The following is a 46,458-nucleotide window of genomic DNA, read 5'->3' as shown; positions in this document are numbered from 1 at the left end:
CCTTTTTTTTCTCCTCCACCCCCCCGTCGGGGAGGGGGGGCGGGCCCCCCCCCCCCCCGTCCGCTCCTACAGATCCGGATCAGAGTATAAGTCGGAATCTTCCGCGTCCAGCGCCCAGTGGATGGCATCGACGGGAAAGCCGCGGTAGGCAAGATAGCGGCTCCGCCGTGCACGCTCTTTTATCTGCTGCTCGCGGGGCAGTGCGGAACTGACGGGGCTGCGGAATTTGCGCTGCAGCTGCTCGGCGGCCAGCGCGAACCAGTCGGCCTGCGCCTGCTCCAGGGCGGCGGCTATCAGGTCACTGCCGATGCCGCGCTGCTGCAGCTCGCGGCGAATACGCAGCGGCCCCTGGCCGCGCTGTACCCGCGAGCGGACGAAGACCTCTGCGAATCGCCGGTCAGATTGATAGTTGAGCTCCTGCAGTCGCTCGAAGAGCGTATCGAAGTCGGCGCCGGGGAATTTGTCCGCGAGCTTCTGCCTCAGCTCGAGGCGGGAGTGTTCGCGGCGGGTGAGCAGCTCAAGCGCCGCGCCGAAGAGCGCCTGAGCCCTGTCGTTATTGGAAAGATCGACGGGGGAAGACACTTATTCTTCCGGAGATTCCAGAGCCTCTTCGGCCTTGGCCGGCACCAGGTCGCCCAGCAGCTGCGCGCGCAGCTGGCCCTCGATCTCGTCGCGGATATCCCCGTTCTCCTTCAGGAACTTGACTGCATTGGCCTTGCCCTGGCCGATCTTGTCGCCCTTGTAGCTGTACCAGGCGCCGGCCTTGTCGATCAGGCCCAGTTTGACGCCGTAGTCGATGATCTCGCCCAGCAGGTTGATGCCCTGGCCGTACATGATCTGGAACTCGGTCTGCTTGAACGGCGGCGCCACCTTATTCTTGACCACCTTCACACGGGTCTCGTTGCCCACCACTTCGTCGCCCTCTTTCACGGAGCCGATGCGGCGGATATCCAGGCGCACGGAGGAGTAGAACTTGAGGGCGTTACCGCCGGTGGTGGTCTCGGGGGAGCCGAACATCACGCCGATCTTCATGCGGATCTGGTTGATGAAGACACACAGGGTGTTGGTGTTCTTGATATTGCCGGTCAGCTTGCGCAGGGCCTGGGACATCAGGCGCGCCTGCAGGCCCACATGGGAATCGCCCATCTCGCCCTCGATCTCTGCGCGCGGGGTCAGCGCCGCCACCGAGTCGACGATCAGTACATCCACCGCACCGGAGCGCACCAGCATATCGGTCACTTCCAGCGCCTGCTCGCCGGTGTCCGGCTGGGATACGATCAGCTCGTCCACGTTGACGCCGAGCTTCTCTGCGTAGATGGGATCCAGCGCGTGCTCGGCGTCGACGAAGGCACAGGTGCCGCCCTTGCGCTGGGCTTCAGCAATGACCTGCAGGGTCAGGGTGGTTTTACCGGAGGATTCCGGGCCGTAGATCTCAACGATACGGCCGCGGGGCAGCCCGCCGATACCCAGGGCCACATCCAGGCCCAGGGAGCCGGTTGAGATGGCGGGAATGCGCTCGCGCTCCTTGTCGCCCATGCGCATTACCGTACCCTTGCCGAACTGGCGCTCGATCTGAGACAGCGCCGCCTGCAGTGCCTTGTCTTTGTTGGAATCCATGACCCTTCCCGTGTGTTTGAGCGTTGTTAGTTGGAGGCAAGCTTAGCGAAGGATTACTGTATAAGCAACCAGTGATTTGAGAGCCAGGAGAGCTGGGGAAATGTGTAGGCTGAGGGGAGCTCTGAGAACCCCAACGTTGCGCGCCCCCCTTGGTGGGCTTCGCTGCACTCAGCCCAACCTACCCCCTGAATCGCCTGCGAAGCAGGCTCTTACAGCGCCATCAAGGTAGCGGATGCGATCGCACCAGCGCCAGCATCCCCCTCAGCGCCTCCGCCACCGTCTGCCGCTGGATTGCCGCGCGATCGCCATCGAAGTGAAAACATTCAGCATCGATATCCACCGGCTCCTGCCCCTCGGCGTGGGCCCAGGCGATCCACACGGTGCCCACCGGTTTGTCCTCGGTGCCACCATCGGGACCGGCAATACCGGAAACCGCTACCGCCACGTTGGCATCCATCATCGCCAGGGCGCCGCTGGCCATCTGCCGTGCCACCTCTTCGCTCACCGCACCCAGGGTCTCCAGATCCCTCTCTGACACCGCCAGCATGTCGCGCTTGATGCGGTTGGCGTAGCTGACCAATGAGCCCTCGAACCAGCTGGACGCGCCGGGCACCGAGGTGATGGCCGCTGCGATTGCACCACCGGTGCAGGATTCCGCTGTCGTGGCGTGCCAGCCACGCTTTTCCAGTTCCTCGCCGAGGAGTTTCGCCAATTCGAAAATCTCCGAGTTTTCAGTCATCTGTTTAATCTCTGCCGATGGACTCGCTAGAATAGCGCCTTTACCGAGTTCCAGTAAAAATCACACGAACAACAGAGAAGAAGTAACCCTTCATGCCGCAAGCCCCCAGCTCCGAGAAGAGTGCCGACCAGAAAAACGCCCAACACACCCCGATGATGCAGCAGTACCTGCGCATCAAGGCCCAGCACCCCCAGGAGCTGGTCTTCTACCGCATGGGGGACTTCTACGAGCTCTTCTACGACGACGCCAAGAAAGCGGCCGAGCTGCTGGACGTGACCCTGACCGCCCGCGGCAAGTCCGGTGGCCAGCCGATTCCCATGGCCGGTATTCCCTACCACGCCGCCGAGGGCTACCTGGCGCGGCTGATCAAGGTGGGCGTATCCGTGGCCATCTGCGAGCAGATCGGCGACCCGGCCACCAGCAAGGGCCCGGTGGAGCGCCAGGTGGTGCGTATCGTCACGCCGGGTACCGTCACCGACGAGGCGCTGCTGAACGAGCGCCGCGACAACCTGCTGGCGGCCTGCGCGCAGTTGGGCGACACCTTCGGCCTGGCCCTGCTGGACCTGGCCACCGGGCGTTTCGTGGTGCAGGAGGTGGATTCCGCCGAGGCGCTGGCCGAGCAGGTGCAGCGCCACAGCCCGGCGGAACTGCTGGCAGCCGAGGACCTGGCCCTGCCGGCGGAGATTGAGCGCCGCCCCGGCCTGCGCCGCCGCGCACCCTGGGAGTTCGAGCTGGAAACCGCCCTGCGCCTGTTGAACCAGCAGTTCGGCACCCTCAATCTGGAGGCCTTCGGCTGCAGCCATATGCACGCGGCGATAGTCGCTGCCGGCTGCCTGCTGCAGTACGCCCGCGACACCCAGCGCACCGAGCTGCCCCATATCCGCAGCCTGCAGACCGAGAGCAGCGACGATACAGTGGCCCTGGACGGGGCCAGCCGCCGCAACCTGGAAATCGACCTGAACCTGAATGGCGGCGACGACAATACCCTGCTGTCGGTCTTCGACAGCTGCAAGACCGCCATGGGCAGCCGCCTGCTGCGCCGCTGGCTGAACAACCCTCTGCGCCAGCTGACCACATTGAACAACCGCCAGGATGCCGTGGCCGCGCTGATCGACGGCTACCGTTTCGAGCCGTTGCGGGATTCCCTCAAGCCAGTGGGCGATATGGAGCGCATCCTCGGCCGCCTGGCCCTGCGCTCCGCGCGCCCGCGGGACCTGGCGCGCCTGGGGCAGTCCCTGGCCCAGTTCCCGGAAATCCAGCAGCAACTCGCAGATACCGACGCCGTGTTGCTGAAAGAGCTGGCGCGGGAAGTCGGCGACTGGCCGGAGACGGTGGAGCTGCTGCAGCGCGCCCTGGTGGACAATCCACCGGTGGTGATCCGCGATGGCGGTGTCATCGCCGAGGGCTACGACAGCCAACTGGACGAGCTGCGCGCAATCAGCGAGAACACCGGCGACTACCTGGTGCAGCTGGAGGTGCGCGAGAAGGAGCGCACCGGCATTCCCACCCTCAAGGTGGGCTACAACCGCGTGCACGGCTACTTTATCGAGATCAGCCGCGGCCAGAGCGACAAGGCGCCGGCGGACTATATCCGCCGCCAGACACTGAAGAACGCTGAGCGCTTTATCACCCCCGAGCTGAAGGAGTTCGAGGACAAGGCCCTGTCCGCCAAGAGCCGCGCCCTGGCGCGGGAGAAGGCCCTCTACGAGGAACTGATCGACCAGTTGAACCAGTCCCTGGCACAGCTGCAGCTGGCCGCCGCCGGCGTGTCCGAACTGGACGTACTCGCCTGCCTGGCGGAGCGCGCCGACAACCTGCGCCTGTGCCGCCCCGAGCTGCACACCGAGCCCGGCCTGCATATCAGCGCCGGTCGCCACCCGGTGGTGGAGCAGGTGCTGGACGAACCCTTCGTGGCCAACGATATCGAGCTGCACGACGACCGCCGCATGCTGGTGATCACCGGCCCGAATATGGGCGGTAAGTCCACCTATATGCGCCAGACAGCGCTGATCGCCCTGCTCGCCCATGTGGGCAGCTATGTGCCGGCGGACTCGGCGAAGGTTGGCCTGCTGGACCGCATATTCACCCGTATCGGCAGTGCCGACGACCTGGCCGGCGGCCGCTCCACCTTTATGGTGGAGATGACCGAGACAGCCAATATCCTGCGCAATGCCAGCGCCAACAGCCTGGTGTTGATGGACGAGATAGGCCGCGGCACCAGCACCTACGACGGCCTTTCCCTGGCCTGGGCCTGCGCCCACTACCTGGCGGACCAGGTGCGCGCCTTCACCCTCTTCGCCACCCACTATTTTGAACTGACCGACCTGCCGAACCAGTGCCCGGAATCCGCCAATATCCACCTGGATGCCACCGAGCACGGCGACGGTATCGTCTTCCTGCACCGTATCCAGGAGGGGCCGGCGTCCAAGAGCTACGGCCTGCAGGTGGCCAAACTGGCCGGAATTCCTGCGGATGTGCTGGTGGAGGCTCGGGCGCGCCTGCAGGCGCTGGAGTCCCTGGGAGCGCGGAGCTCCAGCTCCGCGTGCGGGCCGCAGGCCCGCCCGGAACCGGCTCCGCAGCCGCAACCCGCCGCCGCACCCGGCTCGCCCAGGCAGGTGGACCTGTTCGGCGCCCCCAGCCACCCGGCGGTGGAGGCGTTGGAGGAACTGGATCCCGATGACCTGACGCCGCGCCAGGCGCTGGAGAAGCTGTACGCGCTGCGCAAGCTGCTCTGACTCCCGCGGTGCGCACGGCGCACCCTACTGGCTCCGAGGTAGGGTGCGCCGCGCGCACCGCCCAACCCCCACCGGTTATAAGCACCCAACCAATTCGACTGAAAAGCCACTACAATTCGCGCCAGTTATTGCTAAAATCCGCTGCTTCACCGAATTGGGTACTTTCGAGGGACAAGCATGACATTCGTAATTGGGGAAAACTGCATCAAGTGCAAATACACCGACTGTGTGGAAGTCTGCCCGGTGGACTGCTTCTATGAAGGCCCCAACTTCCTGGTGATTCACCCGGATGAGTGTATCGACTGCGCCCTGTGCGAGCCGGAGTGCCCGGCCAATGCCATCTTCTCCGAGGATGAGGTGCCCGATGACCAGCAGGAGTTTATCGAGCTGAACGCAGAGCTTTCTGAAGTCTGGCCAAATATCACCGAGAAGAAAGACCAGCTGCCGGACGCCGCCGAGTGGGACGGCAAGAAAGGCAAGCTGGAATTGCTGGAACGCTAACCAATTTAATGAAAGCCGTCATTTTCGACGGCTTTTCTTGTTTACGGGTCCCTGAAAATAACAACGCACCCGGCACCCCCATGTCCCAACAGTTTTCCGCCACCATCAAAAAGATCGGCATCAACCCCTGTGTGGATTTGCCCCTGAGCGTCAGCCAGGCATTCGACATGCGCGGCTATATCCCCGTCCGGGGACTGATCAACCGCGAGTCCTTCCACATCAACCTGGTTCCGATCGGCGAGGGCCGCCACCGCCTGTTCCTGAACAGCGATATCCGCCGGCGCGCGGGTGTCGATGTCGGCAGCCGCATTCAGGTCCATTTGGAAATCGACCAGTCGCCGAAACAGGAGCCAGTGCCGGGGGCGTTCGCCTACGCGCTTGAGAACTCACCTCAGGCCAGGCTGGTGTGGGATCAGCTATCCCCCTCACGCCGCAAGGAAATCCTGCGATACCTGAACCAGGCCAAGCGTGAAGAGACTCTGAAGAAAAATATCGACAAGGCCATTCACTTGCTAATGGGCGACGAAGAATCCCTGGGTGGAATCCGCTTGAGGTGATACTCAAGAATGGCCTGCCCTGTCGAGGCAAGAGACCTTCTGTCGGCACTTTGCGACAACCCCGGCTTGAGAGGACTCGCCAGTATTATTTCAGCATCGATGTGAGTTCGGCGATTACCTCCGGTTCCAGAAAAATATCGTGCTCCCCTTTTTCCAGCCGTACCAGCCGGATCTCCTTGCCTGCCTTGGAGGCAGCGGCCCGGTAGCCCTCGCTGAGTTCTGGCGGCGCCACCTTGTCCCGACTACCGACAATCATGGTGATATTGGTGTGATCGGATAGCTTGGCGACCTGCTCGATCGGCGAAAGGGTGTCAATCTCGCCCTTGAACACCGGGTAGCCCGTGAGTTGCAACATCCCCGAACGCCACGCATTCACGTCACAGGGGCAGGAAACCAACAGAGCGTCGTCGATCAGGTCGCCGTGCCGGCTGAGAATATTTGCGGTAATGGCCGCGCCGCCGGAATGACCAGCAACGACGACCTTGCCGCTCTGATAGCGCTTCTTCAATTCCCGGATAGACGCGGCAATGGCATCGGTATTGCGGGCGTTATAGTTGTCCCCGTTGGACAGGCCCCGCTCCCCTTCGGATACATTTCCCTGGGGGTCGGTATAACCGGGCCTTAGCAGCCCGACTGCCACCAGGTTGTCACTCTTGTGCGCCACCTGTTGCGCAAAGAAATCCTGATATTCCGGTTTGTCGAACGGCGAGTCGCCGTGGATCACGACCAGGAGGACCGGTTTTTTTCCGATTGTTTTGCTCTGGAATACATTGGTCTTCAGGCGGTAGTCCCCGCCCTCAACCCAAACGGTTTTGCCCTCCCCTGCCCGGCAAAAACTGGCGAGAAGCAGTACAAAAATTGTTGACAATAAGCGATGTAACATTGGCGGATATCCTGTAGCTTTTATTTTAAGGTAATCGATTAATCAGTAGTGACGAGCCCGGCGCCCCAAAAGCTCCGGGGAAAACAGCCAAATCTCTTCTCAGCCCCCTTATAGAGAAATACCGATTGCCAGTACAGATAAGCTGCGACATCTTGTCACCGGTTTCGACTTACTGTTTGTACAACACAACAAAGTCGAGAATATTCGCCCGGAAAAAGTGGCGACTTGGGTAATTTGACCTTATCAATTGAAGCCACAGGTTCGGTTCCACAATGAATCCGGTCCAGGTCTCACCTCCTGAATCACATAGGGAGCTATCACCATGTTGCGTTGGGCTGTTATCTTCCTCGTTATCGCGATCATCGCGGCGGTCCTCGGATTTGGGGGTATCGCGGGCGCAGCGACTGAAATTGCGAAAATCCTGTTCTTTATCTTCGTCGCACTGTTTGTGCTGGCACTCATCTTCGGAAAACTGCGGCCGCCCAAATAGCCGACAACACATTCATTGCGTTAGATCTAACGCAAACTGGCGCCCAACGGGCGCCAGTTTGTCGTATCCCATTCCGCTAGCGCCAGGCTAACCAGCTATCTCTGTCTCTACTATTACCTGTCCCTGTGCGGTTCCAGTCCCAGCACATCGGCAAAGTGGTTGAAGCCCAGCACCAGCTCCATGACCGCAAGCGCTTCGACGATTTCATCGTCCCGGGCTCCCAGTTTCTGCGCCTCCGCAATCAGGTGCTCACCGTGATCGCTGGGCGCTTTATTGGCCCGGCGGGCCAGATCGAAGAGTGCGTGCTCTTTATCTGAGTAGTGCACATGCTTGGGATTGGTGCGAATGCGCATCACTTCCTGTACCTCCACACCCAGTTCCTGCAACGTAGCGCTGTAGTGGTAGATGCCGTAATCGCAGTGGTTGTCTGCAGATATCGCCAGCCCTATCCCCTCTTTCAGCTGTGGCGACAGGACTCCGTGGATCATCACCGCCTTGTATCCTTTCCAGGTGGTCTCCAGCATATCCGGATGATGACCAAAGGCGAGAAACAGACTGGGCACCCCGCCCAGCTCATCCTCGATGTCGGCGAAGACTGCCTCTACCCGATCTTCTGCGGGGCGCTCCACCAGTGGAATATGGCTCATGGTTCACCTGCCCAATCTGTTTCCGGCTCCGGTCTCATCCGTTGCAAACGCTTTCCGCGACGCCCGGATACTGTATATAATCCCAGCATGAGAAAGATCATCCACTGCGACTGCGACTGTTTCTACGCGTCGGTCGAAATGCGCGACGACCCGAATCTGCGCGGCCGTCCGCTGGCAGTGGGTGGCGCCAGCGACAGGCGCGGCGTGATCTCCACCTGCAACTACGAGGCGCGCAGCTATGGCGTGCGCTCCGCCATGCCCACCGCCCAGGCAAAAAAGCTCTGCCCTGATCTGATTGTAGTACCCGGCAACATGAAAAAATATCGAGAGGCCAGCGCTCAGATCCGGGATATTTTCCTGGAATACAGTGAATCGATAGAACCGTTATCCCTGGACGAGGCTTTTCTGGATGTCACCGAAAGCGGCCGCTGTCACGGCAGCGCCACCCTGATGGCCGAGGAGATACGCCAGCGGGTGCGGGAGGATCTGGGCATCACCATTTCCGCCGGTGTGGCGCCGAACAAGTTCCTGGCCAAGATTGCCAGCGACTGGCGCAAGCCCGATGGTCTCACGGTCATTACCCCGGATGCCATGGACCAGTTTGTGCTGCGCCTGCCGGTGGCCAAAATTCACGGCGTGGGCCGCGTCACTGCGGAAAAAATGAAGCGCCAGGGAATCCGCACCTGTGCCGACTTGCGCAGCCTGTCCCAGATAGAGCTGACCCAGGCCTACGGCAAGTTCGGTCGCCGCCTGTACCAACTGTGCCGCGGTATCGATGAAAGGCCCGTCACCAGCGACGGCTCGCGCAAGAGCGTCAGTGTCGAGCGCACCTTCAATGCGGATCTCGGCACCCTGGAGGAATGGCAGGAGGAACTCACCAGTCTCTATATGCGCCTGCTGGAAAGGCTGGAAAAACTGGACGAACGCTACCAGATCAGCGGCGCCACGGTAAAAGTGAAATACGGGGACTTTTCCATCTCCTCCCAGGAAAGAGCCAGCCACTCGGGTCGAATCTCGGAGTTCAAGCAATTACTGCAACAATGTTGGGACAGGCGCCCGGCCCCCATCCGTCTGCTCGGTGTCGGTGTCAAACTCAAGGATTTACGCGCCGAACTGGGCCCGGAGCAGCTGCCGCTGCCCCTGCCCGAGTTCAAACGCCTGTCGGCCTGAATCTCGCTCTCCCAGATACTGATCGACACGTACCAGTCAGTAAATCTGGCGTCGCCCCACACTCGGCAAACGAAGCCGGGCACTGCCGCCAACTATACTCCCCAAACGGACAGCGGCGAGCGGGCCGATGAAAAGAGTGCTTCCCAGTGCCCTGGTAGGCTGGTTTCTGAGTTACGCCAGCAGGTTGAAACACCCGCAGCTCTTCAAATGGATCTGCGCAATTTTCCTGGTCGACTTGTTTATTCCGGATCTGCTGCCGTTCGTCGACGAATTACTTCTGGGACTGGCCACAATCTATCTGGGTAGTCGTAAAAAGGCCCGCCCGGACGAGACGCCAAAGGAAAAGCCGGTAGGCAGAGGACCGGGCGAGCGGGTTAAGGATAACGCGCAAACCGACGACCGCAGTCATTAAAATCTACCTATATCAATAGAAGCTCGTATTTTCAGTCGTTCGAGCAAGTTGTACTGGCGCAGGGAGGCGCGATAACTTGTCACGCAAAGATTTTCAGAACCTGGATGACGAAGCGCTGCTCGAATACTACCACTCCACGCGCAACCTGAAGGCTTTCCGCCTGCTGTATTCTCGCCACAAGGACAGTCTCTACCGCTACTGTATACAGATGGCACCGAGCGGTGCCTGCAGCATACTCGAAGAACTCTGGAATGGCCTGCTGGAACAGCCACCGCAACTGGGCGGGCGCCGCTTGCGCAGCTGGCTTTTTATTCGCATCAACAGGTTACTGCGCAACTTCACGGGCACCCCTCTCGAAGCCTCACAAAATCCCGAAGACCAGGGCAACAAACTTCTCGCAGGCATCCAGCAACTCTCGCGTATTGAACGCAACATACTGCTGCTGCACCTGGAGTGCCGGTTACCACTGGCTACGGTGGCAGATATTGAAAGAATATCGCTGAGAAACTGCAGGGAGTACTACCGCAACGGCAAGGTGCGGCTGGAAGAATTTCTTTATGGATCGAAAAGGCAACCCTGGCAGATCCAAGAGGTAGAAGAGGCGAGCGTATGAGTATTTGGGAATCCCAATATCAGAATGCCGTAGGGGAAATTTCGTCCCCGGCTTCTCTCGACGACAAAATCCTGCAAATGGCCCGTCAGTTTAAACCGACAAAAGTCGAAAACCCCTGGCAGTCCAGGGCGGCGGGCAGCTGCGTCGCAGTCGCAGTGATCTTACTGCTGGTACACCCAGCCCAGTACCTCGGTGCCCTGACCCCTGGCGTGCACTCCGCAAACGGGACCCAGAAAAACCCACTGGACGGCTGGCACCAGAGCCGGCCCGGATCAACCCAGGGGGGCGACCCCTGGTTTAACCTGCGCAGCCAGGTAGAGGCCGGTAGCTATATAGAGCTCTGCAGTCAGTGGCGCAGCCAACAGCGGGGCTCCGCATCCGATAAGTTACCACGGAATCTGGAGAACAAGGCGCGCGCCCACTGCCGGCTGCTGCCCTGATCAGCTGCCGATAAGGCGCGCCCCGCCTTACCAGCCAAACCCTTTAGTCGATAACAAGAATCACCTTGCCCCGCGCGCGCCTCTCGGTAATTGCGGCAAATGCCTGGATATACTGCTCAAACGAATAGATCTCGGTAGTGAGCGGGTTCAGCTTGCCCTCTTCCACCATTTGCAGCAGCTCAGCGAAATTCTGCAGGTTCGACCGCGGGTCGCGCTGGGCCCAGCTGCCCCAGAAAATTCCCATAATATCCCCGGCCTTGAGCAGTGGCAGGTTGAGCGGCAATCTGGGGATATCACCGGAGGCAAAACCGATCACCAGGTAGCGGCCACTCCAGGCAATGGAGCGGTAGGCCTCCTCCGTGTAATCACCGCCCACCGGATCGTAAATCACATCGGCACCCTTGCCGCCGGTCAACTCCTTGATCCGCTCCTTCAGGCTCTCTTCCGAGTAATTGATCAGCTCGTCGGCCCCCACTTCCCGGCAGAACTCCAGCTTTTCCGTCGTGGAAGCGCAGGCGATCACCCGGGCCCCCATGGCCTTGCCCAGCTGGATTGCAGTCACACCCACACCGCCGGCCGCACCCAGTACCACCAGGGTCTCGCCCTCCTGTATCGCCGCGCGCTGCTTCAGTGCATAGTAGGAAGTGGCATAGGTGATACAGAAGCCGGCCGCCTGCTCGAAGCTGAGCTTTTCCGGCATGGGCACCAGCAGGTGCTCTTTCACGTGGACCTGTTCGGCGAAGGCGGACATCCCGGGCATGGCGATCACCCGGTCGCCCACCTTGTAGTTTTTCACCTTGTCGCCCACGGCGCTGATCACACCGGCGCACTCGCCGCCGGGAACAAACGGTAGCGGCGGCTTGACCTGGTATTTGCCGGCAATCACCAGCGCGTCGGGAAAGTTGATCCCGGCGGCACGGACATCAATCCGCACTTCATCGCTTTTCAATTCCGGCAGTGCCCGCTCGGCGATTACCAGCAGTTCCGCCGAACCGTACTCCTCGCATATCAATGCGCGCATAGGTCTCTCCCATAGCTCCCCGCAGGAGCGGCCGTTGGCCGCGATCTGGCGTCATCGCAGGCACAACTCTCTTTTTATAGTGAATGAACGTGTCTTTACACCACTTCAAACAGTCCGGCGGCGCCCATGCCGCCACCCACACACATGGTGACCACCACATACCTGGCCCCACGGCGCCGGCCTTCCAGCAGGGCGTGGCCGACCATGCGCGCGCCACTCATACCGTAGGGATGACCGATGGAGATGGCACCGCCGTTGACGTTCAGCCGGTCGTTGTCGATACCCAACCTGTCCCGACAGTAGAGCACCTGCACCGCAAAGGCCTCGTTCAGCTCCCACAGCCCGATATCGTCCATGGACAGGCCGGTGCGCTGGAGCAGCTTGGGGATGGCATAGACTGGGCCGATCCCCATTTCATCCGGTTCGCACCCTGCCACCGCCATGCCGCGATAGATGCCCAGCGGTTGCAGGTTGCGCTGCTCCGCCAGCTGGCGGTCCATCAGCACCAGGGCCGCGGCACCATCGGAGAGCTGCGAGGCATTGCCGGCGGTGATCACACCCTCCTCGCGCACCGGTTTCAGGCCCTGCAGCCCCTCCAGGGTCGTCTCGGGCCTGTTGCCCTCGTCCAGCGCCAGGGTCACATCCTGATAGGAGACCTCCCTGGTCTCCCTGTCCACCACCGCCTTGATGGCAGTGACCGGCACTATCTCGTCCCGGAAGAGCCCGGCCTCCTGGGCGGCTGCGGTGCGCATCTGCGACTGCAACGCGTACTCGTCCTGCAGATCACGGCCGATGCCATAGCGTTCCGCCACAATTTCCGCAGTGTCGATCATCGGCATATAGATGGCCTTGTGCATTTCCACCAGGGCCGGATCCGCGGCGCGGAATCTGTTCATATGTTCGTTCTGCACCAGAGAGATATGCTCGATACCACCGGCCACGGCGACCGGACAGCCATCCTGCACTATCTGCTTTGCCGCGGTGGCCACCGCCATCAGGCCGGAGGAGCACTGGCGGTCGATGGTCATGCCGGCCACACTGACCGGCAGCCCGGCGCGCAGGGCTATCTGGCGCGCGACATTCATGCCGGTACTGCCCTGCTGCATGGCCGCGCCGAAGATGCAGTCGTCCACCTCGCCGGCCTCTATCCCGGCGCGCTCGACGGCAGCGCGCACCGCGTGGGCGGCGAGGCTGGGCGCCTCCAGGTTGTTGAAGGCACCGCGGTAGGCCTTGCCGATGGGCGTGCGCGCGGTGGAGACGACAACGGCTTCTTTCATTTTCCTGCCCTCACATCCTCAGCCCAGTTCGACGTCCAGTGCCCTGGCCGCCTTCTGCACGAATTTGACGGTCTGGTTCAGGCCGCCGATCAGTTCCTTCTGCTGGCTGTCCTCGCTGATAGCATCCAGGTTTGCCAGCACATTTTCCGGCGTCTGCTCTTCCGGTGACAGATAGATGCCCTCGGTCTCCAGGATGCGCGCGCAGGCGTAAGCACCGGCACCGGCACCGAGGATAAAGCGGTTGGGTGCTTCCTCGGCCACCAGCGCCACCAGGCCGGCGGTGACCGATTCCGGGGTCATCAGGTCGAGGATTTTCGGGTCGGGAATAATATCCTCGGTCATGCGGGTGCGCGCGGTGGGCGACAGGCAGTTGACCCTGATGCCGTACTTCTCTCCTTCGAGATAAAGCGTATTCATCAGTCCCACCAGTGCCGTTTTGGCCGCACCGTAGTTGGACTGGCCGAAATTGCCGTAGAGGCCGGAGGAGGAAGTGGTCATCACGATGCGGCCATAATTCTGCTCACGCATCAGCCCCCAGACCGCCTTGGTGCAGTTGACCGCCCCCATCAGGTGTACTTCGATCACCAGCTTGAAGTCGTCCAGGTCGGCCTTGGCGAAGGACTTGTCGCGCAGAATACCGGCATTGTTCACCAGTATGTCGACGCGACCCCACTTATCCACCGCCCGCTGCACCATAGCCTCCACTTCGGCGTAGTCGGTGACATTGGCACCGCTGGCCATCGCCTCACCGCCGAGTGCCTCTATCTCTGCAACCACCTCTTCGGCCGCGGACAGGGACGCGCCGGAACCGTCCCGGGCGCCACCAAGGTCGTTGACCACCACTCTGGCGCCGCGGCGCGCCAGTTCCAGCGCGTGGGACTTGCCCAGGCCATTGCCGGCGCCGGTGACTATGGCTACCTGTCCATCGAATCGAACATTCATTTAGTTTTCTCCCGATAAAGTAACTACCAACGGTCTCCCAGCACTCGAGAAAGAATACAGGAACCTAATGTGAAGGCGCTGCTGCCGGTGGAAGTTTTCGGGACTGTCTGCGAGAGGGACCTCGCAGACAAGCCTACAGGGATGTATTCACGGCGTGTCCCGAAAACTTCCATCGGCAGCAGTGCCGCCCATGATTCTCTTACTGGCATCCGGGGAGCGAGCAGTAATCCGATATTTTTATTTAGTGCTGCCGTTAAACGAACTGCATAAACAGCCACTCGGCAACCAGTGCCGGCTTCTGCTCACCCTTGATTTCCAGGGTAACTTCCAGTTTGAGCTGATACTGGCCGGGGTTCTTCTCCTGGATATCCATTACCTTCGCCCGCGCCCGAACATTGCTGTCCACTTTGACCGGGCTGATAAAGCGCACCTTGTCCAGGCCGTAATTCACCCCCATCTCCACCCCCTCGATACCCACCTGCAATTGCTCGGCGAAATAGGACAGCAGGGACAGGGAGAGAAAACCGTGGGCGATGGTACTGCCGAAAGGTGTCAGTTTTGCCGCCTCCGGATCCACATGTATAAACTGGCGGTCCAGGGTGCATTCGGCAAAGGCATCAATGCGGTTCTGGTCGATACTGAGCCAGTCAGTAGCTTCGGTTTCGAAGCCGATAAAGTCCTGAGTTTTTTCTCGGGGAATCAGCGTGGGCATTATTATTCTCCGTATCCGGGTTTCTGTTAAAAGGCCGAAACACCACCATCCACCGCCAGGGCCTGGCCGGTGATATAGCTGAGCGATGGCGAGCAGAGCATCACCATCGCGTTGACCACCTCCCGGGGTTCCGCCAGGCGCTTCATCGGGCAACCGCTGGCCAGGAATTCCTGCAGTTGTTCCCCGCTGACACCCTGTGGCGGTTCTATACCCGTTACCATTTTGGTCAGCGCAAAGAAGGGGCAGATGGCATTGACGCGAATACTGTATTTGGCATTTTCCACCGCCGCGGTGCGGGTCAGGCCTATGACGGCGTGCTTGGCCGCGGAATAGGTAGCCGCCTTGGGCGCACCGCCGAGGCCGGCCATGGAGCTGACATTCAGAATGATGCCGGTACGCCGCGGCTTCATCGCCTTCAACTGGTGTTTGAGGCCAAGGAAAACCCCCTTCACATTCACGTCGTGCTGCCGGTCCAGCACCGCCCCATCGGTATCTTCCAGGGCAGTCATCGGTGGGGCAATGCCGGCATTGTTGACGGCGATATCCAGCTGGCCGAACTGCTCCCCGGCCAGCTCGACCAGGGCGGCGCAATCACTTTCCACCGACACATCACAGCGCTGCGCGCGCACCTCGATATCCGCACCGCCGAGTTCATCCGCCAGTGTCATCAGATCGGCTTCATTGATATCGCCCAACACCAATCTGGCGCCGCGCGCACCCAGCTCCTGCGCCAGCAGGGCGCCGAAGCCGCTGGCGGCACCGGTTATCAGCGCTACCCGGCCTCTAAAGTCCAGCAGAGGATCGATGCTCATTCAGATACCCCCACAGGAAGTCATGCCGCCATCCACCACCACGCACTCGCCGGTGGTGTAGCTGGAGGCATCGGATACCAGGTAGAGCACGGTGCCGGCCATCTCCTCGGGTTCCGCGTGGCGGTGCATGGGGATATGGTCGATGGCAGTCTTGTAGATATCCTCGTGGGTAAAGAGCGCGCCGGCGAACTTGGTCTTGGTCAGTCCCGGCAGCAGCGCATTGACGCGGATATTGAAGGGCGCACACTCCTTGGCGAATGCCTTGGTCATATTCACTACCGCGGCCTTGGTAATCGAGTAGATACCCTGCCCCACCCCGGGTTGAAGGGCGTTGATGGAAGCGGTATTGACGATGCAGCCACCGCCCTGCTCGCGCATCAGCTTGCCGGCTTCCACGGACATAAAGAAGTAGCCGCGGATATTCACATCCACGGTCTTCTGGAAGGCGCCGACGTCGGTGTCGAGGATATGACCGAAATAGGGGTTGGTGGCAGCGTTGTTGACCAGGATATCCAGGCGCCCGTGCCTGTGGCGTATATCGGCAATTACCCGCTCGATTTCCTCCATATCACCGATATGACAGGGCAGCGCTTCGGCCGAACCGCCGGCATCGACAATGGCATCCGCCACCCCCTGGCATCCATCTAACTTGCGGCTGGAAACCAGTACATGGGCGCCCTGCTCCGCCAGCAGTTTGGCGATTGCTTCGCCGATACCGCGGCTGGCACCGGTTACCAGGGCGATCTTGCCGGTGAGATCAAAAATATTCATTGCCATGGATCTTCCCTCTCGGAGTTCGTTGTTGTTTATCAGTATTCTTTTTCGATCACATCCAATGCCATCAGCGCCAGGGGCTCGACAAAGGCACCGAGTTTCGCCGCACTCTTGCTCGAGGCGTTGCCATCCTGCGCGCGTTTGGCCACACCCTGTACTATCGCCCCCAGCCGGAAAAAGCTGAACGCGAGGTGGAAGGGCCAATGATCGATGCGTTCAATTCCCATGCGTTCACAGTAGCGGGCGACATACTCTCTCTCGGAAGGAATACCCAGTGCGCCGCGGTCCACCCCCATCAGCCCGGAAATATTGCCGGCGCCGGCCGGCATACGCAGCTGCATGCACTGGTAGGCGAGGTCGGCGAAGGGGTGCCCAAGCGTCGAAAGCTCCCAGTCCAGTAGCGCAATGGCTCTGCTTTCCTGCGGGTGGAACATAATGTTGTCGAGCCGATAGTCGCCGTGAACCAGAGCCACCCGGCCGTCGTCCTCTGGCAGTGCATCGGCCAGCCAGTCGATCAGTTTATCCATGGCCGCAATGGGATTGAGTTCGGATGCCCGGTACTGGCCCCGCCAGCGCTCGAACTGGCGCTCGAAGTAATTGCCCGGCTTGCCGTAGTCGGTCAGCCCAACAGCCTTCGGGTCAATACTGTGCAGAGCCGCCAGCACGCGGTTCATCTCTTCGTAGAGCGCGCCGCGCTGGCTGTTGTCGAGTTCCGGCAGGGCGGCATCCCAGAATATGCGGCCATCGCAGTATTCCATCACGTAGAACATGGAGCCAATCAGGTCGCGGTCTTCACACAGGTGCAGTACCCGCGGCACCGGCACGTCCGTGTCCGCCAGGGCTCGCATCACGCGGAACTCCCGATCCACCGCATGGGCGGACTTCAATAATTTGCCCGGCGGCTGACGGCGCAGCACATAGGTGCCGGAAGCTGCCTGCAGCTTGAACGTCGGGTTCGACTGGCCGCCGGAAAACTTGTCTACCTTTAACGGGCCGCGAAAGCCTTCGATATGTGCAGCCAGGTACTTTTCCAGTCTCCCCATCGGCAGCTGTTCCACTGAAGCCTGCTTGTCAGAGATCATTTCTTCCGTCATCTACGTCTCCGCCTATTGTTGTTTCGCACCGTAACGGGCCGCCAGGTTGCGCCCCAGCTGCATCATATGCACCTGGTCCGGGCCATCCGCCAAACGAATCGTGCGTGCATAGGCGTAGTGTTGCGCCAGGTTGTAATCCTGGCTCAGGCCGGCGGCGCCGTGGATCTGAATCGCGCGGTCGATCACAGTACAGGCCATCTGCGGCGCGACTATCTTGATCATCGCAATCAGGTCCTTGGCCGCCTTGTTGCCGTATCGGTCCATCTGGTCCGCGGCTTTCAGGGTCAGCAGGCGCGCCTGCTCGATCTCACAGGCGGATTTGGCGATATCCTCGCGCACCGAGCCCTGCTTGCTCATGGGGCGGCCAAAAACGATCCGCTGCTCCGCGCGCCCGGACATCATCTCCAGCGCCCGCTGTGCCTGGCCGACCAGGCGCATGCAGTGGTGAATGCGGCCCGGCCCCAGGCGCCCCTGTGCTATCTCGAAACCGCGTCCCTCGCCGAGAATCAGGTTGCCCGCCGGCACGCGCACATTGTCGAAGATGACCTCGGCGTGCCCCTCCGGCGCATCCTCGTAGCCGAATACCGTCATAGGGCGAATAATGTTTACCCCGGGCGTATCCACGGGTACCAGTATCTGCGACTGCTGCTGGTGGCGGTTGGGACTGTCCGGGTCCGTCTTGCCCATCACAATCAGTATCTTGCAGCGCTTGTTCATCAGGCCGCTGATATAGAACTTGTGCCCGTTGATCACATAGTCATCCCCATCGCGCACAATCGAGGTTTCGATATTGGTGGCATCCGAGGAGGCGACTTTCGGTTCCGTCATGGCAAAGGCGGAGCGGATCTCCCCGGCCAACAGCGGCTTCAACCACTGTTCCTGCTGCAGACTGCCGTACTGGGCCAGCACTTCCATATTGCCGGTATCCGGTGCGCTGCAGTTGAACACCTCCGAAGACCAGACCACCTTGCCCATTTCCTCCGCCAGCGGCGCGTATTCCAGGTTTGTCAGACCGGCGCCAAAACGCGGATCGGGCATAAACAGATTCCACAGCTCGGCCGCGCGCGCCTTAGCTTTCAACTCTGCGAGAATCACCGGCTCCCCCCAGGGATCCTCCTGCAGCTGTTGATGGAATGCCTGTTCCGCCGGATAGACGTGATCCTGCATGAATCGCTGCAGGCGTTCGAGTAACCCCTTCACCTTGTCCGAGTATTCGAAATTCATTATTCGCTGCCCCGATATTCTTTTAGCTGTAGGTAATAAATTCCTGCCGCGCCTCCATTTCCAGGTGCGGCACATGATTGAAACTGTGCAGGCTGATACTGTCGGAACCGGTAAAGAATCGGCTTACGGCGGTATTTTTTATCTGCATATTGAGCTTGGTAACGGTATCCGCATGGGCGCCGAGCACCTGGCGTACCATCATCGCGATAGCACCGCCGGAACTGACCACCAGGGTTCTGCTGCCTTTCGGACTGTCGCCGATCAGACCCAGCGCTTCCTCGATACGCTGCTCGAAGGCGTGCCAGCTCTCCGCCGGGCTTATCTCGCCCTCTGCCCAGGCGAGCATGGCTTTCTTCAGGTAGCGGTAATAATCGGAACGGCTGGCGCCTGGCTGCGGCACCGACTGCGGATCCCGCTCGCCGTAACCCTGCAGCACGCTGTGGAAATTGAATTCATTGAGCTGGGGCGCTATTTGCACCTCCCCGGCATCCATCTCCAGTCCCTCGCAGATGCCCCGGGTCGTCTCCCGGTGTCGCAGCAGGTCGCCGCAGAGGATCCGATCAAACTCCATACCCGCCGCGCGCCAGTGCTCTCCCAGCCAGCGCGCCTGGCGCCAGCCCAGTTCGGATAACTTGTCGTAATCGGCGGCGCCGAATGAGGCCTGGCCGTGGCGCACCGTGTAGAACTCAGCCAATGGATGTCCCCCTTGTTGGTCTCCTACACTAGCGCCGGCGAATGGATCATCAAAGTTTATTATGCGAATATCCAAACATTCACAGCGATTATGAACGGTGGCAGCAGTGCAGCTACAGCAGATGGATATGAATCTCTTCCTGGTACTGGAGGCGATCTACAACGCGCGTAACCTGACCCGCGCCGCGGAGCAGCTGCATATCACCCAGCCGGCGGTCAGCAACGCCCTGGCGCGCCTGCGCCGCAGCCTGGATGACCCGCTATTCACCCGCACTCCTGCAGGCATGAGCCCCACGCCGCTGACCGAGAGCATCATGCCAAAGGTTCAGCAGGCGCTGGCCCTGCTCGGTACAAGCCTGAGCGAACAGCGCCAATTCGACCCGGCCGGCGCGCAGAAGACGCTGCGCATGTCGATGAACGATATGGCGGAGACACTGCTGCTGCCGCGGCTGCTGGAACGGCTGCAGCAATTGGCGCCGGGTATCAGCGTCGAATCCTACTACGTGCCCCGCGACCAGCTGGCAAAGGAGCTGGCCGCAAACACACTGGACTTCGGCCTGGATATTCCTCTGGCCACCGCCACCCAGCTGCAGCAGCAGCGCCTGGTCAACGATCGCTACCTGTGCATGCTGCGCGCCGACCACCCGCTGGCGGAGCAGACCAACCTGACCCTGGAGCAGTACCTGCAACTGGACCATATCCACGTCTCCAGCCGCCGCAGCGGGCCGGGGCTGGTGGATATCGCCCTGAACAAGCTGGGCCGGCGCCGCAATATCAAGTTGCGGGTACAGCATTACCGGGTGGCACCGCTGGTGGTACTGCGCACCGACCTGGCGCTGACGGTGCCGGCCAGCCTGGCCAACCAGTACCCGGCGCGGCTGTTCGAACTGCCCTTCCAGATTCCGCAGATGGACTGGCACCTACTGTGGCACAGGAACCAGCACGAAGATCCGGCCAACCGCTGGTTGCGGGGGCAGTTGATGGAGTTGTTTGTGTAAAGCAGTCTGTTTCAATCCTTATCAGAGCCGAAAAAGCTCCTGATCCGATCCGAACAGGCCAAAGAATTCGACCGGATTGGTCACTGCCCGCTCCCCCCCTCCCTTGCTATCCTTCACCGCAACAATATGCAAAGAGTTGCATATCAATTTCGATCAAAAGAAGAGAGGGCGTCGCCATGTCCCAAGCCTACCCCCACCTGCTGGCCCCGCTGGATCTGGGTTTTACCACATTGAAAAACCGCGTTCTGATGGGCTCGATGCACACCAACCTGGAAGAGCACGAGGGCGGTTTCACCCGGCTGGCGACCTTCTATGGCGAGCGCGCCCGCGGCGGTGTAGGCCTGATCGTGACCGGTGGCATAGCGCCCAACGAGGAGGGTGGCGTTTTTATGGGCTCCGCCAAGATGACCACCGTGGAAGAGGCGCAGCAACACCGGGAAATCACCGACGCGGTGCACGCCGAGGGCGGCAAGATCTGTATGCAGATACTGCACGCTGGCCGCTACGCCTACAACCAGAACCTGGTCGCACCCTCGGCGATTCAGGCACCGATCAACCCTTTTACCCCGCGGGAGCTCAGCGGCGAGGAAGTCGAGGGACAGATCGACGACTATGTGCGCTGCGCCACCCTGGCTCGCGAGGCCGGCTACGACGGCACCGAGATCATGGGCTCGGAAGGCTATTTCATCAATCAGTTCATCGTCTCCCGCACCAACAAGCGCAGCGACGAATGGGGCGGCAGCTTCGAGAACCGTAGCCGCCTGCCGATTGAAATCGTGCGTCGCGTGCGCGAAGCCGTGGGCAAAGATTTCATCATCATCTACCGCCTGTCCATGCTTGATCTGGTGGAAGACGGCAGCAATTTCGAAGAAGTGATCGCACTCGGCAAGGCGATCGAGGAAGCCGGCGCAACGATTATCAACACCGGTATCGGCTGGCACGAAGCCCGCGTCCCCACCATCGCCACCAGCGTGCCCCGCGCCGCCTTTACCGAAATCACCGCCAAGGTCAGGCAACACCTGAGCGTGCCGGTGGTTACCAGCAACCGCATCAATATGCCGCAAGTGGGCGAAGACGTACTGGCCGCCGGTCACGCGGATATGATCTCCATGGCGCGTCCCTTCCTGGCCGATGCGGAGTTCGTCAACAAGGCCGCGGAGAGCCGCGCCGACGAGATCAATACCTGTATCGGCTGTAACCAGGCCTGCCTGGACCACACCTTCGAACTCAAGCTGACCTCCTGCCTGGTCAACCCTCGCGCCTGCCACGAGACGGAGCTGAATTACTTACCGACCGAATCCGCGAAAAAAATCGCCGTGGTCGGTGCCGGCCCGGCCGGCCTGGCGGCCGCAACCGTAGCCGCGGAGCGCGGGCACAAGGTCACCCTGTTCGAGGCGGAAGCCAGAGTCGGCGGCCAGTTCAATATCGCCAAACAGATTCCCGGCAAGGCCGAATTCGAGGAAACCCTGCGCTACTTCAAACGCAGGCTGGAAATCACCGGCGTCGAAGTCAGGCTCAGCACCCGCGCCGCCGCCGAAGACCTTAAGGCCTTTGACGAAGTGATTATCGCCACCGGTATCGATCCGCGCACGCCACCCATCCCCGGTATCGAGCACGAAAAAGTGCTCAGCTACCTGGATGTGCTCAAGCACAAGAAGCCGGTGGGGGAAAAAGTAGCGATCATCGGCGCTGGCGGTATCGGTTTCGACGTGGCCGAATACCTGACCCATGAGGGCGACAATGCCCAGGAGCTGATCGCCAGCAGCAAGGAGGAGTTCTTCGACGAGTGGGGTGTGGATATCCAGCTCGAAAACCGCGCCGGCCTGAAAAAAAATGCTGCAGTTTCAACGCCGCGCCAGGTTACCCTGCTGCAGCGCAAGACCAGTAAGGTGGGCGCCGGTCTGGGCAAGACCACCGGGTGGATACACCGCACCAGCCTCAAGCACCGCAATGTGCAGATGATCCCCGGCGCCAGCTATGAGAAGATCGACGACCGCGGCCTGCATATCCGCATCGGCGACGAACAGCAACTGCTGCAAGTGGACAATATCGTGCTCTGTGCCGGCCAGGAGCCTGCACGGGCCCTCTACGACGCGCTGCAGGGCAGTGAAATCGCGGTCCACCTGATCGGCGGTGCCGATGAAGCCGCCGAGCTGGATGCCAAGCGTGCCATAGATCAAGGGTCGCGCCTGGCCGCAAAGCTCTGATCTGCTGGTTCCGAGCGAAAAAATAAAAAGCCATTGCCGCTTGCGCGGCAATGGCTTTTCTATGAATAGAAACAGGATTAGCTCATCCCTTTCCCGGTATCTCCAGCGTGGGATAAGCAATGGCGCGGACGCTGACGGGCTGGAGGGCCCGGTTAACTTCCGGACTTTCCCAGACGCGGTAAATATTGACGCGCGCCGGGAAAACAAGCGGGCCACCGGCCTCTTCGCCGTAGCTCTCACGCTCCATCACAATAATCTCATCGCCAGTCGCCTGCAGGCCGAGCCACTCACGGCGCCTGCAGTCATTGGGGCAGTGGCGGGTCAAGGCCAGAACGCCATCGGCGCCTATACTCCAGGTTCCCGATCCGCGAAGATCCATAACCTCTTCCGCATCGCCGTCACCATCCTCATCTAATCCATCGTAGAAAAAGGAGACGTTAGTGGCGGTGCCATCCTGGTTAAACTCCCAGCCGAAGCCGGAGCCAGCGATATAGTCAAAGACGCCCCCATCCCAGAATTCGGCAAACCAGCCATTCACAAAGGTCGCCCAGTGGTGGCCAGCTTCGGTCACAACACGCCCCGCCGTGAGGGCATCAGACTCGTCCTGCCAGGTACCGAAGTTGTAACTGAATGCAAGCAGATCGCCTTCACTGTCGAACGTGCGCAGGGCAAATGCGCTGAGATCCCCCGCCTCGTCGATCTTTTGCACCAGCTGGGAAGTCTCGTCGTCGAAGTTCAATCGGACGCTGTTATTCTCCAATGCCCAGGTGAAAGCACGCCCGGAGAGCAGTGCAACACCTGTGCCGCCTTCGACAAACTGGAACAGATCACCGGCATAACTCGTCTGACTGACCGGGCCATCAAAGGAGGCAACCTCGTACTCGTAGTAGCTGTCTGCCGCCCAGGTCTGTTCCAGGTCGGCGGCAACAATCGGCAGCGGCATAGAGGCATCCGCGTCACGCAGCAGCAGCCGGCCATTTGAAAGCCATTCCGTCTCACTGGGCGCGCTGACACCGGTATCCAGCATGTCGAAAACGCGCTCGGCATTCATTTCGAACGAAACAGTGTCGATAATGTTACCATCGACCAAACGTGTAAATTTCACACTCTCTTCACTGATGAAGGCACCAATCTGGCCCCAGCCATTTGTCGCCTCGTACCATTGAGCCGCTACGGCCGGCTCCAGAACACCGTCTACTGCGAAATATGTATAGTACTCCAACGGCTCATCGTAAGTAACTTCGAGTTCACCATTTTCGATTGACCAGCTGAACTCGGCAGATCCGCCCTCATTGGCAACCGTACCGGTTCCGTCATTGCTAAACTCATACCTGTCCCCGCCGCGTGAAAGGAACCCTGGGGCAGCCGGGAAAGTACTGTAGTAAACACTGGCAATGCCTTCCTGAGTAAAGCCCTGCACAAGCGCTGGGTCATTCACAATCTGATCCATTGCCTGGGTCAGCGCGTTATCCTCAGGATTTTCGCTGGTTACTTCCGCAACAAACTCGTTATAGGCCTCTGTATCGCTGACAAAGTCCAAAACCGAATCAAACCCTTCGGGAAGGTCATGATCCGGGTTATCCAGGACCACCTTGATGACCGCGGCTATCTCGAGCAGTTTGTCCCCGTCAATGGACTTCTCTGCGGTTTCCATCTCGTCGTCCGAGGTAATTTCCTGTCCCTCATTGGCCTCAATCGCGAGCACATAACGCGCGGTCGTCACATTGGTGACATTGGCAGAGTTGTCGCCCTCTCCACCAATGGCTCTGTCCGCACCCGCCGCCTCGAGCATAGTGCCGATTTCACCCAGTAGGCTGACCAGCTCAATACCGTCACTTTCGCTACCCTCCGCACCAGTCGCAGTCACCTTCACATAGCTGTCCAAACTCAGGGTCTGAATCTCGAGGACGTAGTTGCCCTCACTGTCGGCTACCGCCTCGAACACTTCACCACCGATTTCTACCTTTACCCGCGCGCCCGGAATCGGCTCATCCACCACCTGCCCGCTGATGGACATCCCCTGGTAGGCCGTGATGGTGATGGTCCCGGACACATCGTCAGTACCGTCCGTAATTGTGACATCGATTGACTCGGTGCCGGCAAAACCGTCGTCCGGGTCGTAGGTCACCGTCAGGCCGCTCGAGGAAACAGTGCCACCTTTGGGTTCTCCCAGGCTCTTGATTTCCAGAGTGTCCCCGTCCGGATCACTGGCATGATCCGCAAGATCTATACTCACCGCCTCTCCATTCAATGCATCCACACTGACCGAACTGAATGCCGGCGGCTGATTCTGATCTGGCGTCGGTGGTTCCGTTCCCTCGCCTCCACTACCGCCACTTCCTCCGCAGCCCACCAGAATCACGGCCATTGCGATGTGTATCAGTCCTGATTTCATTATTTTGTCCCCTACCCAACTAGCCCCGCGACAACGGCAGCTGCTTTTGGAGCTATGTCGTTGGAAATTTTCCTGAAAGGTTTGTTGCATCTAGCAAACAAAATGCTAACCAAGTCTCAGAACAAGAAAATAGCCCTAAAGGGCCAATTGTCAGGTAGGATTCACGTGAGTGTCATGAAATGTGAAATTATGGAGACCGCTTGCCCGGTCAAACATGTCAGGCCGTAAAAAGCCAAATCTCCGACTCCTGCTTGAATGGTTGAGCCTGATCACCACCAGCACCATCCAGCAATAGCGGTAACTGAAGTACATGGGGATTATCCCTGTGTTTGCTCGTTTGATAATTCTGGAAATACACTGAGATGATAGAAACCGGGAATCCCGCGCTGCTCGTGATTGATGTGCAGCAGGCCATCGATCACTTTTCCCCCTACCCGCGCAGTAACCCTGAAGCCGAGCAACGCATTGCGGCCCTATTGAATGACTGGCGATCGCTCGAGCGACCGGTAATACACATTCGTCATTCATCCCGCTTTGCCGAATCACCTTACCACGCCGATGGTTCCCACTTTGAGTTCAAGGCGGAGGTTGCCCCGATAGACGAAGAGATTGTGGTGACCAAGCGGGAGAATTGCGCTTTTATCGGTACAGAATTGGATTCCACCCTCAAGCGGATGCAGATCACAGAGCTGGTCATAGCAGGAGTCGTCACCAATCACTCGGTGGATGCGACAACCAGGATCGGCGCGGCCCTGGGGTATCGGATTCTGCTACCGGAAGATGCGACGGCGGCGTTTGCAATGCCATTGCGCAACGGCACTCTGATAGCGGCAGAGAAAGTGCAGCAAGTATTCCTCCACAACCTGGACGGCGAATACGCACATGTCTGCCACAGCCGCGATCTTCTGTCCGGGAATGGGCCGAACACCACTTCTGAGACTCATCAATAAAAAAGGCCCCGCAGGGGGGCCAAGAACAGGGGTCTAGACAACAAAAAATCACTGCGGTTGGACGGCACCTGACCGTATTTCCACAACATCCTCAGGCTCCGGCCAATCGGGCCTGGAGAGTCGCCCGGTCAGGCGATAGAGCGCATACACCAGCCCGCACAGAACAAACATCATCCAATAGAGCGCCGGACCGCTCCACCACTCAATCACGATACCGCCGAACAGCGGTGCCACCGACCAGCCCAGCGAGTAAAAGGAGGAGGCACCGAAGTAGCTGCCGCGCAGATGGTCCGGCGCCAACCTGTCTATCTGCACACTCATGGTCGGGAAAAGTATCGCCTCCGCCAGGCTGACCACGAAGGTGGCGCCCAGCCAGCCGGCAAACCAATGCACCGGGTTGAGCGCAAACCACGCCTGCCCCGCCGCCAGTATCCCGAGGCCGATCACAATGCGTCCGTTGACATCGATACTGCGCATCATCTGCAACAGTGGAAACTGCAACAATACGATAGTTATCGCATTGACCAGAATCATGCTGGAGATCAGTTCCACCAGCGCCGGCGCCTGGGCATGGGTCAGGTACTGCACCAGGCTGGAATCCATATGTGCGTAAATGAACAAAGTCAGCACATTGGCGACGATCACTACCAGGAAAACCTGATCACTGCGCAAAACCGCCAGGGTGCTGCGCACCGACACACTGCTATCGCGCCGCTTGTGCGCGAGCCGTCCACTCACCGTATGTGCGAAGCCCCACAGGAACGCCAGGCTCAACAGCAGGTAGCTGAGGGCTGTAAGTCCGAAAGTGGACTGCTGTGCGCTCAGACCCGCCCAGACGCCGACGATCGGACCCAGCGCCGCGCCTACGTTGATCAGGAAATAGCGGAACTGCAGCGCCAGCTCGCGGCTCTGTTTATCCCTGATGAGGTCACCGATCAGTGCACTGGCCGGTGGCTCCCAGATGGCGCGCCCTACAGAACAGAATGTCATCGCCAGGATAAAAGCCGGCAGCGTCTGTGCCACTGCCAACAGGGCAAAGGCGACAAAGTTGATCGCAGTGCCGGCCAGCAGCATATTGCGACGCCCGTAGCGATCCGAGAGCGCGCCCACGTAAAAGCCCAAAAGTGCGGCACCCACTGCCGATGCGCTGAGGATCAATCCGATCTCAGCCGCCCCCAGCTGGAATTTTTCATACAGCAGAATCGCCAAAAATGGCCACACCATAAAATAGGTGCCGCGGCCAAAAAAACTGCCGATCAGGATTATCCAGATTAAAGGCGGAAAGTTGTGCAGCCGCTGCCACCACTGCCTGTCCATCTCACTACTCCTTGTCGATCATTGCTCTCTTTGTTGAATTCCGGTGCGAAAATTTCGGCAAAAAAAAACCCGGAAGGTCAGCCTTCCGGGTTTTCTCTTGGGAGGAAGGCTGTTACACCTTCCATCGCCTATGGCTTTGTCGGGTGTGCTAGGTGATCACGGCGGTCACCGGGCGCATCTTATAGACGGTCTTGCGGACGGCCTGTAGCGCGACGCACTGGGAGTGGCGTTTCACAATATTGGCCAGAGCCAAAACACCACACCACAGGCGAGCGACGGCCGGCAGCTGGTGCTGCTGGGCGGAGCGCATGCGCGGTGAAATGTGTAGGTTCAGGCTATTCATTGGAAACTTTCGCTAGTTGACTCTATGGCGTTAATAGTATCTGAGTAATCGGCGTTTGCAAGCGGAAGTTTCAACTATTTCCACACAGTCGCTGCCGCCATCCCAGCTGCCCCTGAACGATTCGTGAATGCGTCTATTGCCCGGGCAGGTTTCACTCTCGGGTCTATACTCCTCTACGCAATAGCCACAAATTTATACGGGTTCTTCACAGCCCCAGGGATGAAAGTGTCTTGATGTCTACTCTGGCGTCACCCACGGCTTTTTCCTCCGGGACATTCCCGGCTGCCGGCCACCCGCGAAAGAAGTCTCAACAGCCAGATTCGATTCAATAGCCCAATGTGCCGGTCATCGTGCTGCGCTGACCTGCCACTGAATGGCACCAGTGCCCTTTCGACCCTCACAGGCTTCTCGGTCGCAATGGACCGGGCTGCGAATCAGTTACATCAACCTTCAACAAGCAATAAGGCCATGTCACTTTCAAAACTGCTAATGCAAGCCCGCCCCGCGGTGGAACACGCACTGCGCGGTTTAGCACCGCCCTATACCCTCTTCTTTTCCGTCAGCGATGGAAGACAGAGGGCCAAGGTCCAGCATGTCACAGCGAAGGATTTCGCCGGCGCCTGGCAGGCCGCGGCCACCCTGGCGCGGCGGGCGGCCAATGCCGCGAAGATGGATGTCTGCTGGCTCAGGGTGGATTGGGTATTCGATTCAGAGGCGATGACCTGGAGAGATCTGAATCAACGCTTCAGTGCCACCAAGCGCGCCTACTTCCGCTATGGCATAGCCCTGGATCCGGAATACAAGTACGCCTTTCTGGAGCAGGAACTGAACGGCAACGCCATGATCTATGGCGGGAATAAAATCAGCCATGCGGTCTTCAATGAGAAGAACTTCAAGTCTTACGTGCGCAGGCGCTACAGCGCACAGCTGGAATTGGATTTCTCCGATGACAGGCCGGTATTTGTGCTGTCCACCGAGGGAATATTCTGCGACGGTTCGGGAAGTCCCGCACCCCTGTATGGCCCGGGGCGTAACGCCGGCCGCCGCGTGGTCGAGGAGCTGGACGAGGGCACGGTCACCAAACTGATCGAAACCAGTAGCGACTACCTGGCCAGCCAGGTCAAGCCAAGCGGGCGTTTTTACTACGGCTGGCACGCCTGCTTTGACAGGCATATAGATAGCTACAACACACTGCGCCACACCAGTAGCACCTACTCCATGCTGGAGGCCTGGGAGGTGACCGGCGACCAGAAGCTGAAGGCCGCCATCGACAGGTCACTGCAATACCTGACAGGAAAACTGATCAAGCGGGTCACGCTGGAGTCCGGTGAGAGGGCCGCCTTCCTGGTCGAGAGAAACGGCGAAATCAAACTCGGTGGCAACGCCGTGTGCCTGCTGGCGCTGGTGAAATTCAGCGAGCTGACCAAATCGGACCAGTATCTGGAGCTGATGGATCAGCTGGCCCTGGGCATCCAGTTTATGCAGGATCCGCACAGCGGCAAATTCATGCACGTACTGCAATTCCCTGAACTCACCCTCAAGGAAGAGTTCCGCATCGTCTACTACGACGGCGAGGCGGCGTTCGGCCTGATGCGCCTCTATGGCCTGACCCGCAATCCCCGCTGGCTGGCGACGGTGGAAAAGGCCTTCACCTACTTTATCGCTGCCAATCACTGGAAAGCCCACGACCACTGGTTGAGCTACTGCGTCAACGAACTGACCCTCTATCGCCCGGAGGAAAAGTACTACCAGTTCGGCATCAGGAACGTCGCCGACTACCTGGACTTCGTGGAAAACCGCATCACCACCTTCCCCACGCTGCTGGAGTTGATGATGGCGGCGCAGAAAATGGTGACCCGACTGCAGCGGGAAGAGCGCTTCCAGCACCTGCTGGTACAGCTCGACCTGGACTGGTTCTACCGCGCCCTGCACAAGCGCGCCAACTACCTGCTCAACGGCTACTTCTGGCCCGAGTTTGCGATGTTCTATCGCAATCCGCAGAGAATCGTCGGCAGCTTCTTTATCCGCCACCACGCCTTCCGCGTGCGCATCGACGACGTGGAGCACTACCTGTCCGGCTTTGTGGCCTACCGCAATTACCTGCGCAATGGCGGCCAGGTCGCCGCGCCTGCCAACCTGGTGGACGAAACCCTGCACCCCATTCTGCCACCAACCGAGGCGCCGGTGGTCGCCTGGGGAGGCGATGTCAACCTGGGCCGCCGCCAGCACTACAGAACCGCCGAACTGGGTGAGGAAACCGTGCTGGGAAAAATCCCCGCCCTCAACAATGCCGATCTCAGTATCGTCAACCTGGAGTGTGTGGTGGCAACCGCCGGCGAACAGGGGGTGGAGAAGGGCGAGGCCTCGCCCTACTACTACCGAGCCAGGCCGGAGATGCTGCGCCAGCTGGTCGCCGCCAGGGTAGACGTGGTCACCACCGCCAACAACCACAGCGGTGACTACGGTCCGCAGGCGTTACTGGAACAGCGGCAGTGGCTGGATACCGTCGGTATCGGCCACACCGGATCCGGGGCTAGTTTCGACGAGGCCCTGACTCCGGTAATCAGACCGGCCGGTCCACTGAACGTGGCCATCTTCTCACTGGATGCCACCCAACACCACTTCGCCGCCTTTGAAAATACCGGAGGCTGCGCCCACCTGTCCCTGTCGGATCCCCGTGCCTGGATGGCACAGCTGGCGCCCCGGGTTCAGGCAGCCCGGCAACGGGCCCAGATCGTCCTGGTGGCCGTGCACTGGGGCCCCAACCTGGAGCGTCACCCGGGCCAGCAGGAGATAGCAGTCGGCCAGGCGATCATCGATGCCGGCGCCGATGCGGTGCTCGGAACCAGCGCACACCTGTTACAGGGAATCGAAGTCTACCGCCAGCGACCCATCATTCACGACGCCGGCGACCTCCTGTTTGATTCAGTGCGGCACTCTCTTGGCGACAGCGGCGTTTTCCGGTTGGAGCTCAGCGCCAGGGGTGTGGAGAGAGTCACTTTTGTTCCGGCAGGTGTCGGCTTCGGGTTCAGCCGTCAGCTGACCGGTCGCAAGGCCATCGAGGCCAGCCGCCGCTACGCAGAGCTCTGCGTGAAACTCGGCACGGACATGAAACTACTGGAGGATGGCAGCGGCTCCATCGCACTGAGCCCTCCAGACCGCCCGGTGCTCGATTGCCCGCTGGCGCATAAGACCCAGTACAATCTCACGGCACTGATGCAGAAAGAGCGTCCGACCAATCCGGCCTGGCGGGTAGACTCGGTGCCTGAAGATGCCAGGATTGCGCCGCTGAGGATTGGCCCACTCACGCTGCTGGGTGTGCGACTGCAGCCGCGGGATGTGAAGTCGCGGCAGCTGCTCTGGGTGGAATCCTTCTGGACCACGGAACGAGTGCCGGACCAGGACTACCGCTTAGACTTCCGCGCAATACCCACCCGGCAGACCTCCATGCCCTACTGGGGAAAATCCATGGACCACGATCCCTGCGACTGGCAGATGCCCACCAGCCGCTGGCGCCCGGGCGTCATCTACCGGGACTTCTACGGCCTAAGGCCGCCAGCATCGAAAACTTTTATCAGGGCCGATCTGCAACTGCATATTGGACTCGTCTCCAGCCGCGACCGAATAAAACCCATTCCGCTCGACGGGTTTGTGGTGCACCTGGATGTCCCGCCCAAGGCTGATACAGGTCTCCGGAAACAAATACCGGTTTACCAGACAGAATTTTCCGAACTGGTGCACGAGCACTACCCGGGCCAGACATGGAATGCCGAGCAGCTGGTATCAGTGACCGGCGGCAAATGGCTGGTGCCGCCCCCGGAGGGCTGGTTCGTGCGCAGCGTCGTGTCCGGCAAGGGTTTCATTCCCCAATCGCTCGACCCGGTCATGTTCGTCGCCCACAGTAACCTGGACAGGGCCTACCACGAGCAGAGCACCACCTCAGCCTGGCCCAGCGAGTGGGACCTGCACAGCAAGCTGCCGGAATTCGCCGATACCATCGCCGGTGCGATTGTCGCCAGGCCGATCCCCGGTCTGCCGCCGGCGCTACCGGTCCTGCAGGTGGAAGATCCCATCAAGGCGATTATCGAACTGGGGCTGGCCGCGCGCAGCCGCTTCACCGGCGACGTCATCGCGATCACCGGTACCGCCGGAAAGTCCAGCACCCTTAAAATGCTCGGGCAAATGCTCGGCGGCCGGGAAAAGGTACTGACGAGCCTCGGCAACTACAACTCCCGGGTCGGCGCCCCGACCATGCTGGCCAGCCTGAGCAGGGACCACGAGGCGGCGGTCATCGAGGTGGCGCAGAGCGCCCTGTGGATGAAACGCGGCCCGATAACGCGGAAGATCAAACCCACGATTGCACTGATCACCGAGCTTGGCGTGTCCCAGACCACCAAGCGCGTAAAAACCGTACGGGATACCGCAAAGTGGAAGTCTCGGATCTTCGACGGCCTCACTGGGGCGGCAGTGGCGATAATCGGCGAACACCTGCAGTGTTTCGACTATGTGCTCGAGCAGGCCAGCAAGCATGCGAACCGTGTCATCGTCTTCGGTACCAGTGAAGACGCGGAAGTGCAGATAATCGATATTCGCGGCGACGAGGACGGCAGCTGGGTGACTCTGCGAACGCCGCAAGTGCAATTACAACTACGCGTGCCTGCCCCAAGCACCGGCATGGTGTACAACGCAGTGGCCGCTCTCTGCGCCGTCTATGCCATGGGTCTCGACCTTGTCACTGCCGCGGAGACACTGGACCAGCTGGAGCTGGATGAGGGGCACCTGCACCGCAGCCACCTGGACCTGGGCGGGCGGTCACTGAGGGTGATCGACGACAGCTGGAATGCGACCATCAGCTCCATGCTGAACGCCTTCTCGCTATTCGAGCAGACAAAGGTCGGCGAGGGCGGGCGCAAGATTGCCGTGCTCGGCCGTATAGTGCAGCTCGGCGACCAGTCCCAGGCACTGCACGAGAGCCTCGCCGAACCGCTGCTCGCCAGCGGTGCGGACTGGGTGGTAACACACGGGGACGACATGCAGTACCTGCGCGCGGTCCTGCCGGAAAGGGTACTGGGCCCGCACTTCTCCACTGCAGCGGAACTCGTCAGTTATTTGGCGGAGAACGCCGGTCAGTCCGACCTGGTACTGATCAAAGGCTCCCGGCGGGATTCGGATTTCGGCTCGGTATCCAGACTGTTGTTCGAAGAGGCGCAGAAAAGCGGTAGCTACGTCTAGGGAGCCTCTGTTTGGTCGCGGATCTCAAACCCCTCATATCCGGCAAGTGGCAATGATTCCACATGCACGTCGAAGGTGGAGGATCCGTCATTGCCGACCGAGCAGAGCGAAAGTAAGGACGACAATGCCACGGGAGTACCCTGGGCTGCGATTTCAACAGACTTCTTCGATACAGCGCGCAGTTCCCCGACAATCCCCCTTTCACAGGCATGTATCCTTATCCGCCTCCGATAAGCACCATTGACACCGTCTCCCTCTACGGTGATACAAAAGTGCATAAGCGGTGTACGTTCGTCAATCACGCGGGGAAACAGGGCCGCCAGCAGTGCGCCGGCCACGTCTCTGCCCTTGCCGAATACGGGAAAGTGATGCCATCCCAATGCCGGATTGGAGACGACATCCGTCACCATCCAGGCCTGCTCAGTCGCCGGTGCCGAAATGTCTTTTGCAATGATATCCACCCCGGCCAGAAATGGACCGAATAGCGCATCTACTGCACCGACCGCGATACGGGAGAAATCTACATGGATGCTTTCACTGACATCACTGGTCACCTCGCCAAACAGCATAGCCGCACCAGAAAGGCCAGATTCATCGCCGGTTTCCGGTGCTTTCCGCGATCTCTCCAGGCCTGCCACCAGATGGCCACCAATGACCAGCAGTCGATAGCGGACAGGGCTCTCATCCGCGAAATGCTCCGTCGCAGCAATATTTCCCAGGGATGAGTTCACTCCCGCCTTCTCCAACAGTCCGGCCCGCAAGTCATTGTGAACGCAGGCGCGACGTGCTCCCTGGAGCACATTGTCGGGCATGGCGCGGTGAAACAGCCTAAACTCCTCACCGCACTCGACAGACGCAACCGAGCCGCTGATTTCCGAGAACTTGAGATTGAGCCTGCTGGCAGCGTGCCTTATCAGTGCCTTCTGGCCAGCAAGACGTTTTCTGACTTTCAGATCACGGAATTCGCAATCCCACTGCGCCGCAACAGAAAGTACCTTCCTTTCCGGTAAATTGCTGTCATGCCAGGCGGGGAAACACGGGGCTGGACCGCCCTCAGCAAGGAGGTGATTCAGCAATAACTCGGGAAGGTCCACCGCGTTTCCGTAGTTTGGAAACACTGGCGCGGAGGTAGCAGAATTCGTATTGACCTCAATAATAAAGGGAGTGCAGTTTTCCGGCTTATCGTAGGCCGGAACCATCACATCCACACCCACATGATAAACACCTGGAAATGCTTTGGCCGCCCTCTCAGCCATCCTTAAGATGGCGGGGTCCAAGTGCTCGATAAGCTGGATACCTTCTCCCCCAACGGACACGTTGGCCACACCAGATAGCCAGACGCGCTCCCCCGCCGCAGGGACCTCTTCCATAGATACCCCCTTCAACTCAAGCAGGTCAAATCGCTTGATATACTCAGACATCAGTAAGTGTGCGGGATTTCCCTTCCGTCTCTCATTTTTCCTATCCACAAGCGATTTTATCGTACTGGAACCGTCCCCGACGACATTGGCGGGAATTCTGAAACAGGCAGAGACAGCTTGGCCACCAATGACATTGACGCGAATATCACAACCGGGAAGGTGTTTCTCGACAATAACCTCTGACGACTTGTTCTTGGCGGTATCCCAAGCCAGCCTAAAGGTGGCCTCATCTATCACACCGGTGGTGATCCCTCTACCATGGCTTCCACGGACCGGTTTTACGACAACGGGCCCGCTCATCGACTCAAAATACCTGAGTGCTTTGCGGTAGCTTTCAAAAACCTCACCCGGCGGGACAGGAACTTCATTCCGGGATAATATCTCTTTAGTGACATGCTTCAACTGCGCACAGAATCTGTAAACCTCCGACACCATCGCAGATGTCTGACAAAAAAGGATACTTCTGCGCCCATTGGACACACTATAAATGTCCGATCGATAAAACTTGACATACAAGCCAAGTTCCAATGCCTTCTCCGTAATCAGGAGCTGATCAATATCCCCCTTCTTCTTCAAAAATGGAGACCCAGAAAAGTCGTTTTCACTTTTGAGAAGATCACTCTCCAGCAATTTATCCTGGGAGAATCCTCCTGCAAACAAACCGCTATCCTTTAGCGCAATCTCCATATACAACCTTCCCTATTTCAGCTTCCACCGCACTTTTACATCAACACTATTCCGCGCGCTGCCCAATGATCTGGGCCAGAGATTCGCCCAAACCCAGGAAAAATCCCGGCTTATAATCACTTTTTTGGCCGTTCCAACGCCAAATCCGTAACCATACTTCCGGTCCAAGGCCAGGTTAGGATCTACCGGGATCCAACTGCCATTCAAGTAAACTTCGGCCGAGTGATGGTTCGGCTGTCGAAATTCCGTTCTCGAGACAAACAGGAATTCAGTGGTCATCCTGGCTGGATATCCCATAGCTCTCGCCAAGGCGACAAAAAGAGCGGCAAACTCTGTGCAGTCTCCTTTTCCGTGCTCAATCGCCGAGAGCGCCCCCTGCGTGGACTGCACCTGATAATCAATCATTTGCTGCGGGACAAGGAAAGCGGCCCGCAGCCGCTCCTCGTCCGTCTCGTAGGTACTCTCTATTTGTGCGGCCAACCGCTTGACCGCACTCGAGTCCGACTCGATATACTTTGCGGGCTGCAGGTAGTTCTCAGTGGTCATTGGAGCAACTGCGCGATTCCCTGACCTGTAGTCGTAGGGGGACAACTCCAGGTCAAAGTGCACCTTCCGGGTCGAAACCGATTCAGCCGGAATATTCCAACGAAGCTCCAGGTAGTCGCTATCTCCACGCCTGCGCCTCTTTCGTATGATGCTTTCCGGATGTTCGTATCTTATCCCCACCAGTTTTTGTTGGAGATGCCCGGCAACCGGCACGGACAGCCTGTGTACATACCTACCTATGTCCCGATCCGAATGGTTGATTACAGTGATCTCGGCCGTAAGGGTTACCAACTGCACCTCACTGGCGAAGCCCACGGACGCCCCCAGCCAGTCAAGCAGGACGATCAGGGTTGAAACCAGGCCCCTGTGGATTTTCATTTCATGTCCCAATGCAGGCATCGCCACCATCGATCCGTCATTGCCTCACTTGTGTAATTGAGAGACTTTACGAGGCAGTCGGGCACGGCTTTCTTCAGCTCCCGGAATACCATGACCCCGGACAGATCAAACTGGATTCCGACGGGTGATATAACGACTACATACTGCAATAGTGATAGACTGACGATATCAGTGCCTTCCGCAAGTCTTGTAGCAATCGATAGAGTTGCCGCCATAGAGAGAGAAACCATCCGTAGTCGATTTATTCGATTCCCCATTCTCATCTTTCGTTGACAACAGCTTAATTCACCATATCGCCCAAACTTTCCAGGATACCAAAATTATAGAAATTCGCCCTTCAGTCTAGTCCAACAAGAATCACCAGGCTTTGCGATCCGCCATTATTCGGCATCAATATCCTCTAGCAACTCCAGGATCGATGGCACCGTTGTGAGCCACAAATCCTGGATTTTCTCATCCGGGAATGTAAATATCACCGGTCCATCCTCTTACTCCTACTCCCGCAGTGTATCTCCGTCATCCTTAGCTTCCGGGGTCACTTGCAGACACCTCCGCAACCTCGGACAAACACACAGTCATGCTGACCGACAACATTCTGTTGCGGGTCTATACTCCAATTCGGCGACAGCCAAAACAAACGCGGGTCTATCACAACCCCATGGATGAAAGTGAACAGACGCCCAAGCCGGCGTCGAGAATGAATTACAAGCCATGTTCCTATCAAAGCTCATACTGCAAATACGGCCAGTTGTAGAAGAAGTAGTTTCCGCCCAAGCACCGCCCTACACCCTTTTTATATCCATTTGCGACGGAAAACGAAGGGCCAAGGTTCGACACGCTACTGCCGATGACTTTTCCACTGCCTGGCGATCGGCAGTATCCAAGGCTCGCAGAGCGGCGAAGGATGCCGAAATGGATGTTTGCTGGCTCAAGGTTGACTGGGTAACTGGCATTGAGGAAACGACGTGGCGCGAAATCAAGCGGAAGCTAACAACTCTCACCCCATGCTTCTTCCGCAATGGAATTGCACTGGACCGGGATCTCAAATTCGCATTCTTGGAGCAAGAGATCAACGGTAATGCCATGTTCTATGGCGGTAAAAAGATCGAACATGCAGCTATCAATGAAAGTAAATTCAAGGCATATGTCCGCCGGCGCTACCAAGAACAGCCCGAGGTGGATTTTTCAGATGAAAATCCAGTGTATGTCCTATCCACTAAAGGCTTCTTCACTAATGGATCAGCACCTCCAGTCCCTTTGCACGGATCGGGAAGAAATATCGGCCGTCGAAGAGTCAAGGAGATTGATGAAGTAACAGTAGCCAGGCTGATTCTAACCAGTAGCCAGTATCTAGCTAGACAAGTGCGGGCCAGCGGACAATTTCGCTATGGCCGACATGCCTGCTTTGACAGAAACATCAACCACTACAATGCCTTACGTCACGTCGGCAGTATATATGCAATGCTGGAGGCTTGGGAGCTAACCGGCGATCAGAAGTTGAAAGACGCCATCGATAGAGCTCTGGGGTACCTGACACGAAAGATAATAAAGCCAGTAACACTACCGTCCGGCCGAGAGGTATCTTATGTTGTAGATGGTGATGAGATAAAGCTGGGAGGCAACAGCATCTGCGTGCTTATGCTCGCAAAATACGTATCCCTTACCGGAAGCAAGGAATACGACCTTCTGATGGAGCGCATATCTCTCGGAATCGACTATTTACAGAATCCAGATACTGGAAAATTTGTACATGTATTGCGGTATCCGGATCTATCCTTGAAGGACGAGTTCAGGATAATCTACTTTGATGGAGAGGCCGCGTTTGGCCTCATGCGATTGTATGGAATCAGAAAGGATCCCCGCTGGCTGGCGATAGTTGAAAAAGCGTTCAAATACTTTATTTCTGCTGAGCACTGGAGGGCTCACGATCACTGGCTTAGCTACTGCGCAACCGAGATGATTCTATATCGGCCGGAAGAGAAGTATTACGAATTTGGCTTAAAAAACGCTACCGACTACCTGGATGCCATGGAAGGTCGCATCCCTGCTGTCCCGACACAGTTCGAACTGATGGTGGCCGCGGAGAAGATGGTTTACCTTCTGAAACGGGATAAAAACAGCGCACACTTACTTAAGAAGTTTGATCTGGATAGATTCTACGACGGTTTGCACAAGAGAGCCAACCACCTCCTTAACTCCTACATCTGGCCTGAATTTGCGATGTATTTTAAACGCCCACGCAATATAGTCGGCTCATTCTTTATACGACGCCACGGATTTCGTGTGCGCATAGACGACGTTCAGCATTATCTGTCAGGTCTAATTGGATACCTCTATTACCTTCTTCGCAACAGAACCCACAAAGCATCCAACAATCAAGTCGATGAAGATATCCTCGAACCCCGCCTGGATTTCGACTCAAAAACAATTGACAACGCCAAAGAGCATTTAAAATCGGCTCATAGCAGTACCGATTGAAAGACATATCGACAGGTGCAACTCGGTACACCACACAACCCGAGATTACGATCATTTTGACACAGAATCTATAATGATTTACCTTGTCAAGGACAATCATGCCGCGACAATATTTATCATCGCCATTCAATATAAGATCCTACTCCGGCACAGTTAGACACCTAAACGCACAAATTTCTTAACATTCAGGGCCATATTTTTTTACATTTTCACTCGGCAACCCCGAGATATCAACCTCCGAGTGCACCGCCAGGTTATCTCTGCTGGCCGCCCGCCCCCTAAGTATCTGTACCCATACCCACAGATTCTGCCGCGCCCCTAGAACTTTCAACAGATTCGAGTTTTATTGCGGAAGATATTTCAGAAAGTCCAATTCCGTTAGATGCCTTTAGAAGCAAAACATCGCCGTCACTCAACTCGTTTCTTAGCTTCTCATATACCCCAAGCACAGATGGGAAAATTCCACCTTTAATATTTTTGGGCAGGCGCGACCATATCTCTTCGACATGCTCTCCAACCAGAAAAACCTTATCCAGGTTTGAACTCAGTATTTTCTCAGCCATAGCCGCATGAATGCGCTTAGAAGAATCTCCCAGCTCCAGGATGTCTCCTATGATGGCAATTTTCCTACCCCCATGTGGAAGATGGTAGTTCTTCAATAGATCAAGACTCGCCGTCATCGACGCTGGATTTGCATTATAAGATTCATCAATGACCGTCAGCTGCTTTCGCTCCACATTAACCTGAAGTATTTCTCCGCGACCAATCAAAGGTCTGTACGATGAAAAGTAAGCAAGTGCTTCTTTCCATCCTTCAATGTTCAACCCAATCATAGTGGCGATTACAGCCAGACTATTGATCGCCATATGCCTACCAGGAGCCCCCATAACATAACTTACTTTCTCACCCAGTACGCTGGCTTCGATTGCATTACTTGAAAAATCAAATCCCTCCAACCTTACATCTGCGGCGTCGTTTTCTCCATAACTTATAAGCTTATACCCTTCTCTCTTTGCTCGATCCATTAGCAAATCAGCGTGAGGCGTATCGCTGTTTATCACTGCAACGCTGTCAGAAGGAGCTTGTGAGAATATTTCAGACTTGGTAACTGCAACACCCTCAAGATTCCCAAGATAGTCCAGATGAGCTTCAGAAATGGAGGTTACGACAGCAACATCCGGAGATAAGCTAAATTTTCTTCTTTTGAACCTGGCTAAACATGAAGCCGCAACTTCCATGATGGCATAATCATAATCATGATTTTTTGACATATGGCAAAGCACATTTGTGGCAACATTCTGGTTTATACCTGGTGAAAATATGTTCTTCTGCGTAAGGTATTCACGCATAACATGTGTTAGGATCGCCTTAGTCGTCGACTTTCCCGCAGAACCGGTGATACCAACAACCTTCCCCCTCGTTACATTATCTTTAATCAGCCCTGCTGCCTTATAGAGAAACTTAGTCGTATCATCAACAAAAATGCACTGCTTATCCAAAAGACACTTTTCCCCCCTCATACTCATTGGGGCTACAAACCTGTTTATTCCTCGGTGCTCACAACGTAAGATCAGCTCTTCTAACGAATCTGCCGCTTGTCCATACTTTTTCTTTATACTTTCTGAGAAACGGCTCCCCATTAGAATCATCCAGTATTTACTGTTAGTCTTTTGCACAGCATAAGCCAACCCCAAGAAACTGTCTTCATACGTCCCTTCGAAGTGGATCCTGCACTCCCCGCCTATCATTCTGATGAAATCTTGCAGTTTCATACCAATTCCTTGCTCGCGCATATTTTCTACCTCTGAGAGCAATGAACCATAGAGCTCTCCATTGTCTTCCTTGCACACACTGACATTAAAATTCGTTGCCCTGTTATCTGTTACAATCTTTGAAACCGAGAAATCCCCATTCGGACTTTCCCCCGCATTTCCGAGAATCAGCCTCGGAACCAAGCTATACGGCTCCGCCTTCTTTACGCGATAGCGCCCGGGGGAATTGAAGACAAAGTTCCCGATTGAGAAGAATACCTTCCCTCCGTTGTATGATCCCACTGTATCTGCCTTGTGGGATCCGTGTGCAACGATATGATCTGCGCCAGCGTCAATAATTTTTCGGCACCACTGCGCATGTGACTCACTTGTATCCTGGTAATCTATGCCTTGCCAATGCGGACAGACAATCACGATACTATCTGAATCCAGTGCTTTGACTTTCCGGATTCCGCGTATCATCCCGTTACTATTCGTGCTTGCAATACCAGGACTGTCTTTTCCGGCAAAGAATCCATACTTTATGTATCGCCTTGTTGCTCGCATCCCGTTGAAAACATAAACATTTTTTACCTGGCCTCCGAACTTCGCCTCAATGCGATAGGGCCTGCGCGCCTCCTCGAGGTTTATACCTGCGCCTATAGTCGCAATACCGTTGTGTTGCAATTTCTCAATCATGGACAACAACTTATCTGGCCCAAAATCCATTGTGTGGTTGTTGGCCAAGGTGACGGCCGTCACTCCCAGCTCCTTTAACACTTCGATGGTAACTTCTGGATCATCACAGCCAGGGTATTGCTTACCCTCTATCGGTTTACCAGGATCATGACTAAGCACGGTTTCCAGGTTGACTATCACTTCGTCGCTTTTCGCAAGAATGGGCAGGACGCCATCAAAGAAAGAAATCGGGTTATTCTGCAGGCGCTCATAGGCTTTGGGATACTTTTCCCTTGATCTATCGAGATAGTAGTATCCTAAGCTGGTATCGCCACAGAATGTGATCTCAAACGACTCAGCCATAACTGTTCTCCTTCCGCCTATTCCTTTTTCCCGCCTGCCTCAATCGTCTCCGCTTAAGGCTTTGCCAATATCACCTAAACACCCATAACATAGAAAGAACCAAGTAGCCGTATTATCCCGCGGGGAAGAGCGAGGCTGAGCAGCGGGAGCAAGAACATTGTGGTCCGCTCCTCGTCGTACAGACAAAAGCGCTCTGAACCGAAACTTCATCGCCGCACCGCCGATTCTGTCAGCGAGGTCGGGAGCAGTCTTCAGCAGCAGCAAATTTCCGGCCTCGGAATTGGCTATCTTTCTCTGAGTGACTCCCTCGCCTGGTTTACAGGCTTGATCAGGTAATCAAATACAGTCTTGCTTCCGGTCTTGATATCTACCGTAGCAATCATGCCCGGGGTGATGGGGAACTCGCCTCCGGCATCGTTCGTCAGTGCATCGGAATCTGTAAGGATAAAAACCCGGTAGTAGTATTCTTCCGGTTTGATTTCATCCTGAATCGTGTCCGGGGAGATAGTAGTCACCCGGCCATCGAGACCGCCGAAAGTCGCATAGTCGTATGCAGTTATTTTGACCATGGCTTCCTGTCCAGGGTGAATAAAGGCGATATCCCGTGGCGATATGCGTGCCTCAATCAGCAACTGGTCATTTAGGGGAACAATTTCCATCAGTCTGCCGTTGGGCGGAATGACCCCACCGATGGTCGTTACTGCGATATCCTTTACAATACCGCGCACGGGTGAGCGGTGCGTCAAGCGTGTAAGGGAGTCGGAGCGCCCCTCCAACACTGAGGACAAAGCCTCGACTTCCGCACTGACCATCGCCAACTGTTCCCGAGCCTGTATCATATACTCGGAGCGCGACTCACGGATTTTCAGCTCCAGTTCCGATTTCTCCCGGCTCAGGCGCAATACATCCACATTACTCGCAGCACCGGAACTCACCAGCGACTTGGTGATCGAAAGCTCACTCTCTACCAGCCGCAGGGACTCCCCCAACCCCCCCAAGGTTTCCGCAAGGCTGCTTTTTCGGGTTTTGAACAACCTTCTTTCCTTTTCCCTGAGCTCCCCGTAAGCTTCCAGTTTTTCGGGAAACGTCAGTGGCGTACCGTTGACCTCTGCTGTCAGCCTGACCATACGGGCCAGTCCCGCCCGGTATCTGGCAGCAGTCTCCTCCGCATCGGAGCGGAATTGTGTCGGGTCCAGCTGGGCCAGAACCTGGCCTCGCTCTACGATATCCCCCTCACTGACTTCCAGGCTCAAGAGAATTCCCCCTTCGAGGGACTGGATGACCTGGGCGCGGGATGTGGGAATAACCTTACCGCTGCCGGTAGTGACCTCATCGAGCAGAGCAAAATAAGACCAGGTGATCAGTGCCGCTATCAGCAGGAAAAAAATCCATACCACTCGGGTAGAGCGGACAACCGTGGCCTCGTCCACCTCATCACTGTAGTGCTGTTCCGCGCTGTGATAATCCGCTTCGAGTAGCGGAATGGAACCCGGCCGCTTGCGTCCGGCAGCCTGTGGACGGTATTTGTTGTCAGTAGCACTGCTCTCCATCACGACACCTGCTCGCGTTTCCTCGACTCGCGACTGACTGTCTTGGATATTTTTTCAATAGCCTTTTCCTTGGTGTCATCTATTATTATTTTTCCGTTGTCCACCACCAGTACCCGATCGACCAGGCTGAGCGTACTTGCGCGGTGGGTTGCCAGCACCAAGGTGCGCTCCTTGCTCCACTCATCCAGGCTCCGGATAAAGCGGCGCTCGGTCGCCTCGTCCAATGAGGCGGTAGGCTCATCCAGCAAGATAACATTTGGCTGGCGGATAAAGAGGCGCGACAGCAGTAGCGACTGCCGCTGTCCGCCAGAAAGGCCCAGACCACCTTCCAATACCATATGATCCAGCCCCTTGGGGAACTTCTGCACAAATTCCAGAGCACCACTCAGTTGAAGCGCCCAGAGAATTTCCTCGTCCGTAGCGTGCGGTGCGCCAATAATAAGATTATCCCGAAGCGTGCCGTGAAAAAGCGCGGAATTCTGGCTGAGCAGGCCAATATCCCGGCGGATATCTGCCGGATCTATATGCGTCATACTGATGTCGTCCAGGATCACCCGGCCGGCGCTCGATTCCAGGCAGCCGGCCAGGGCCTGCAACAGGGTCGATTTTCCCGCACCATTCCTACCGAGCACGGCGATGCGCTCCCCGGGAGAGATCGACAATTCCGCAACCGTTAGTACGGGTTCGGCAGCGTCATCGCCGTACTGGAAGGTCGCATCCCTGAAATAGTATTTTCCGTGAATCACAGACCTGTGTACCCGTTTGCTTCCCTCTGGGTGATCCACCGGCAATTGCATTATCTTATCCAGGCTCTTGAGCGCTACTTTGGCTTGTTGCCAGCGGCTCAAGACCTGAGTGATTTGGCCCATGGGCGACATCATGCGCGAACCGAGCAAAGAGGCGGCCACCAGGGAGCCTGTGGTCAAATCCCCGGAGATAACCATGGGTGCACCGAACAAGATAATGACCGCAAAGACGGAAGACTGAACATTGTGTGTCCAGGTCGATAACAGATTGACCAGATAACGCAACTTCAAATTGGAGTCCGCTGTTACTGCATTGAAGTGATTCCATTGGCGTTGAAAGCGCTGTTCGGCCTGCAGTGTCTTGATATCCTCCAACCCCTGAATCGTCTCCACCAACATGGCATTGCGCAGGGAGGATTCGCGAATCGACTCATGTGCCAGCCTTTCAAGCTTTCCCTGGGCCAGCAGTGCGGGTACCAACAACAGTAATACACCGCCTATCGGAATCCATACCAGGGGTCCAGCCAGGACCCACATCACTAACAGGAACAACAGGAAAAATGGTATGTCCGCCAACGCCAACACGGTTGTGGAAGTGACCAGCTCCCGAACCCGCTCGAGTTCACGAATCTGGGAAATAAAAGTTCCAGTAGACTTAGGCCTGGCTGAATTGCGCAGACGAACCGCGTGTCCGAATACCATATCGGAAACGCGGATATCTGCGCGCTTTCCCAACAGGTCGGTGATCCGAACCCGCATCATGCGCATGATGAAGCCGAATACTACGGCCAGTAAGACACCACTGAATAGAACATAAAGAGTCGACATGGAATCCGCTGGTATCACGCGGTCGTAGACCTGCCTGGCAAATAGGATTCCGGCGAGCCCCAAAATATTGGCAACCGTAGTGGCTATCATAACGTGCCCGTACGGCTTCAGGTCCCGCAAGATGATCTTTCGAAACCAGTGCCTATTGTCGGGCTTTATGTAGTCATCTACCCGCGCATCCTCCACTGAACGGGCGGGGCGGAGGATGGCAACCCGGGCGATCTCTTCGACAATAGCCTTGAAGTCACTGCTGCTTTGCAGACCCTGATCGCCACTGTAGTTGATACCCACACTGCCATCACTGGCGACAGTTTCGATAACGCCTATCTGCCCATCCCAGAATTGCACAACCAGGGGCAGGCGCCAGGGGGTAAGGAGCGAGTCCTCGAAAGAAGAAAACTTCACTGTAAGGCCTGCCTGCCTGGCCATGTGCCTGAGGATATTCTCGGTAGACTCCTCCCTGCCCCAGTGCGCGGCGATGCGTACATTCTCGGCAGAAAATTCCAGACGATAGTGCTTGGCAACCGTCAGTATCGCGTCCAACCAGGGGGTAAAGTCGGCACGGTTTTCTGAATCCGCCTGCGGCTGAATTTCGGCATCCGCACCCGAAATCTCGAGCTCGCTCATGGCATTACCTCCAGCCCCTGTATTTCCCGCCCCTCCAGCTGAAACGCAACTCTGATTTCTCCGGCGCTGTACAGGCAATCGATCTGCAAGCGAATCAAGTCGTAGCGGGTATCGTCTATTTCTACGCGGGCCTGGTGCAGCTCCTGCTCGGCATTGAGAAGGTCCAGCAGGGTTCGTGTTCCGAGGGAAAAATACTGCTTGCTATATAGGTCACGGGTTTCGAAAATAGCGCGCTTGCGGGCTTCGAGAATCGAGAGGCTCCGAGTCAAGCCATCGGCCTCCTCCTGGCTGGCACGGAAATCACGTACAACCGACAGGCGTGCAGCATCTACAGCCGCTTCCGCCGATCCCAATGCATAAGCCGAAGACTGCCTGTTGGCCGAGAGCCTTCCACCCTGGTATATGGGCATCGACAGATTCAGGAATACGGAACTCTCGTGATCGTTGAGGGAATTGGCGTCGACATAATCCGGATCCAGATAGTTGTTGACACTTGCATCCAGTGAAAGGGTTGGCCAGGATTTGGCTTTTGCATTTTTTACCTGCGCCAAAGCCTCCGCATAGGAAGATTGTGCGACCAGTAAGTCGGGCACCGAGGAAAAATCAGGGCTATCCTCCCGGCAGGCCGTGGTAACTGGCTCGGGTACATCCATTGCCAGTGCAACGCGGGAGTGGGTGCCCATCAGATTCTGCAAGATGCTGCGCTGCCGGTTGAGCTGCCCCAAAACCCGCAGCTTCGTGGCGCGGGCTGCCTCAATTCTGGACTGAGCCTGAAGTACATCTGAGCGCGAACTCGCGCCCTTGTCCCGGCGCATTTGAACCAGGGAAGCGATGGCAGACAAACCTTCGATCTGCTCTTCGGATGTTTTCAGACGTGCCTGGTAGCGCTGAACCTCAACAGCCGCTCTCGCAGTATCACGGGCCACTGTGTCGATGGACTTTAGCACCTCGGCCTGGGATTTTCTCTCACGGGCAGTGGCCAGATCGACGTCGCTGGATACCTTGCCGAAGTCATAGATCAATTGAGATACGTAGACTTGTATCGCGTGTCCGTGACCATCCCCATTATTCTCGGTATCCTGTCCGGCGATCAGGTTGACACCCAACTCAGGAAAGTAACCCGCCCGAGCCGCGCGCACGTTCTCTTGGCGCTCATTCATTGAACCGATGGTTTCGGAAATACCGGGGTGCCATCCCACAGCCTGGAGAACTGCCTCGACAATCCCTATTTCAGTGGAGGGAGACTGTCCCCGACTTCCGTTGTAAATCCGGGCCCGAGGATCAACACCTTCCGACCACAGGGAAGCTTCCAGTTCTCTTTCGCTGATCACACCCGGCTCCGCTGAATCCTCTGCCCTGGATTGATATATACACAAGAACAGCGGCGTGCTCAGCGCAACCATCCATAGCCTCTTTATTAAATCCACTATGTCTCACTTGATTCCGATAGCCACTTTTATGCATCGCCCTTCCTTCATGTGAGAGGAGGTAGATCGGTGCCATTTATTAAATTGCGACTTTCATTCTAGCCAAAAAAAAGCAAAGGGGCGTGCGGGCGGGGGGCTTTTGTGGTTGGGGAACTTCCTCTG

The 46,458-nt window shown here is 57.6% G+C and carries 36 protein-coding genes; 13 read left to right on the top strand and 23 right to left on the bottom strand.

What is annotated here, in order from left to right:
* Positions 1-66 precede the first annotated feature (66 nt).
* The 3 genes from IG627_RS18255 to IG627_RS18245 all read right to left on the bottom strand — a co-directional run bounded on the left by IG627_RS18255 (position 67) and on the right by IG627_RS18245 (position 2,356).
* Positions 67-582 carry a regulatory protein RecX gene (locus IG627_RS18255; RefSeq protein ID WP_193194319.1) on the bottom strand — a complete coding sequence of 172 codons (516 nt, stop codon included), beginning with the start codon at positions 580-582 and terminating at the stop codon, positions 67-69.
* Positions 583-1,617, bottom strand: coding sequence for a recombinase RecA (gene recA / locus IG627_RS18250; RefSeq protein ID WP_193194317.1), 1,035 nt, complete (start codon positions 1,615-1,617; stop codon positions 583-585).
* Between the two features lie 220 nt (positions 1,618-1,837).
* Positions 1,838-2,356: a CinA family protein gene (locus IG627_RS18245; RefSeq protein WP_193194315.1), complete on the bottom strand. Its 519-nt coding sequence runs from the start codon at positions 2,354-2,356 to the stop codon at positions 1,838-1,840.
* Positions 2,357-2,448: 92 nt separating this feature from the next.
* On the opposite strand from IG627_RS18245, the gene mutS reads away from it, so the two are divergent.
* From mutS to IG627_RS18230, 3 genes are all read left to right on the top strand, one after another.
* Entirely contained in the window at positions 2,449-5,091 is a 2,643-nt protein-coding gene (gene mutS / locus IG627_RS18240) for a DNA mismatch repair protein MutS (protein ID WP_226865410.1), read from the top strand.
* 177 nt (positions 5,092-5,268) lie between these two features.
* Positions 5,269-5,592: a ferredoxin FdxA gene (gene fdxA, locus IG627_RS18235; RefSeq protein ID WP_193194313.1), complete on the top strand. Its 324-nt coding sequence runs from the start codon at positions 5,269-5,271 to the stop codon at positions 5,590-5,592.
* Positions 5,593-5,600: 8 nt separating this feature from the next.
* On the top strand, positions 5,601-6,149 hold the full coding sequence (locus IG627_RS18230) for a YdeI/OmpD-associated family protein (protein WP_226865409.1): 549 nt from the start codon (positions 5,601-5,603) through the stop codon (positions 6,147-6,149).
* Between the two features lie 85 nt (positions 6,150-6,234).
* Here the strand turns inward: IG627_RS18230 and IG627_RS18225 are convergent, their stop codons facing one another.
* Positions 6,235-6,873, bottom strand: coding sequence for an alpha/beta hydrolase family protein (locus tag IG627_RS18225; RefSeq protein WP_319024607.1), 639 nt, complete (start codon positions 6,871-6,873; stop codon positions 6,235-6,237).
* Between the two features lie 481 nt (positions 6,874-7,354).
* Here IG627_RS18225 and IG627_RS18220 point away from each other — a divergent pair, with 481 nt between their 5' ends.
* A complete protein-coding gene (locus tag IG627_RS18220; RefSeq protein ID WP_193194307.1) occupies positions 7,355-7,522 on the top strand; it encodes a DUF1328 domain-containing protein in 168 nt (55 codons plus the stop codon).
* A 113-nt stretch (positions 7,523-7,635) separates the two neighbouring features.
* Here IG627_RS18220 and IG627_RS18215 read toward each other — a convergent pair whose 3' ends face one another.
* Positions 7,636-8,169, bottom strand: coding sequence for a carboxymuconolactone decarboxylase family protein (locus IG627_RS18215; RefSeq protein ID WP_193194305.1), 534 nt, complete (start codon positions 8,167-8,169; stop codon positions 7,636-7,638).
* 87 nt (positions 8,170-8,256) lie between these two features.
* On the opposite strand from IG627_RS18215, the gene dinB reads away from it, so the two are divergent.
* The 4 genes from dinB to IG627_RS18195 all read left to right on the top strand — a co-directional run bounded on the left by dinB (position 8,257) and on the right by IG627_RS18195 (position 10,804).
* Positions 8,257-9,339, top strand: a complete 1,083-nt coding sequence (dinB, locus tag IG627_RS18210) for a DNA polymerase IV (RefSeq protein WP_193194303.1) — start codon at positions 8,257-8,259, stop codon at positions 9,337-9,339.
* A 127-nt stretch (positions 9,340-9,466) separates the two neighbouring features.
* Positions 9,467-9,751, top strand: a complete 285-nt coding sequence (locus IG627_RS18205) for a DUF6116 family protein (RefSeq protein WP_226865408.1) — start codon at positions 9,467-9,469, stop codon at positions 9,749-9,751.
* 76 nt (positions 9,752-9,827) lie between these two features.
* Positions 9,828-10,364, top strand: coding sequence for an RNA polymerase sigma factor (locus IG627_RS18200; protein ID WP_193194301.1), 537 nt, complete (start codon positions 9,828-9,830; stop codon positions 10,362-10,364).
* A 77-nt stretch (positions 10,365-10,441) separates the two neighbouring features.
* A complete protein-coding gene (locus IG627_RS18195) occupies positions 10,442-10,804 on the top strand; it encodes a hypothetical protein (RefSeq protein WP_193194299.1) in 363 nt (120 codons plus the stop codon).
* Positions 10,805-10,847: 43 nt separating this feature from the next.
* On the opposite strand, the gene IG627_RS18190 is transcribed toward IG627_RS18195, so the two are convergent.
* The 9 genes from IG627_RS18190 to IG627_RS18150 all read right to left on the bottom strand — a co-directional run bounded on the left by IG627_RS18190 (position 10,848) and on the right by IG627_RS18150 (position 19,354).
* The gene (locus tag IG627_RS18190; RefSeq protein WP_193194297.1) at positions 10,848-11,825 is read right to left on the bottom strand and encodes an NADPH:quinone oxidoreductase family protein; all 978 of its coding nucleotides are present in this window, start codon (positions 11,823-11,825) and stop codon (positions 10,848-10,850) included.
* A 95-nt stretch (positions 11,826-11,920) separates the two neighbouring features.
* Positions 11,921-13,102 (bottom strand): acetyl-CoA C-acyltransferase, encoded by a 1,182-nt coding sequence (locus tag IG627_RS18185; protein ID WP_193194295.1) that lies wholly within the window; start codon positions 13,100-13,102, stop codon positions 11,921-11,923.
* A gap of 18 nt (positions 13,103-13,120) precedes the next feature.
* The gene (locus tag IG627_RS18180; RefSeq protein ID WP_193194293.1) at positions 13,121-14,044 is read right to left on the bottom strand and encodes an SDR family NAD(P)-dependent oxidoreductase; all 924 of its coding nucleotides are present in this window, start codon (positions 14,042-14,044) and stop codon (positions 13,121-13,123) included.
* Positions 14,045-14,297: 253 nt separating this feature from the next.
* Entirely contained in the window at positions 14,298-14,756 is a 459-nt protein-coding gene (locus IG627_RS18175) for a MaoC family dehydratase (RefSeq protein ID WP_193194291.1), read from the bottom strand.
* A gap of 26 nt (positions 14,757-14,782) precedes the next feature.
* On the bottom strand, positions 14,783-15,568 hold the full coding sequence (locus IG627_RS18170) for an SDR family NAD(P)-dependent oxidoreductase (protein ID WP_193194288.1): 786 nt from the start codon (positions 15,566-15,568) through the stop codon (positions 14,783-14,785).
* Entirely contained in the window at positions 15,569-16,345 is a 777-nt protein-coding gene (locus IG627_RS18165) for an SDR family oxidoreductase (RefSeq protein WP_193194286.1), read from the bottom strand. It abuts the gene before it with no gap.
* 32 nt (positions 16,346-16,377) lie between these two features.
* Positions 16,378-17,436 (bottom strand): phosphotransferase family protein, encoded by a 1,059-nt coding sequence (locus IG627_RS18160; RefSeq protein WP_193194285.1) that lies wholly within the window; start codon positions 17,434-17,436, stop codon positions 16,378-16,380.
* Positions 17,437-17,448: 12 nt separating this feature from the next.
* A complete protein-coding gene (locus IG627_RS18155) occupies positions 17,449-18,660 on the bottom strand; it encodes an acyl-CoA dehydrogenase family protein (protein WP_193194282.1) in 1,212 nt (403 codons plus the stop codon).
* Between the two features lie 22 nt (positions 18,661-18,682).
* Positions 18,683-19,354 (bottom strand): histidine phosphatase family protein, encoded by a 672-nt coding sequence (locus IG627_RS18150; protein ID WP_193194280.1) that lies wholly within the window; start codon positions 19,352-19,354, stop codon positions 18,683-18,685.
* 106 nt (positions 19,355-19,460) lie between these two features.
* On the opposite strand from IG627_RS18150, the gene IG627_RS18145 reads away from it, so the two are divergent.
* Complete coding sequence (locus IG627_RS18145) at positions 19,461-20,351, top strand: LysR family transcriptional regulator (RefSeq protein ID WP_193194278.1); 891 nt, start codon at positions 19,461-19,463, stop codon at positions 20,349-20,351.
* Between the two features lie 176 nt (positions 20,352-20,527).
* Positions 20,528-22,558 (top strand): NADPH-dependent 2,4-dienoyl-CoA reductase, encoded by a 2,031-nt coding sequence (locus IG627_RS18140; RefSeq protein WP_193194276.1) that lies wholly within the window; start codon positions 20,528-20,530, stop codon positions 22,556-22,558.
* Positions 22,559-22,640: 82 nt separating this feature from the next.
* On the opposite strand, the gene IG627_RS18135 is transcribed toward IG627_RS18140, so the two are convergent.
* The gene (locus IG627_RS18135) at positions 22,641-24,953 is read right to left on the bottom strand and encodes an Ig-like domain-containing protein (protein ID WP_193194274.1); all 2,313 of its coding nucleotides are present in this window, start codon (positions 24,951-24,953) and stop codon (positions 22,641-22,643) included.
* Between the two features lie 362 nt (positions 24,954-25,315).
* Here IG627_RS18135 and IG627_RS18130 point away from each other — a divergent pair, with 362 nt between their 5' ends.
* A complete protein-coding gene (locus IG627_RS18130; protein ID WP_193194272.1) occupies positions 25,316-25,903 on the top strand; it encodes a cysteine hydrolase family protein in 588 nt (195 codons plus the stop codon).
* A gap of 48 nt (positions 25,904-25,951) precedes the next feature.
* Here IG627_RS18130 and IG627_RS18125 read toward each other — a convergent pair whose 3' ends face one another.
* Positions 25,952-27,220, bottom strand: coding sequence for an MDR family MFS transporter (locus IG627_RS18125; RefSeq protein WP_193194271.1), 1,269 nt, complete (start codon positions 27,218-27,220; stop codon positions 25,952-25,954).
* Positions 27,221-27,368: 148 nt separating this feature from the next.
* Entirely contained in the window at positions 27,369-27,563 is a 195-nt protein-coding gene (locus IG627_RS18120; RefSeq protein ID WP_193194269.1) for a hypothetical protein, read from the bottom strand.
* Between the two features lie 468 nt (positions 27,564-28,031).
* Here IG627_RS18120 and IG627_RS18115 point away from each other — a divergent pair, with 468 nt between their 5' ends.
* Positions 28,032-32,795 (top strand): CapA family protein, encoded by a 4,764-nt coding sequence (locus IG627_RS18115; RefSeq protein WP_193194267.1) that lies wholly within the window; start codon positions 28,032-28,034, stop codon positions 32,793-32,795.
* Here the strand turns inward: IG627_RS18115 and IG627_RS18110 are convergent.
* The gene (locus IG627_RS18110; RefSeq protein WP_193194265.1) at positions 32,792-34,903 is read right to left on the bottom strand and encodes an ATP-grasp domain-containing protein; all 2,112 of its coding nucleotides are present in this window, start codon (positions 34,901-34,903) and stop codon (positions 32,792-32,794) included. The two genes, IG627_RS18115 and IG627_RS18110, sit on opposite strands and share 4 nt — an antisense overlap.
* A gap of 12 nt (positions 34,904-34,915) precedes the next feature.
* The gene (locus tag IG627_RS18105) at positions 34,916-35,827 is read right to left on the bottom strand and encodes a transglutaminase-like domain-containing protein (RefSeq protein ID WP_193194263.1); all 912 of its coding nucleotides are present in this window, start codon (positions 35,825-35,827) and stop codon (positions 34,916-34,918) included.
* Positions 35,828-36,559: 732 nt separating this feature from the next.
* Between IG627_RS18105 and IG627_RS18100 the strand changes: the two genes are divergently transcribed.
* The gene (locus IG627_RS18100; protein ID WP_193194261.1) at positions 36,560-38,326 is read left to right on the top strand and encodes a Mur ligase; all 1,767 of its coding nucleotides are present in this window, start codon (positions 36,560-36,562) and stop codon (positions 38,324-38,326) included.
* 278 nt (positions 38,327-38,604) lie between these two features.
* Here IG627_RS18100 and IG627_RS18095 read toward each other — a convergent pair whose 3' ends face one another.
* The 4 genes from IG627_RS18095 to IG627_RS18080 form a co-directional block, all read right to left on the bottom strand.
* Positions 38,605-41,118, bottom strand: a complete 2,514-nt coding sequence (locus IG627_RS18095) for a CapA family protein (protein WP_193194259.1) — start codon at positions 41,116-41,118, stop codon at positions 38,605-38,607.
* A gap of 284 nt (positions 41,119-41,402) precedes the next feature.
* Positions 41,403-42,668 (bottom strand): HlyD family efflux transporter periplasmic adaptor subunit, encoded by a 1,266-nt coding sequence (locus IG627_RS18090; protein WP_193194321.1) that lies wholly within the window; start codon positions 42,666-42,668, stop codon positions 41,403-41,405.
* Positions 42,668-44,869, bottom strand: coding sequence for a type I secretion system permease/ATPase (locus IG627_RS18085; protein ID WP_193194257.1), 2,202 nt, complete (start codon positions 44,867-44,869; stop codon positions 42,668-42,670). Before IG627_RS18085 ends, IG627_RS18090 begins: the two co-directional genes overlap by 1 nt.
* Positions 44,866-46,200 (bottom strand): TolC family outer membrane protein, encoded by a 1,335-nt coding sequence (locus tag IG627_RS18080; protein WP_319024606.1) that lies wholly within the window; start codon positions 46,198-46,200, stop codon positions 44,866-44,868. Before IG627_RS18080 ends, IG627_RS18085 begins: the two co-directional genes overlap by 4 nt.
* Between the last annotated feature and the right edge of the window lie 258 nt (positions 46,201-46,458).

Origin of the sequence: Microbulbifer taiwanensis (assembly GCF_014904815.1) — a bacterium.
Classification (GTDB): Bacteria; Pseudomonadota; Gammaproteobacteria; order Pseudomonadales; family Cellvibrionaceae; genus Microbulbifer; species Microbulbifer taiwanensis.
Note: the sequence above shows the minus strand (reverse complement) of the source record. Positions and strands in the feature narration are given on the sequence as shown.

Bases quoted from the DNA above. Each gene is read 5' to 3' on its own strand.
- recA (WP_193194317.1), bottom strand. From the start codon at position 1,617: ATGGATTCCAACAAAGACAAGGCACTGCAGGCGGCGCTGTCTCAGATC.
- IG627_RS18245 (WP_193194315.1), bottom strand. From the start codon at position 2,356: ATGACTGAAAACTCGGAGATTTTCGAATTGGCGAAACTCCTCGGCGAG.
- mutS (WP_226865410.1), top strand. From the start codon at position 2,449: ATGCCGCAAGCCCCCAGCTCCGAGAAGAGTGCCGACCAGAAAAACGCC.
- fdxA (WP_193194313.1), top strand. From the start codon at position 5,269: ATGACATTCGTAATTGGGGAAAACTGCATCAAGTGCAAATACACCGAC.
- IG627_RS18230 (WP_226865409.1), top strand. From the start codon at position 5,601: ATGAAAGCCGTCATTTTCGACGGCTTTTCTTGTTTACGGGTCCCTGAA.
- IG627_RS18220 (WP_193194307.1), top strand. From the start codon at position 7,355: ATGTTGCGTTGGGCTGTTATCTTCCTCGTTATCGCGATCATCGCGGCG.
- IG627_RS18215 (WP_193194305.1), bottom strand. From the start codon at position 8,169: ATGAGCCATATTCCACTGGTGGAGCGCCCCGCAGAAGATCGGGTAGAG.
- dinB (WP_193194303.1), top strand. From the start codon at position 8,257: ATGAGAAAGATCATCCACTGCGACTGCGACTGTTTCTACGCGTCGGTC.
- IG627_RS18205 (WP_226865408.1), top strand. From the start codon at position 9,467: ATGAAAAGAGTGCTTCCCAGTGCCCTGGTAGGCTGGTTTCTGAGTTAC.
- IG627_RS18195 (WP_193194299.1), top strand. From the start codon at position 10,442: ATGGCCCGTCAGTTTAAACCGACAAAAGTCGAAAACCCCTGGCAGTCC.
- IG627_RS18190 (WP_193194297.1), bottom strand. From the start codon at position 11,825: ATGCGCGCATTGATATGCGAGGAGTACGGTTCGGCGGAACTGCTGGTA.
- IG627_RS18185 (WP_193194295.1), bottom strand. From the start codon at position 13,102: ATGAAAGAAGCCGTTGTCGTCTCCACCGCGCGCACGCCCATCGGCAAG.
- IG627_RS18180 (WP_193194293.1), bottom strand. From the start codon at position 14,044: ATGAATGTTCGATTCGATGGACAGGTAGCCATAGTCACCGGCGCCGGC.
- IG627_RS18175 (WP_193194291.1), bottom strand. From the start codon at position 14,756: ATGCCCACGCTGATTCCCCGAGAAAAAACTCAGGACTTTATCGGCTTC.
- IG627_RS18170 (WP_193194288.1), bottom strand. From the start codon at position 15,568: ATGAGCATCGATCCTCTGCTGGACTTTAGAGGCCGGGTAGCGCTGATA.
- IG627_RS18165 (WP_193194286.1), bottom strand. From the start codon at position 16,345: ATGGCAATGAATATTTTTGATCTCACCGGCAAGATCGCCCTGGTAACC.
- IG627_RS18160 (WP_193194285.1), bottom strand. From the start codon at position 17,436: ATGACGGAAGAAATGATCTCTGACAAGCAGGCTTCAGTGGAACAGCTG.
- IG627_RS18155 (WP_193194282.1), bottom strand. From the start codon at position 18,660: ATGAATTTCGAATACTCGGACAAGGTGAAGGGGTTACTCGAACGCCTG.
- IG627_RS18140 (WP_193194276.1), top strand. From the start codon at position 20,528: ATGTCCCAAGCCTACCCCCACCTGCTGGCCCCGCTGGATCTGGGTTTT.
- IG627_RS18135 (WP_193194274.1), bottom strand. From the start codon at position 24,953: ATGAAATCAGGACTGATACACATCGCAATGGCCGTGATTCTGGTGGGC.
- IG627_RS18130 (WP_193194272.1), top strand. From the start codon at position 25,316: ATGATAGAAACCGGGAATCCCGCGCTGCTCGTGATTGATGTGCAGCAG.
- IG627_RS18125 (WP_193194271.1), bottom strand. From the start codon at position 27,220: ATGGACAGGCAGTGGTGGCAGCGGCTGCACAACTTTCCGCCTTTAATC.
- IG627_RS18120 (WP_193194269.1), bottom strand. From the start codon at position 27,563: ATGAATAGCCTGAACCTACACATTTCACCGCGCATGCGCTCCGCCCAG.
- IG627_RS18115 (WP_193194267.1), top strand. From the start codon at position 28,032: ATGTCACTTTCAAAACTGCTAATGCAAGCCCGCCCCGCGGTGGAACAC.
- IG627_RS18110 (WP_193194265.1), bottom strand. From the start codon at position 34,903: ATGGAGATTGCGCTAAAGGATAGCGGTTTGTTTGCAGGAGGATTCTCC.
- IG627_RS18105 (WP_193194263.1), bottom strand. From the start codon at position 35,827: ATGAAAATCCACAGGGGCCTGGTTTCAACCCTGATCGTCCTGCTTGAC.
- IG627_RS18100 (WP_193194261.1), top strand. From the start codon at position 36,560: ATGTTCCTATCAAAGCTCATACTGCAAATACGGCCAGTTGTAGAAGAA.
- IG627_RS18095 (WP_193194259.1), bottom strand. From the start codon at position 41,118: ATGGCTGAGTCGTTTGAGATCACATTCTGTGGCGATACCAGCTTAGGA.
- IG627_RS18090 (WP_193194321.1), bottom strand. From the start codon at position 42,668: ATGGAGAGCAGTGCTACTGACAACAAATACCGTCCACAGGCTGCCGGA.
- IG627_RS18085 (WP_193194257.1), bottom strand. From the start codon at position 44,869: ATGAGCGAGCTCGAGATTTCGGGTGCGGATGCCGAAATTCAGCCGCAG.